56 protein-coding genes, 4 tRNA genes, 1 pseudogene and 1 riboswitch (1 of these 62 cut by a window edge) are annotated in these 54,529 nt (G+C 72.0%); of the genes and pseudogenes, 18 read left to right on the top strand and 43 right to left on the bottom strand.

From position 1 onward, the window contains the following. The 7 genes from rplJ to ABZ576_RS17955 all read right to left on the bottom strand — a co-directional run. Window positions 1–193, bottom strand: partial view of a 50S ribosomal protein L10 gene (gene rplJ, locus ABZ576_RS17985; protein ID WP_360741232.1) — the beginning only. 338 nt of this gene lie to the left of the window's left edge; only the first 193 of its 531 coding nucleotides appear in the window; its start codon is at window positions 191–193; its stop codon lies off the left edge, out of view. A 634-nt stretch (window positions 194–827) separates the two neighbouring features. Further along, entirely contained in the window at window positions 828–1,742 is a 915-nt protein-coding gene (locus tag ABZ576_RS17980) for a hypothetical protein (RefSeq protein ID WP_360741230.1), read from the bottom strand. 166 nt (window positions 1,743–1,908) lie between these two features. Further along, window positions 1,909–2,634 (bottom strand): 50S ribosomal protein L1, encoded by a 726-nt coding sequence (gene rplA, locus ABZ576_RS17975; protein ID WP_360741228.1) that lies wholly within the window; start codon window positions 2,632–2,634, stop codon window positions 1,909–1,911. Between the two features lie 100 nt (window positions 2,635–2,734). Continuing rightward, window positions 2,735–3,169 carry a 50S ribosomal protein L11 gene (gene rplK / locus ABZ576_RS17970; RefSeq protein ID WP_030747472.1) on the bottom strand — a complete coding sequence of 145 codons (435 nt, stop codon included), beginning with the start codon at window positions 3,167–3,169 and terminating at the stop codon, window positions 2,735–2,737. Between the two features lie 198 nt (window positions 3,170–3,367). Further along, window positions 3,368–4,273, bottom strand: coding sequence for a transcription termination/antitermination protein NusG (nusG, locus tag ABZ576_RS17965; protein ID WP_360741226.1), 906 nt, complete (start codon window positions 4,271–4,273; stop codon window positions 3,368–3,370). Between the two features lie 80 nt (window positions 4,274–4,353). Further along, entirely contained in the window at window positions 4,354–4,638 is a 285-nt protein-coding gene (gene secE, locus ABZ576_RS17960; RefSeq protein ID WP_360741224.1) for a preprotein translocase subunit SecE, read from the bottom strand. Between the two features lie 106 nt (window positions 4,639–4,744). Beyond that, window positions 4,745–4,817, bottom strand: a tRNA-Trp gene (locus tag ABZ576_RS17955). A gap of 261 nt (window positions 4,818–5,078) precedes the next feature. On the opposite strand from ABZ576_RS17955, the gene ABZ576_RS17950 reads away from it, so the two are divergent. Both ABZ576_RS17950 and ABZ576_RS17945 read left to right on the top strand, forming a co-directional pair. Further along, window positions 5,079–6,305 carry a pyridoxal phosphate-dependent aminotransferase gene (locus ABZ576_RS17950; RefSeq protein ID WP_360741222.1) on the top strand — a complete coding sequence of 409 codons (1,227 nt, stop codon included), beginning with the start codon at window positions 5,079–5,081 and terminating at the stop codon, window positions 6,303–6,305. A gap of 138 nt (window positions 6,306–6,443) precedes the next feature. Further along, window positions 6,444–7,484 (top strand): adenosine deaminase, encoded by a 1,041-nt coding sequence (locus ABZ576_RS17945; protein WP_360741220.1) that lies wholly within the window; start codon window positions 6,444–6,446, stop codon window positions 7,482–7,484. Here ABZ576_RS17945 and ABZ576_RS17940 read toward each other — a convergent pair. After that, window positions 7,429–8,136, bottom strand: coding sequence for a hypothetical protein (locus ABZ576_RS17940; RefSeq protein WP_360741218.1), 708 nt, complete (start codon window positions 8,134–8,136; stop codon window positions 7,429–7,431). The two genes, ABZ576_RS17945 and ABZ576_RS17940, sit on opposite strands and share 56 nt — an antisense overlap. Before the next feature lie 74 nt (window positions 8,137–8,210). Between ABZ576_RS17940 and ABZ576_RS17935 the strand changes: the two are divergent. Next, window positions 8,211–8,409 (top strand): annotated as a pseudogene (locus ABZ576_RS17935) (epimerase); the annotation flags it as partial. An 11-nt stretch (window positions 8,410–8,420) separates the two neighbouring features. On the opposite strand, the gene ABZ576_RS17930 reads toward ABZ576_RS17935, so the two are convergent. The 11 genes from ABZ576_RS17930 to ABZ576_RS17880 all read right to left on the bottom strand — a co-directional run bounded on the left by ABZ576_RS17930 (window position 8,421) and on the right by ABZ576_RS17880 (window position 14,897). After that, the gene (locus tag ABZ576_RS17930) at window positions 8,421–9,506 is read right to left on the bottom strand and encodes a UDP-N-acetylmuramate dehydrogenase (protein ID WP_360741216.1); all 1,086 of its coding nucleotides are present in this window, start codon (window positions 9,504–9,506) and stop codon (window positions 8,421–8,423) included. Window positions 9,507–9,769: 263 nt separating this feature from the next. Continuing rightward, on the bottom strand, window positions 9,770–9,898 hold the full coding sequence (locus tag ABZ576_RS17925; protein WP_360741214.1) for a hypothetical protein: 129 nt from the start codon (window positions 9,896–9,898) through the stop codon (window positions 9,770–9,772). A 29-nt stretch (window positions 9,899–9,927) separates the two neighbouring features. Next, window positions 9,928–11,388 carry a DHA2 family efflux MFS transporter permease subunit gene (locus ABZ576_RS17920; RefSeq protein ID WP_360741212.1) on the bottom strand — a complete coding sequence of 487 codons (1,461 nt, stop codon included), beginning with the start codon at window positions 11,386–11,388 and terminating at the stop codon, window positions 9,928–9,930. Window positions 11,389–11,496: 108 nt separating this feature from the next. Then, window positions 11,497–12,066 carry a helix-turn-helix domain-containing protein gene (locus ABZ576_RS17915; RefSeq protein WP_360741210.1) on the bottom strand — a complete coding sequence of 190 codons (570 nt, stop codon included), beginning with the start codon at window positions 12,064–12,066 and terminating at the stop codon, window positions 11,497–11,499. A gap of 88 nt (window positions 12,067–12,154) precedes the next feature. Further along, a protein-coding gene (locus ABZ576_RS17910; RefSeq protein WP_360741549.1) for an IS5 family transposase occupies window positions 12,155–12,954 on the bottom strand; the annotation gives its coding sequence in 2 pieces (ribosomal slippage) (window positions 12,155–12,616 and window positions 12,619–12,954; 798 coding nt in all). 43 nt (window positions 12,955–12,997) lie between these two features. Next, window positions 12,998–13,252, bottom strand: a complete 255-nt coding sequence (locus ABZ576_RS17905; protein WP_360741208.1) for a DUF6332 family protein — start codon at window positions 13,250–13,252, stop codon at window positions 12,998–13,000. Window positions 13,253–13,398: 146 nt separating this feature from the next. After that, entirely contained in the window at window positions 13,399–13,827 is a 429-nt protein-coding gene (locus tag ABZ576_RS17900) for a MaoC family dehydratase (RefSeq protein ID WP_360741206.1), read from the bottom strand. A gap of 7 nt (window positions 13,828–13,834) precedes the next feature. Beyond that, complete coding sequence (locus tag ABZ576_RS17895; RefSeq protein ID WP_360741204.1) at window positions 13,835–14,287, bottom strand: MaoC family dehydratase N-terminal domain-containing protein; 453 nt, start codon at window positions 14,285–14,287, stop codon at window positions 13,835–13,837. Window positions 14,288–14,450: 163 nt separating this feature from the next. Continuing rightward, window positions 14,451–14,615 (bottom strand): 50S ribosomal protein L33, encoded by a 165-nt coding sequence (rpmG, locus tag ABZ576_RS17890; protein ID WP_003948671.1) that lies wholly within the window; start codon window positions 14,613–14,615, stop codon window positions 14,451–14,453. 90 nt (window positions 14,616–14,705) lie between these two features. After that, a tRNA-Met gene (locus ABZ576_RS17885) sits at window positions 14,706–14,778 on the bottom strand. Window positions 14,779–14,824: 46 nt separating this feature from the next. Next, window positions 14,825–14,897: transfer RNA gene (locus tag ABZ576_RS17880), tRNA-Thr, on the bottom strand. A 604-nt stretch (window positions 14,898–15,501) separates the two neighbouring features. Here ABZ576_RS17880 and ABZ576_RS17875 point away from each other — a divergent pair. Both ABZ576_RS17875 and ABZ576_RS17870 read left to right on the top strand, forming a co-directional pair. After that, window positions 15,502–16,776 carry a hydrolase gene (locus ABZ576_RS17875; protein ID WP_360741202.1) on the top strand — a complete coding sequence of 425 codons (1,275 nt, stop codon included), beginning with the start codon at window positions 15,502–15,504 and terminating at the stop codon, window positions 16,774–16,776. A gap of 228 nt (window positions 16,777–17,004) precedes the next feature. Further along, the gene (locus ABZ576_RS17870; RefSeq protein ID WP_360741200.1) at window positions 17,005–17,661 is read left to right on the top strand and encodes an SDR family oxidoreductase; all 657 of its coding nucleotides are present in this window, start codon (window positions 17,005–17,007) and stop codon (window positions 17,659–17,661) included. Window positions 17,662–17,784: 123 nt separating this feature from the next. Here ABZ576_RS17870 and ABZ576_RS17865 read toward each other — a convergent pair whose 3' ends face one another. The 4 genes from ABZ576_RS17865 to ABZ576_RS17850 all read right to left on the bottom strand — a co-directional run bounded on the left by ABZ576_RS17865 (window position 17,785) and on the right by ABZ576_RS17850 (window position 18,999). Next, complete coding sequence (locus ABZ576_RS17865) at window positions 17,785–17,997, bottom strand: hypothetical protein (RefSeq protein WP_360741198.1); 213 nt, start codon at window positions 17,995–17,997, stop codon at window positions 17,785–17,787. 63 nt (window positions 17,998–18,060) lie between these two features. Continuing rightward, on the bottom strand, window positions 18,061–18,285 hold the full coding sequence (locus ABZ576_RS17860) for a hypothetical protein (RefSeq protein ID WP_030747440.1): 225 nt from the start codon (window positions 18,283–18,285) through the stop codon (window positions 18,061–18,063). A gap of 44 nt (window positions 18,286–18,329) precedes the next feature. Further along, a complete protein-coding gene (locus tag ABZ576_RS17855) occupies window positions 18,330–18,683 on the bottom strand; it encodes a DUF6233 domain-containing protein (protein WP_360741196.1) in 354 nt (117 codons plus the stop codon). A gap of 234 nt (window positions 18,684–18,917) precedes the next feature. Next, window positions 18,918–18,999, bottom strand: a tRNA-Tyr gene (locus ABZ576_RS17850). Between the two features lie 225 nt (window positions 19,000–19,224). Between ABZ576_RS17850 and ABZ576_RS17845 the strand changes: the two genes are divergently transcribed. Continuing rightward, window positions 19,225–19,713 (top strand): YajQ family cyclic di-GMP-binding protein, encoded by a 489-nt coding sequence (locus ABZ576_RS17845; RefSeq protein WP_286064023.1) that lies wholly within the window; start codon window positions 19,225–19,227, stop codon window positions 19,711–19,713. A gap of 93 nt (window positions 19,714–19,806) precedes the next feature. Here ABZ576_RS17845 and ABZ576_RS17840 read toward each other — a convergent pair whose 3' ends face one another. After that, window positions 19,807–20,073, bottom strand: a complete 267-nt coding sequence (locus tag ABZ576_RS17840; protein ID WP_360741194.1) for a GlsB/YeaQ/YmgE family stress response membrane protein — start codon at window positions 20,071–20,073, stop codon at window positions 19,807–19,809. Window positions 20,074–20,228: 155 nt separating this feature from the next. On the opposite strand from ABZ576_RS17840, the gene ABZ576_RS17835 reads away from it, so the two are divergent. Further along, window positions 20,229–21,482: an amino acid permease gene (locus tag ABZ576_RS17835; RefSeq protein ID WP_360741192.1), complete on the top strand. Its 1,254-nt coding sequence runs from the start codon at window positions 20,229–20,231 to the stop codon at window positions 21,480–21,482. Between the two features lie 109 nt (window positions 21,483–21,591). Here the strand turns inward: ABZ576_RS17835 and ABZ576_RS17830 are convergent, their stop codons facing one another. From ABZ576_RS17830 to ABZ576_RS17775, 12 genes are all read right to left on the bottom strand, one after another. Beyond that, a complete protein-coding gene (locus tag ABZ576_RS17830; protein ID WP_360741190.1) occupies window positions 21,592–21,984 on the bottom strand; it encodes a YccF domain-containing protein in 393 nt (130 codons plus the stop codon). Then, window positions 21,981–22,841 carry a zinc metalloprotease HtpX gene (htpX, locus tag ABZ576_RS17825; RefSeq protein WP_360741188.1) on the bottom strand — a complete coding sequence of 287 codons (861 nt, stop codon included), beginning with the start codon at window positions 22,839–22,841 and terminating at the stop codon, window positions 21,981–21,983. Before htpX ends, ABZ576_RS17830 begins: the two co-directional genes overlap by 4 nt. 190 nt (window positions 22,842–23,031) lie before the next feature. Then, on the bottom strand, window positions 23,032–24,549 hold the full coding sequence (locus tag ABZ576_RS17820; RefSeq protein WP_360741186.1) for an NADH-quinone oxidoreductase subunit N: 1,518 nt from the start codon (window positions 24,547–24,549) through the stop codon (window positions 23,032–23,034). Further along, window positions 24,546–26,120: an NADH-quinone oxidoreductase subunit M gene (locus ABZ576_RS17815; RefSeq protein ID WP_360741184.1), complete on the bottom strand. Its 1,575-nt coding sequence runs from the start codon at window positions 26,118–26,120 to the stop codon at window positions 24,546–24,548. Before ABZ576_RS17815 ends, ABZ576_RS17820 begins: the two co-directional genes overlap by 4 nt. Window positions 26,121–26,126: 6 nt before the next feature. After that, window positions 26,127–28,121, bottom strand: a complete 1,995-nt coding sequence (locus ABZ576_RS17810) for an NADH-quinone oxidoreductase subunit L (protein ID WP_360741182.1) — start codon at window positions 28,119–28,121, stop codon at window positions 26,127–26,129. Beyond that, window positions 28,118–28,492 carry an NADH-quinone oxidoreductase subunit NuoK gene (gene nuoK, locus ABZ576_RS17805; RefSeq protein ID WP_360741180.1) on the bottom strand — a complete coding sequence of 125 codons (375 nt, stop codon included), beginning with the start codon at window positions 28,490–28,492 and terminating at the stop codon, window positions 28,118–28,120. Before nuoK ends, ABZ576_RS17810 begins: the two co-directional genes overlap by 4 nt. Next, window positions 28,492–29,136 (bottom strand): NADH-quinone oxidoreductase subunit J, encoded by a 645-nt coding sequence (locus tag ABZ576_RS17800; RefSeq protein WP_360741177.1) that lies wholly within the window; start codon window positions 29,134–29,136, stop codon window positions 28,492–28,494. Before ABZ576_RS17800 ends, nuoK begins: the two co-directional genes overlap by 1 nt. Further along, window positions 29,133–29,702 carry an NADH-quinone oxidoreductase subunit I gene (locus ABZ576_RS17795; protein WP_360741175.1) on the bottom strand — a complete coding sequence of 190 codons (570 nt, stop codon included), beginning with the start codon at window positions 29,700–29,702 and terminating at the stop codon, window positions 29,133–29,135. Before ABZ576_RS17795 ends, ABZ576_RS17800 begins: the two co-directional genes overlap by 4 nt. Before the next feature lie 2 nt (window positions 29,703–29,704). After that, window positions 29,705–30,673 carry a complex I subunit 1 family protein gene (locus tag ABZ576_RS17790; RefSeq protein ID WP_360741173.1) on the bottom strand — a complete coding sequence of 323 codons (969 nt, stop codon included), beginning with the start codon at window positions 30,671–30,673 and terminating at the stop codon, window positions 29,705–29,707. Continuing rightward, window positions 30,670–32,274 (bottom strand): NADH-quinone oxidoreductase subunit C, encoded by a 1,605-nt coding sequence (locus ABZ576_RS17785; RefSeq protein ID WP_360741171.1) that lies wholly within the window; start codon window positions 32,272–32,274, stop codon window positions 30,670–30,672. Before ABZ576_RS17785 ends, ABZ576_RS17790 begins: the two co-directional genes overlap by 4 nt. Beyond that, a complete protein-coding gene (locus ABZ576_RS17780; RefSeq protein ID WP_360741169.1) occupies window positions 32,271–32,870 on the bottom strand; it encodes an NADH-quinone oxidoreductase subunit B family protein in 600 nt (199 codons plus the stop codon). The genes ABZ576_RS17785 and ABZ576_RS17780 overlap by 4 nt, the downstream gene beginning before the upstream one ends. After that, window positions 32,861–33,280 (bottom strand): NADH-quinone oxidoreductase subunit A, encoded by a 420-nt coding sequence (locus ABZ576_RS17775; RefSeq protein ID WP_360741167.1) that lies wholly within the window; start codon window positions 33,278–33,280, stop codon window positions 32,861–32,863. Before ABZ576_RS17775 ends, ABZ576_RS17780 begins: the two co-directional genes overlap by 10 nt. Window positions 33,281–33,511: 231 nt before the next feature. Here ABZ576_RS17775 and ABZ576_RS17770 point away from each other — a divergent pair, with 231 nt between their 5' ends. From ABZ576_RS17770 to ABZ576_RS17750, 5 genes are all read left to right on the top strand, one after another. Then, entirely contained in the window at window positions 33,512–34,765 is a 1,254-nt protein-coding gene (locus ABZ576_RS17770) for a sensor domain-containing protein (RefSeq protein WP_360741165.1), read from the top strand. A 237-nt stretch (window positions 34,766–35,002) separates the two neighbouring features. Then, on the top strand, window positions 35,003–36,340 hold the full coding sequence (locus tag ABZ576_RS17765; protein ID WP_360741163.1) for a sensor domain-containing protein: 1,338 nt from the start codon (window positions 35,003–35,005) through the stop codon (window positions 36,338–36,340). Between the two features lie 433 nt (window positions 36,341–36,773). Further along, window positions 36,774–37,433: a response regulator transcription factor gene (locus ABZ576_RS17760; protein WP_360741547.1), complete on the top strand. Its 660-nt coding sequence runs from the start codon at window positions 36,774–36,776 to the stop codon at window positions 37,431–37,433. A gap of 285 nt (window positions 37,434–37,718) precedes the next feature. Beyond that, a complete protein-coding gene (locus ABZ576_RS17755; protein WP_360741161.1) occupies window positions 37,719–39,647 on the top strand; it encodes a 2-oxoacid:acceptor oxidoreductase subunit alpha in 1,929 nt (642 codons plus the stop codon). Continuing rightward, a complete protein-coding gene (locus ABZ576_RS17750) occupies window positions 39,640–40,701 on the top strand; it encodes a 2-oxoacid:ferredoxin oxidoreductase subunit beta (RefSeq protein ID WP_360741159.1) in 1,062 nt (353 codons plus the stop codon). Before ABZ576_RS17755 ends, ABZ576_RS17750 begins: the two co-directional genes overlap by 8 nt. Window positions 40,702–40,843: 142 nt before the next feature. Here the strand turns inward: ABZ576_RS17750 and ABZ576_RS17745 are convergent, their stop codons facing one another. After that, on the bottom strand, window positions 40,844–41,242 hold the full coding sequence (locus ABZ576_RS17745; RefSeq protein WP_360741157.1) for a helix-turn-helix domain-containing protein: 399 nt from the start codon (window positions 41,240–41,242) through the stop codon (window positions 40,844–40,846). Window positions 41,243–41,333: 91 nt separating this feature from the next. On the opposite strand from ABZ576_RS17745, the gene ABZ576_RS17740 reads away from it, so the two are divergent. The 3 genes from ABZ576_RS17740 to ABZ576_RS17730 all read left to right on the top strand — a co-directional run bounded on the left by ABZ576_RS17740 (window position 41,334) and on the right by ABZ576_RS17730 (window position 43,896). Further along, window positions 41,334–42,188, top strand: coding sequence for an NAD(P)H-binding protein (locus tag ABZ576_RS17740; RefSeq protein WP_360741155.1), 855 nt, complete (start codon window positions 41,334–41,336; stop codon window positions 42,186–42,188). Between the two features lie 233 nt (window positions 42,189–42,421). After that, window positions 42,422–43,378 carry an EamA family transporter RarD gene (gene rarD, locus ABZ576_RS17735; RefSeq protein WP_360741153.1) on the top strand — a complete coding sequence of 319 codons (957 nt, stop codon included), beginning with the start codon at window positions 42,422–42,424 and terminating at the stop codon, window positions 43,376–43,378. Between the two features lie 50 nt (window positions 43,379–43,428). Next, the gene (locus tag ABZ576_RS17730; protein ID WP_360741151.1) at window positions 43,429–43,896 is read left to right on the top strand and encodes a VOC family protein; all 468 of its coding nucleotides are present in this window, start codon (window positions 43,429–43,431) and stop codon (window positions 43,894–43,896) included. A gap of 43 nt (window positions 43,897–43,939) precedes the next feature. Here the strand turns inward: ABZ576_RS17730 and ABZ576_RS17725 are convergent, their stop codons facing one another. Beyond that, window positions 43,940–45,127, bottom strand: a complete 1,188-nt coding sequence (locus ABZ576_RS17725) for a tetratricopeptide repeat protein (RefSeq protein WP_360741149.1) — start codon at window positions 45,125–45,127, stop codon at window positions 43,940–43,942. 195 nt (window positions 45,128–45,322) lie between these two features. Here ABZ576_RS17725 and ABZ576_RS17720 point away from each other — a divergent pair, with 195 nt between their 5' ends. Continuing rightward, window positions 45,323–45,928 carry an NAD(P)H-dependent oxidoreductase gene (locus ABZ576_RS17720; RefSeq protein ID WP_360741147.1) on the top strand — a complete coding sequence of 202 codons (606 nt, stop codon included), beginning with the start codon at window positions 45,323–45,325 and terminating at the stop codon, window positions 45,926–45,928. A gap of 12 nt (window positions 45,929–45,940) precedes the next feature. On the opposite strand, the gene ABZ576_RS17715 is transcribed toward ABZ576_RS17720, so the two are convergent. The 4 genes from ABZ576_RS17715 to ABZ576_RS17700 form a co-directional block, all read right to left on the bottom strand. Continuing rightward, window positions 45,941–46,825: an ABC transporter permease gene (locus tag ABZ576_RS17715; RefSeq protein WP_360741145.1), complete on the bottom strand. Its 885-nt coding sequence runs from the start codon at window positions 46,823–46,825 to the stop codon at window positions 45,941–45,943. Next, window positions 46,812–47,912, bottom strand: coding sequence for an ABC transporter ATP-binding protein (locus ABZ576_RS17710; protein WP_360741143.1), 1,101 nt, complete (start codon window positions 47,910–47,912; stop codon window positions 46,812–46,814). Before ABZ576_RS17710 ends, ABZ576_RS17715 begins: the two co-directional genes overlap by 14 nt. Before the next feature lie 70 nt (window positions 47,913–47,982). Continuing rightward, window positions 47,983–49,182: a DUF2092 domain-containing protein gene (locus ABZ576_RS17705; RefSeq protein WP_360741141.1), complete on the bottom strand. Its 1,200-nt coding sequence runs from the start codon at window positions 49,180–49,182 to the stop codon at window positions 47,983–47,985. A gap of 245 nt (window positions 49,183–49,427) precedes the next feature. Beyond that, a complete protein-coding gene (locus ABZ576_RS17700; RefSeq protein WP_360741139.1) occupies window positions 49,428–50,438 on the bottom strand; it encodes a polyprenyl synthetase family protein in 1,011 nt (336 codons plus the stop codon). 544 nt (window positions 50,439–50,982) lie between these two features. Further along, window positions 50,983–51,161: riboswitch (cyclic di-AMP (ydaO/yuaA leader) on the top strand. A gap of 4 nt (window positions 51,162–51,165) precedes the next feature. On the opposite strand from ABZ576_RS17700, the gene ABZ576_RS17695 reads away from it, so the two are divergent. After that, window positions 51,166–51,651, top strand: coding sequence for a transglycosylase SLT domain-containing protein (locus ABZ576_RS17695; protein ID WP_360741137.1), 486 nt, complete (start codon window positions 51,166–51,168; stop codon window positions 51,649–51,651). A gap of 153 nt (window positions 51,652–51,804) precedes the next feature. Here the strand turns inward: ABZ576_RS17695 and ABZ576_RS17690 are convergent, their stop codons facing one another. Beyond that, complete coding sequence (locus ABZ576_RS17690; RefSeq protein ID WP_360741135.1) at window positions 51,805–52,617, bottom strand: HAD family hydrolase; 813 nt, start codon at window positions 52,615–52,617, stop codon at window positions 51,805–51,807. Between the two features lie 324 nt (window positions 52,618–52,941). Between ABZ576_RS17690 and fahA the strand changes: the two genes are divergently transcribed. Beyond that, on the top strand, window positions 52,942–54,159 hold the full coding sequence (fahA, locus tag ABZ576_RS17685; RefSeq protein WP_360741134.1) for a fumarylacetoacetase: 1,218 nt from the start codon (window positions 52,942–52,944) through the stop codon (window positions 54,157–54,159). Window positions 54,160–54,529 lie beyond the last annotated feature (370 nt).

Raw genomic sequence — 54,529 nt, 5'->3', positions numbered from 1 at the left:
CGGCCTCCTTGGCCGCAATCTTGGTCAGCGTGTTCTTCACCACGGCGTACTGGGCGTTCTCACCGAGCGACCGGCGCAGCGTCTTGAGCTGCGCCACGGTGAGACCGCGGTACTCGGTCAGCACGGCGGCGTTGGAGCTGCGGAACTTGTCCGTCAGCTCCGCAACCGCGGCAGCCTTGTCGGGCCTCGCCATAGAGCCTCGGCCTCCTTCCGGGTGATTCGGACCGCGCGGACCCGAAGGAGGACTGGGTAAAACAAACGCCCCGGCGCAGGTGCCCGGGGCGGACTCGACCGGTCGCACACGCGCTCGGCGTGCGCACTCCGGGAGTTCTTCCACTGTCACCTGCGCGGGTCGCCCACTTTTCAGCGGATCCTTCGGCCACCGCACCCTCGTTCGAGCGCACGGCAACGACCAGCGGTCTTTGGCTTCTGCAAGAGAGTACGGGACCGGACGACGGTCGAGCAAATCGGCCGTTCGCGGCTGATACACCGCGCCGGCGACGGCCGCCGCCGACGGCTCCCCGCGGGGGTCTTCGCGCCTGCCCGGCGGTCGTACAGCCGGCCGTGCGGCGAGGAACCGGGTGCGCCCGCGCCCGCCCTGCGCCGCGGGCGGGCAGGGCCCCGGCGGCGGGCAGGGCGGCTCAGGGCCCGCGTACGGGCCGCCTGACGGCACCGGCTCCCCCGGGGGAGCGCTCGGCCCTCACGTGGCCGTGGGCGGCCGCGCGGGGTCCGCGCACGGCGAGACGCGAGCGTGTCCCGGAGGGTTCCGCGGCGGGGCCGGGATCAGGAGGTGTGCCGGTGTCAGAGGTGGCGCACGTGTCAGGAGGTCACGAGGTGGTGCCGGTGCCGCCCGTCATGCCGCCGCCGGACTTCAGCATGTCCGCGAAGTCCTTGGTGTCACCGGCCGGGGGCGCCACGGCGGTGACCTTGACGCCGTAGTCGCTGTAGAGCGTGGTGTTGGTCATGGTGCCGTTGGCCGTCTCGGCCTTCTCGCTCTTCTTGACCAGCAGGTCCTGGTCGTCGATCCAGAGGTCGACCTTGTCGGTGGTGACGCCGGCCTGGCTGAGCTGCTTCTTCAGGGCCGCCAGCTGGTCGGCGCTGAGGTTGCTGGTCTTGTCGGCGAGGTCGGCGACGTTCACCGTGCCCGAGTAGTGGGTGGTGTGCTTGCCGGAGACCGTCTCCTCGCCGACCTTCTTGACGTCGCCGGAGGCCAGCAGCATCTTCACGGACTGGTTCGGCGTGGCGTTCTGGATCTGGTCCTTCATGTACGAGCCGGACGCGCCACCGAGCTTGGCGAGGTCCTCGTAGGAGTACTTGATCCAGTGCTTGCCGCCGCCCGCCTGCTGCGCGTAGGCGTCGCTCATGTGCGCGTAGTACGCGTCCGGCAGGTACCGGGCCTCCATCGAGGAGGTGCCGGCCTTCTTCATCATCTCGGCCATCTGGCCGCCGGTGTAGGTGATGGTGAGGTTGCCCTTGAGGCCGTCGCCCCAGGTGAGGGCGCCGTTCGCGGTCATCGACATGATGTCGCCGACGGACGTCGTGGAGCGCACCTCGGCCGAGTCGGCCTTGTCGGTCGACTTCTCGGCCGAGCGCAGGGCCGCGATGGGGCTGACGTGCGTCACCTTGCCGGCCGCCTTGTCGCCGCCCTTGTCCGAGTCGGAGGTGCCGCAGGCGGCCACCCCGGCCAGCCCGGCGACCACTGCTATGGAAAGGGCCGTCCGGCGCACGGTCGTGCTGTTCATCTAGTCCCACCCCTGTTGCGAGTCCTGTGCCTGCACCGTAATCCAGGCCACTGACAGTCGTACGAAAGGCCGTACACAGAAAGGACGGGCCCGGAACCTCGAAGGTTCCGGGCCCGCCCTTTCGGTTCACGCGTACCTGACGCGGCTGCCGGGCTGAGCTTCAGGCTCAGACGGCGGCCGGGTCCTCCTCGACGAGGAGGTTGCGGGTGCGGTTCGGGTCGACCGGGATGCCGGGGCCCATCGTGGTGGTGATGGCGGCCTTCTTGATGTAGCGACCCTTGGCGGCGGACGGCTTCAGACGGAGGATCTCCTCCAGCGCGGCGCCGTAGTTCTCCACCAGCTTGCTGTCGTCGAAGGACGCCTTGCCGATGATGAAGTGCAGGTTCGAGTGCTTGTCGACGCGGAACTCGATCTTGCCGCCCTTGATGTCGGTGACGGCCTTGGTGACGTCGGGGGTGACGGTGCCGGTCTTCGGGTTCGGCATCAGACCACGCGGGCCGAGGACGCGGCCGAGGCGGCCGACCTTGCCCATGAGGTCCGGGGTGGCGACGACGGCGTCGAAGTCCAGACGGCCCTTCGCCACCTCGTCGATCAGCTCGTCGGCGCCGACGATGTCGGCGCCCGCGGCACGCGCGGCCTCGGCACGGTCGCCGGTCGCGAAGACCAGGACCCGGGCGGTCTTACCGGTGCCGTGCGGAAGGTTCACGGTGCCACGGACCATCTGGTCGGCCTTGCGCGGGTCGACACCCAGACGGAAGGCGACCTCGACGGTGGCGTCGAACTTGGTCGTGGAGGTCTCCTTGGCGAGACGGACGGCCTCGAGCGGGGCGTACAGCTTCTCCCGGTCGACCTTGGCGTCCGCAGCGCGGAGAGCCTTGCTGCGCTTGCTCACAACTTGCTCCTGTGTGTTCTGAAAGGAGTCGTGGTCCCTGGGCCGAGCAGGCCCTGCCACGTGCGACCGGCTACGGCCGCATGACTGCTAGGGGTGGGTGTCAGCCCTCGACCGTGACGCCCATGGAGCGCGCGGTGCCGGCGATGATCTTCGCCGCGGCGTCCAGGTCGTTCGCGTTGAGGTCGGGCATCTTGGTCTGGGCGATCTCGCGGACCTGCGCCTCGGTGATCTTGGCGACCTTGGTCTTGTGCGGCTCGCCGGAGCCCTTCTCGACACCCGCGGCCTTGAGGATCATCTTGGCGGCCGGCGGCGTCTTGGTGACGAAGGTGAAGGAACGGTCCTCGTAGACCGTGATCTCCACCGGGATGACCCAGCCCCGCTGCGACTCGGTCGCGGCGTTGTAGGCCTTGCAGAACTCCATGATGTTGACGCCGTGCTGACCCAGCGCCGGGCCGACCGGCGGAGCCGGGTTGGCGGCACCGGCCTGGATCTGGAGCTTGATGAGCCCCGTGACCTTCTTCTTCTTGGGAGGCATAGCTCTCCGGGTCCTTTCGGTTCGGGTCCTGCCCGCTCCCGGGGACCACCCGGATGCAGGCATACCGCACAACGATAACGGGTATAGATGCGCGGCTGAAAACCGAGCAGGTCAGACCGGCTGCAGCAGCCTGCCTGACCTGATCGGAAGCGGTACGTCCAGAAGGAGCTGATTCCTCTGGAACAGGTTCCAGAGGAACTAGTTCTTCTGGATCTGGTCGAAGGAGAGCTCGACCGGCGTCTCGCGGCCGAAGATCTCCACCAGGCCCTTGACCTTCTTCGAGTCGGGGTTGATCTCGTTGATGGTCGCCTGGAGCGTGGCGAACGGACCGTCGGTGACGGTGACCGAGTCGCCGACCTCGAAGTCCAGCACCTGGACCTCGACCTTGCGCTGCGGGGCGGGCTTGCCCTCGGCCTCGGCGGCCTCGCGGGCGGCCTTCTCCTCGGCCTCCGGGGCGAGCATCTTGACGATCTCGTCCAGGGTCAGCGGGTACGGGTCGTAGGCGTTGCCGACGAAGCCGGTGACGCCCGGCGTGTTGCGGACGACGCCCCAGGACTCGTTGGTCAGGTCCATGCGGACCAGGACGTAACCCGGCAGCTTGTTCTGCTTGATCGTCTTGCGGTCGCCGTTCTTGATCTGGACGACCTCTTCCTGCGGCACCTCGGCCTGGAAGATGTAGTCCTCGACGTTCAGCGAGACGGCGCGCTGCTCCAGGTTGGTCTTCACGCGGTTCTCGTAGCCGGCGTAGGTGTGGATGACGTACCACTCGCCGGGCAGGGTGCGCAGTTCCTCGCGCAGCGCCTGGACCGGGTCGACCGGAGCGGCAGGCTCCGCCTCGACCTCGGCGACGGCTTCCTCGTCGGCCTCGTCGACCTCTTCGGTCTCGTCGGCCTCTTCGGTCTCGTCGGCCTCTTCGGTCTCGTCGGCCTCTTCGTCCTCGACGTGCAGGGCGGCCTCTTCGGCCGGCTCGCCCGACTCGGCCTCGGCAGCCTCGAACTCGTCCTGCTCGTCCGCGCCTTCGACGATGTCGAGCTCGTCGTCCACCGTCTCGGCAGCCAGCCCGCGGGGCTCAGTGGCGTCGTCGTTCAGGTTCGGGTCAGACACGATGGCTGCTTCTTCCTGGATACATAGGGGTGGAACATGCGAAAACGGGCGCCGGTACCACGGCGCCCTTCGCTCTTGGCTCAGCCGAAGACGTACTTGGCCGCGTGGTCGAGCCCATAGTCAATCACGGTCACCAGGGCGATCATGATGGCGACGAAGAAGATCACCACGGTGGTGTACGACGTCAGCTGATTGCGCGACGGCCAGACGACCTTGCGGAGCTCCGCGATGATCTGGCGGTAGAAGGTGGCCAGGCGCTTGAGCGGGCCCTTCTTGGCGCGCTTGCCGCCCTTGCGGGCCTTCTTCGACTCGGGCACCTCGTCCTGGGCGTCAGGCGTGTCGATGGAGCCCACGGCGTCCGTCATTGTCCTCACCTGATCCCGGGTCGTGGCCGTGCCGCGCCCGGTTCCTGAGCCGCACGGCGGTGCAATGCTGTACGTACCTGCGCACACATCCTGGCGGTGTGTGTAGCAGGGCCGGAGGGACTTGAACCCCCAACCGCCGGTTTTGGAGACCGGTGCTCTACCAATTGAGCTACGACCCTTTGTGTGTCCCCCAACGTACCGCATCCACCCGGGTGCACGGTGTGCACCGGCTGAGTGGCGGCTGCTGAAGGCCAACGAGGTGAGAGTGTACGTGGTCCACGGCCCGGCGTCGAACAGAAAGCGCCCGTCCGGAGCCGTCGGACCAAAGATCGTCCTGGCCGGGGCGCGGATTCGGACCGGTGTTCACGCCTCGGCCTCTTGCTGTTCAGTCTGTGAAACCAGTGTGCCGGGGGGATTTCCGGTCTGGAACGATGGGCTCCATGAGCGCTGCAATCCCTCCCACCGAGCGCCGGGTCTCCGCCCGAGTCGGCGCGATCTCCGAGTCCGCCACCCTCGCCGTGGACGCCAAGGCCAAGGCCCTGAAGGCCGCCGGGCGTCCGGTGATCGGCTTCGGCGCCGGTGAGCCCGACTTCCCGACCCCGGACTACATCGTCGAGGCGGCCGTCGAGGCGTGCAAGAACCCGAAGTACCACCGCTACACCCCGGCCGGGGGTCTGCCCGAGCTGAAGGCCGCCATCGCCGCCAAGACGCTGCGCGACTCCGGCTGGGAGCCCGACGTCTCCCAGATCCTCGTCACCAACGGCGGCAAGCAGGCCATCTACGAGGCGTTCGCCGCGATCCTCGACCCGGGCGACGAGGTCATCGTCCCGGCGCCCTACTGGACGACGTACCCGGAATCCATCCGCCTCGCCGGCGGTGTCCCGGTCGAGGTCGTCGCCGACGAGACGACCGGCTACCGGGTCTCGGTGGAGCAGCTGGAGGCCGCGCGCACGGAGAAGACGAAGGTCGTGCTCTTCGTCTCCCCCTCCAACCCGACCGGCGCGGTGTACTCGGAGGCCGAGACCGAGGCGATCGGCCGCTGGGCCCTGGAGCACGGCCTGTGGGTGCTCACCGACGAGATCTACGAGCACCTGGTCTACGGCGACGCCGCCGCCGTCTCGCTGCCGGCGCTCCTGCCCGAGCTGCGCGACAAGTGCATCGTGGTCAACGGCGTGGCGAAGACGTACGCCATGACCGGCTGGCGCGTGGGCTGGGTCATCGGTCCCAAGGACGTGGTCAAGGCCGCGACGAACCTCCAGTCGCACGCCACCTCGAACGTCTCGAACGTCGCCCAGGTGGCCGCGCTGGCCGCGCTCTCCGGCGGCCTGGAGGCCGTGGCGACCATGCGCGAGGCATTCGATCGGCGCCGCAGGACCATCGTGCGGATGCTCAACGAGATCGACGGCGTGCTCTGCCCGGAGCCCGAGGGCGCGTTCTACGCCTACCCGTCGGTCAAGGGCCTGCTCGGCAAGGAGATCCGCGGCAAGCGGCCCCAGGACACGGTCGAGCTGGCCGCGCTGATCCTGGAGGAGGCCGAGGTCGCGGTCGTCCCGGGCGAGGCCTTCGGCACGCCGGGCTACCTGCGGCTGTCGTACGCGCTCGGTGACGAGGACCTCGTCGAGGGCGTGAGCCGGATGCAGAAGCTGCTGGCGGAGGCGCGGGACTAGTCCCCGGCCGCCACGCGCGCGTGCGGGCCGTCTCCCTCCGGGAGGCGGCCCGTTCCCGTGCCCGCTCGTGCGTGCGGGCAAGACCACGTACGGGGAAACGGCTACCGGGACGGCGGTGACGTACGGCAGGATCTGGGAATGGAGCGTGTACGTGATCTGTCCGAGCTGCCGAAAGCCCATCTCCACCTGCACTTCACCGGCTCGATGCGGCCGGGGACGGTGCTGGAACTGGCCGACAAGTACGGCGTCCGTCTGCCCGACGCGCTGTCGGACGCGCTGACCAGCGGGGAACCACCGAAGCTGCGTGCCACGGACGAGCGGGGCTGGTTCCGTTTCCAGCGGCTGTACGACGCGGCGCGATCCTGCCTGCGCGAGCCGGAGGACATCCAGCGCCTGGTGCGGGAGGCCGCCGAGGAGGACCTGCGGGACGGCTCGGGCTGGCTGGAGATCCAGGTGGACCCGACGTCGTACGCGCCCCGGCTGGGCGGTCTGATCGCCGCCCTGGAGGTCATCATGGACGCGGTGGACACGGCGTCCCGGGAGACCGGCCTGGGCATGCGCGTGCTCGTCGCCGCCAACCGCATGAAGCACCCGCTGGACGCGAGGACGCTGGCCCGTCTCGCGGTGCGGTACGCGGACCGGGGCGTGGTCGGCTTCGGGCTCTCCAACGACGAGCGCCGGGGCATGGCCCGGGACTTCGACCGGGCCTTCCACATCGCGCGCGAGGGCGGCCTGCTGTCGGCCCCGCACGGCGGCGAGCTGACCGGTCCCGCCTCGGTCCGGGACTGCCTGGACGACCTGCACGCCTCCCGGATCGGGCACGGGGTGCGGGCGGCGGAGGACCCGCGGCTGCTGAAGCGGCTGGCGGACCGGCAGGTGACGTGCGAGGTGTGCCCGGCGTCGAACGTGGCGCTCGGTGTGTACGAGAAGCCGGAGGACGTGCCGCTGCGCACGCTCTTCGAGGCGGGTGTCCCGCTGGCCCTCGGGGCCGACGATCCGCTGCTGTTCGGCTCCCGGCTCGCCGCCCAGTACGAGATCGCCCGGCACGCGCACGGCTTCACCGACGCCGAGCTGGCGGAGCTGGCCCGGCAGTCCGTCCGGGGCTCGGCCGCCCCGGAGAAGGTCAAGGAGCGGCTGCTGGCCGGGGTGGACGACTGGCTGGCGCGCCCGGTCGTCTGAAGTGGGCGTAGGGCGGGTAGGGCTTGAAGCAGACCAGCACGTCGACCGGGTGCCCGCCGCCGGGCGGCTGGACGAGCGCGGGCAGCTCCGCCATCAGTGCCATGTGCCCTTCGGCGACGCGCTCCTGGTACGGCCCGTGGCCCGCGGCGTGGGCGAACCAGGTCGCCGTCTCGGCGAACACGCCCCGGCTGCCGAAGAGGAAGAACGTGCGCGCGTGCGTGGCGTGCCGCAGCTCGTCCCGGAAGCCGGCCCGCTCGGCGCGCGTCCGCCACGCGGCGGCGTCCCGCGCGGTGCGTGCCTCGTCGGTGCGGACGGTGAGCGGGGTGCCCTGCCGCAGCCTGCGGCGCAGTGCGGGCCACTGACTCGGGCGCAGGCCGAGGCTGTGGTGGGCGATGACGAGGTCGACCGGCTCGCCGACGCCCTCGTCGGGCGGGACGCCGTCGCGCAGCGGCACGTGGACGATCGTGCGCCGGGAGCAGGCGGCGAAGGAGAACAGGCCGGCGAGCCGGTTCAGTCCGTCGTGGTCGCCGAGCAGCAGGCCGATGGGGTCGGGGGCGCGCAGCGAGGTGTGGCGCAGGGGCTGGTGGGGCTGGACGATCCGGTACTCGTACGGCCCGGTGCGGGGCCGGAACTCGCGCAGCCTCAGCCGCATGTGCGGTACCTCATGCCCAGCATGATCACGGCCCTCGGGACCGGCCCGCAACGGAGATTCCGCACAGCGGGCGCGTACGGGCCCCGGCCCGGCCGGGCCTGACCGGAACCCGCCTGGAGGTCGTCCGAAGCGGTCCGGGCGCCCCCGGGGAACCGCGCACCGCCGTCCGGCCGGGACGCCGTCCTGACCGGCCTGGGCGCGCGCAGCCGCAAGGACGCCGGCGCCGCCACCCCGCTGCCCCGTACGGTGCTCGGCGCGATGGAGGCGGAGGGGCCCGCCGGCCGCTAGAGACTCACGCCAACGGTCACCGGCTCGTTGACCAGCGTGACGCCGAAGGCGTCGCGGACACCGGCGACCACCTCGCGGGCCAGGGCCAGCAGGTCTTCCGTGGTGGCACCGCCCCGGTTCGTGAGGGCGAGGGTGTGCTTGGTGGAGATGCGCACGGGGCCGGTGCCGTAGCCCTTGGTGAAGCCGGCCTTGTCGATCAGCCAGGCGGCGGACGTCTTCGTGCGGCCCTCCCCCGCCGGGTAGGCGGGCGGTTCGACGCCGTCGCCCAGCCGCTCGCGCACGCGCGCGTGGAACGCGGCGTACTGCTCCTCGGTGAGGATCGGATTGGTGAAGAAGGACCCGGCCGACCAGGTGTCGTGGTCCTCGGGGTCGAGCACCATGCCCTTGCCGGCGCGCAGCTTCAGCACGGTCTCGCGGGCGTCGGCCAGCGGCACCCGGTCCCCCGGCGCGACCCCGAGCGCGCGGGCCGCCTCGGCGTACTTGACCGGCGCCGACAGCCCGTCCGCGTCCTCCAGCTCGAAGCGGACCCGGAGCACGACATAGCGCGCGGGATCGGCCTTGAAGCGGCTGTGGCGGTAGGAGAAGGCGCACTCCTCGTTCGTCAGCGTGACGGTCTCGCCGGCCCGGCGGTCGTACGCGATCACCTCCGTGATCGTCGAGGAGACCTCCTGTCCGTACGCGCCGACGTTCTGGATCGGCGTGGCACCCGCGGAGCCGGGGATGCCGGCCAGGCACTCGATCCCGGCGAGCCCGGCCTCCACCGTGCGGGCGACGGCGTCGGTCCACACCTCGCCCGCCGCCAGCTCCAGGTTCGTGCCGCGCAGCTCGATCCCGCGCGTGGCGATGCGCAGGGCGGTGCCGTCGAAGCCCTTGTCGCCGATGACCAGGTTCGATCCGCCGCCGATCAGCAGCAGCGGGGTGCCGCTGTCGTCGGCCTCGCGGACGGCGGCGATCACCTCGGCGTCGGTCTCGGCGGTCACCAGCCGCGTCGCGGGACCGCCCAGCCGGAAGGTGGTCAGCGGGGCAAGGGGGGCGTCGTGGAGTACCTGCACGGGCCCAAGACTACGAGACGCCTCCGACACCGCCGCACCGCAGGAGCTGCGGCCGTCCGCACGCGCGCGTGCCGCCGTTGTCGTGTCCGGCGCCCCTTCCCCACCCCCGCCCCGCTCGTGCGACTCACCCCCTCCGCACACGCAGACGCGCCGCACCGCACACGCAGACGCGCCGCACCGCGCACGCACGCGCGCGTGGACCGCCGCAGGGCGAGGATCCACGCGCGCGATGCCCGGTGCCGCCGCCTACGGCCACGCGGGCGCCGTACCGGCTATTGGGGCCGCCGTACCGCCTACGTGAGGCGCCGTACCGCTTCCTCCCAGCTCACGGGCAGTTCGTCGGCGGTGGCCTGCCAGGCGAAGACGTGCACCTCGGCTCCTCGCGGCGGTGTGGCCGACATGGTCCAGGGAAGCGTGGGCATCGCGGGCTCCTTGCCGGGAAGGGCCGTGGTCAGCGGGCGGTGGTCCCGAGGAGTGGTGCGGGCGCCTCGCCGGTCGCCGCGACGGCCACGGCGGCAGCGCGGCGGGCGGGGATCACCAGGGCGGCGACCGCGGCGAGGGCGACCACCGCGGAGCCGGTGACGAGGGCCGGCCGCAGCCCGTCGACGAAGCTCTGCGCGGATGCGTAACCGCCCTGCGCGGAGAAGATCGACGACATGACGGCTATGCCGAGCGCGCCGCCCACCTCGCGCAGCGCGTTGTTGGCGCCGGAGGCGATGCCCTGCTCCTGTGGCAGGACGCTGGACATGACGAGGTTGGCGGCCGGCGCGAAGAACAGGGCCATGCCGACACCGCTGATCACCAGGGCGGGCAGCTGGACGGCGTAGGAGGCGTCCGTGGTGGCCACCGAGGCCATGTAGCCGAGGCCGACGGCCTGCAGGAACAGGCCCGCGGCGACGACCGGCCGGCCGCCGACACGGTCGGAGAGGATCCCGGCGACGGGCGCGATGAGCATCGGCATGCCGGTCCAGGGCAGCATCCTCAGGCCCGCCTCGGTCGGCGAGTAGCCGAGCACGCCCTGCATGTACTGGCTGAGCAGGAAGATCGAGCCGAACATCCCGACGAACATCAGCAGGCTTGCCGCGTTGATGCCCGAGAAGGCGCGGGAGCGGAACAGCCGCATGGGCAGCATCGGGTGGGCGGCCCGGGAGCTGTAGAGCACGAAGGCCGCGAGCAGTGCTCCGCCGGCGATCAGCGCGGTCAGGACCGTGGGGTCGCTCCAGCCGTCGGCGGGACCGCGGACCAGCCCGTACACGATGCCGAAGAGCCCGCCGCTGGCGAGCAGCGTGCCGGGTACGTCGAGCCGGGTGCCGGTGCCGTGGGACTCGGCCAGGCGCAGCCGGGCGAGCGGCAGCACGGCCACACCGAGCGGGACGTTCAGCCAGAAGATCCAGTGCCAGGAGACGTGCTCGGTGAGGCTGCCGCCGATCAGCGGTCCGGAGGCGACGGCGAGCCCGTTGACGGCGCCCCAGATGCCGTACACCATGCCGCGCCTGGCCGCGGGCACCGCGGCGGTCAGCAGGGTCAGGGTGAGCGGCATCATCACGGCCGCGCCGACGCCCTGGACCGCGCGGGCGGCGATCAGGGAGCCGATGCCGGGTGCCATGGCCGCGGCGGCGGAGGCCGCGGTGAAGACGGCGAGGCCGGCGATGAAGAGCCTGCGGCGTCCGAAGCGGTCGCCCAGCGCGGCGCCGGTCATCAGCAGGACGGCGAAGGTGAGCGTGTAGGCGCTGACGGTCCACTCCAGGTCGTCCAGCGCCCCGCCCAGGTCCTCGCGGATGGCGGGCAGGGCGGTGGTGACCACGAGGTTGTCCAGGGCCGCCATGAAGCCGGCGACGCTCGTGATGACGAGGGCCCACACGGCCCCCGCCCGCGATGTGGTGGTGCTCGGTCCTGCTGTCGTCCGTGACATCGCTCCCCCAGAGCCGATCTCGGTTAGTTATTGCTGACTAACTTTTAGGGACATGAAGAGACGCGGACCCTCCGCGCTCCTCTTGCTTCCGCCGCCCGGTGACCCGGGTTACTTCTCCAGCCGCCCGGTGATCCGGGCCGAGGGGTACATCCCCTGCCACACCCGGTGCTCGGGCGGGAAGCCCATGGCCGCGAGCGTGTTGATGAGCATCCCGTACGCCAGGAAGGTCGTCGTCTCGTTGTCGTCGGCACCCAGCGGCAGGTGCACGGTGTCCCACAGCCGCATCCAGGCGGCGCGTACGGCCGTGCCGAACTCGTGGTCGCCCTCCGCCTCGGCGGCCGCGACCGTGATGTACGTCTGCATCTGCATCTGGAGCTTCTCGGGATGCTCCGTGATCAGCCGCACATAGGCGTTCGCCATGGCGTGCAGGGCCTCCTCTCCGTGCAGCCCGTCGGCCGCCTCCGCGAAGACCCGGCAGGTGTCCTCCACGCACCGCAGCGACGCGGCGGCGAAGATCGCCTTCTTGCCCGGGAAGAGCCGGAAGAGGTAGGGCTGCGAGACGCCCACGCGCTTGGCGATCACCTCGGTGGAGGTGCCGTAGTAGCCCTTCCGGGCGAACTCGGCGATCGCCGCGCGGATGACGCTCTCCCGCCGCTCCTCTGCGCTCATCCTGACCATACCGAGAAGTTAGTACTCAATCACTAACCTAGTCAAGGACGACCGGGTGCCCGCGCGTGCGTAAGGGGCGCCCGCCTTAGAAGTCATCTCATTTGGTGAGCCTGCGGTAGCAGATGAGGGTGCAGGCGATGCTCGTGAAGGCGAGGAAGTGCTCGGCTTTGCGCTCGTAGCGGCGGTGGAGTCGGCGGCAGCCGGCGAGCCAGGCCATGGTGCGTTCGATGGTCCAACGGTGTCGTCCGAGTCGCTGTGAGGTCTCGACGCCCTTGCGCGCGATGCGGTGCTGGATGCCTCGCTGTGTAAGCCATTGCCGCAGGTGGTGGTAGTCGTAGCCCTTGTCGGCATGTAGCTTGGCGGGCCTTCGTCGGCGAGGGCCGCGGCGGGACCGGATCGGAGGGACGCCCTTCACGAGCGGAATCAGGGCCTGGCTGTCGTGAACGTTGGCGCCGGAGATGCCGACGGACAGGGGCAGACCGGTCCGCTCGGTGATCAGATGGATCTTCGAGCCGTACTTGCCTCGGTCGACAGGATTCGGACCTGTCAGATCCCCCTTTTCACGGCCCGCATGTTCACCGAGTCGATCGCGCATCGCGACCAGTCCAGGTCACCGCGGGCACCGAGTTCGTCGAGGACCAGACGGTGGAGTCTGGCCCACACCCTGGCCTTCGTCCACTCGGCGAACCGACGGTGCGCCGTCGCGCCGGATGGCCCGAACGACGCCGCGGGAAGCTGCTGCCACGTGCAGCCCGAAGTCGCCACGAACAGGACTGCGGCCAGGACCTCGCGGTCGCCGTGGCGACGCCGGCCACCGCCCTGCGGCCGCGACGGCGCCTCTGGCACCACCCGCTGGAACAGCTCCCACAGCTCATCTGGCACCAGCCGCTCAACGATCCCCACGCCGGGAGGCTACCGACCGCAAAGGAAAGGCCCGTAGTCAGTGGCCCATTCGGCGCTGCTCGTCGAATCGAAGCAGCACCCGTACCAGACGCCACACTCCGGCCACCGCTCCGAGCAGTGCGCCCCCCACCAACACGCCTCTCTCTGCTGAACCAGAGAGGTCAAGGGCCAGGGCGAGAGTCCAAGCGACGGCAAAGATCACCCCAGCCAGCACGGCGGCAGTCACCAGAGCAAAAACGATCTCCACCGTCATTGCGTCCTTTTCCCACCGCGACTCACGCCCCATGTCCATGCTGCAAGTCTCACATCGCGGTCAAGTCACCGCGCCTGCGGCTGACCGCTGGCTCTCACGGGCAGCTCGATCACCAAATGAGATGACTTCTTAGCGGAGCGCCCCTTACAACCGGCCGCTGCCGGGTCAGCCGTAGGACGTGGCCGTCAGGCCAGCCGTACGACCGCCCGGGACATGCCCAGCACCTTCTGGCCGCCGCTCGTCGCCGTCAGGTCGACGCGCACGGTGTTGTCGTCCAGCTTGGCCGCGACCTTGCCGCCGACCTCGATGACCGCGCCCTGGCCGTCGTTGGGCACCACGACGGGCTTGGTGAAACGGACGCCGTACTCCACGACCGCGCCGGGATCCCCGGTCCAGTCGGTGACCACGCGGATCGCCTCGGCCATGGTGAACATGCCGTGCGCGATGACGTCCGGCAGGCCCACCTCCTTGGCGAACTTCTCGTTCCAGTGGATGGGGTTGAAGTCCCCGGAGGCACCCGCGTAGCGCACGAGCGTGGCGCGGGTCACGGGGAAGGTCTGCGCCGGCAGCTCGGTGCCGACCTCGACGTCGTCGTACGCGATCTTCGCCGTCATCGGGCCCTCACGCCTCCTCGGCCGCACGGGCCACGAGCTTCGTCATGGCGGTCACGACGCGCTCGCCGGCCTCGTCGTACACCTCGCCGCGGATGTCCAGGATGTCGTTGCCCGCGAGGGACTTGACGCTCTCGATCGTGGAGGTGACCGAGAGCCGGTCGCCGGCGCGCACGGGGCGGGCGTAGGAGAACTTCTGGTCGCCGTGCACCACGCGGCTGTAGTCCAGCCCCAGCTGCGGGTCCTCGATGACCTGTCCGGCGGCCCGGAAGGTGATGGAGAACACAAAGGTCGGCGGGGCGATCACATCGGAATAACCGAGCGCCTTGGCGGCCTCGGGGTCCGTGTACACCGGGTTGGTCTCGCCCACCGCCTCGGCGAACTCGCGGATCTTCTCCCGGCCCACCTCATAGGGCGCGGTGGGCGGGTAGGTCCGTCCCACGAAGGACTGGTCGAGCGCCATGGCCCGGCACCTCCTGATGTCTGCTGTGATGGCCCCAAATTAGCCGGAAACCAGGCCCGGAATGCGCGGCGGCGGGACGGCGGGGGCGGAGTGGGCGCGAAGTCGCTGGAAAACGCCGTGAGGCCGCCCCCTCGGAAGGGGACGGCCTCGCGGACGAGCCTGATTATCGCGTTTCGCGGTGCGCGGTGTGCGCGTTGCAACGCGGGCAGTGCTTCTTCATCTCAAGACGGTCCGGGTTGTTACGCCGGTTCTTCTTGGTGATGTAGTTCCGCTCCTTGCACTCCACGCAGGCCAGCGTGATCTTCGGGCGGACGTCGGTGGCAGCCACGTGAGTGCTCCTATGCCGAACGGATGGACTGATTTAACGCAAGAAAGAGTAGCCGATCGAAGGACCGACCCCACAATCGGCTACTGTCAGTAGCGGTGACCGGACTTGAACCGGTGACACAGCGATTATGAGCCGCTTGCTCTACCGACTGAGCTACACCGCTTTGATGAGATCGGCCCCCGCCTTGCGGCGGGAACCTCTCACACCAGAGCCCCAAAACGGAATCGAACCGTTGACCTTCTCCTTACCATGGAGACGCTCTGCCGACTGAGCTATTGGGGCGAGCGATGAAGACATTACACGGTCCGCCGCCGTTCACCCAAATCCGTATCCCGACGCCCGGCCCGTCCCTGCGCGAGGCGCTCTCACGGGCCCCCTGAGCCCCGTGCGGCGCGGCTGCGCGAATCGCCGGACACCGGCCGTCACGCGCGCGTGCCGCCCGTGCGTTCCGGGGTGTGCCGTGTGTGGGGCCCGCACGTGAGCGATGCGTGTGCCGTGTGTGGGGCCTGCACGTGAGCGATGCGTGTGCCGTGTGTCTCCCGGCCAGTCGGCCAGTGCCCGGAGTGCCGAAGTGGCCGCACGCGCGCGTGGGCGCCGCACAGCGTCGTACGGCGTTTCCGGCGTCGTACGGCGTTTCCGGCGTCGTACGGCGTTTCCGGCGTCGTACGGCGTTTCCGGCGTCGTCCGGCAGGGCGACGGCCACGCGGGTGGGCGACGCGTGTACTCCCTGGGGCGGACCACGCCGGTACGACTATTGCGCTCCTGCGCGACCCGCGCGGCTCGCCACCCTAGGCTCGACTCACTCTGCGTGATCTTGGGGCGTGCACATGGCCCCGTCCCTCATGCCGGCCCCCACCGAGCCCCCGGCCCCCACTCCTGGAGCGCGATGCCCGACAGCCAGCCGCAGCCGCACCCACCGTCGGACCCGCCGAACTCGTCGGGGTCCTCGGGGCCGTCCGACTCGGCCGCCCTCCTGCTCTGCGGGGCGCGGCTCACCGACGGCCGGACCGTGGACGTACGGCTGGTCGGCGGGCGCATCGAGGCCGTGGGCACCAGCGGCAGTCTCGCGACGGGCCCGGCCCGGACGAGCGCCACGCGCGTGGACCTGAGCGGCTACCTGCTCCTGCCGGCCCCGGCCGAGCCGCACGCCCACGGGGACACCGCCCTGTCCGCCGAGAGCCCCGGCCCGGCGTCGTACGCCCCGGAGGACGTGCAGCGCCGGGCCACGGAGGCGGTCCTGCTCCAGCTCGGGCACGGGGCGACGGCGGTACGCGCGCACGTGCGCGTAGGCGACGTCCAGGGGCTCGGCGCGCTCGGCGCGGTCCTCCAGGCGCGGCGGTCGCTGCGGGGACTGGCGGAGCTGACGGCGGTCGCGATGCCGCGGCTGCTGACCGGGGCGGCCGGGGCCGACGGGCTGGCCATGCTGCGGGACGCGCTGAAGATGGGTGCCTCCGTCGTGGGCGGCTGCCCGGACCTGGACCCGGATCCCACCGGCTACGTGGAGGCGGTCCTGGAGGTGGCCTCCGAGCACGGCTGCCCGGTGGACCTGCACACGGACGCCGCGGACCCGGCCCGGTTGTCCCGGCTCGCGGCCATGGCGGGCGGCTTGCGCCCCGGCGTGACGATCGGGCCGTGCGCCGGCCTGGGGCGCCTGCCCGCCGGTGCCGCCTCCCGTGTCGCCGACCAGCTCGCGGCGGCCGGTGTCACGGTGGTCTGCCTGCCCCAGGGCGACTGCGGGGGCGCCGACCGGAGGGGCACGGCCCCGGCACGGCTGCTGCGCGCGGCCGGGGTGCGGGTGGCGGCCGGCAGCGGCGCCCTGCGCGACGTCTCCAACCCCGTCGGCCGCGGCGACCCGCTGGAGGCCGCCTACCTCCTCGCCTCCGCCCACGGGCTGCGCCCGGAGGACGCCTACGACGCCGTCTCGGCCTCGGCGCGCGCGGTGCTGGGCCTTCCCGAGGTCCGCGTGGAGGCCGGCTTCCCCGCCGAGCTGCTGGCCGTACGCGGCGACCATCTGGCCGGTGCGCTCTCGCTGGCCTACAGCCGGATCGTGGTCCACCGGGGCCGGGTGGTGGCCCGCACGAGTGCGGTGCGCGAGTACTGCAACTCGGCGGTGGCGGCGGAGCTCGGGCTGCCGAGACAGGGGCGCGGGGAGCTGTCGTGAGTGCGGCCTGAGCGTGGGGGGGGGTGGGCGCGGAGGCGGTGCAGCTCCGGAGCGTGAGGGCGTGTGGTTGCGGAGCTCGGGGCGGTGCGATTGCGCAGCCGGGGCGGTGCGGTTCCGAAGTGGTCGAAAGCGCGCCGGGCGCGTGTCGGTGAGGGTGCGCTCGGCGCCCATGGACGCGCCGGTTAACTCGTGCGGCGGATGCGCCTCGTCGGGCGTACGGTCGAAATCATGCGCATTGTCATCGCTGGTGGTCATGGTCAGATCGCGCTGCGGCTGGAGCGCCTGCTCTCCGCGCGCGGGGACGAGGTGGCGGGCATCATCCGCAAGCCCGAACAGGGCGACGATCTGCGGGCGGCCGGTGCCGAACCGGTGCTGCTCGACCTGGAGTCCGCCTCGGTGGAGGAAGTCGCGGCGTACCTCCAGGGCGCGGACGCCGCGGTCTTCGCGGCCGGCGCCGGCCCGGGCAGCGGTGCCGCACGCAAGGACACGGTGGACCGGGGTGCGGCGGTGCTGTTCGCGGACGCGGCCGTACGCACGCGCGTGCGTCGCCTCCTGGTGGTGTCCTCCATGGGCGCGGATCCCGCGCACCAGGGGGACGACGTCTTCGACGCGTACCTGCGCGCCAAGGGCGAGGCCGACGCGTACGTCACCCGCCAGGAGGCGCTGGACTGGACGATCGTGCGCCCGGGTGCTCTGACGGACGACGCGGGTACCGGCCTGGTCCGCCTGGAGGCGCACACCGGGCGCGGTTCCGTCCCGCGGGACGACGTGGCGACCGTCCTGGCGGAGCTGGTGGACACGCCGGCGACGGCCGGTCTCACGCTGGAGCTGATCAGCGGTTCGACGCCGGTGTCGGTGGCGGTCAAGTCGGTGGCCGGGAACTGAGTCCGGTCGCCTGCCGCTGCGCGGTCGGGCCTGCCGGGACGGTCGGGCCCTGCCGGGACGGTCGGGCCCTGCCGGGGCTGTCGGGCCTGCCGTCAGCGCGCACCGCGGCGGGCCCGTCGGCGCTCAGAACAGCGGCAGCTGTCCGGGGAAGTCCGGGACGACGTACCCGTCCAACGTCGGCTGGGCGGCCCCGAGAAGCGCCTGACGCCGCGACCCGGCGCAGGAGACGAGTTCCTCGCTCTCCCGCGCCCCGGGCGGGTCGTGGCGCGCGAAGCGGCCCGCCACGACGGCGATGTCGCGGCGGCACACGGGGCAGGTTCTGCGTCGGGAGGCCATGCCGTCAGTGTGCCCCCGACGTCCTGGCCGTGTGCCCGCGCCGGGGTTGGCCCTGCGGCACCGTCACGTCCTGGTCTCCGCTTCCCAGCGGTCGGGTCCCACTCCGCGCCAGTCGATCAGCGGGGAGTCGGCCACCTCCTCGGGCTCGATCTCCAGGCCCGCCCGGCGCAGGAACTCCACCAGGTCCCGCACGCTGTGCGCGAGGCCGAGGATCTCGCCGTCCACCCGGACCCGGCGGCCGCCGGTCGGGGACGGCAGGTGCACGATGATCGGACGTTTCCCGGCCATGGCTCCAGCATCTTCCGGACCGGCCGGGTCCGCACCCGGGCCGGTCATTCGAGAATTCCCAGTACGGTGTCCGGCCGGCACAGCGGGCATGCCGGGACACCTGCTTCGGTGAGGGCCCGTACCGCCTGGTCCCGGTCGACGCCCTTGGCCCGTCCGCCGGCGCTCGCACAGCCGCCGACGTGGACGTACACCGCGCTCCGGCCGTTCAGACCGCGCTCGATGGCCCACTCCGGATCGTTCTGCCGCAGGGCGAGACGGTGCCGCCGTTCGGCCTCCCGGCGCTCCTCGTCGGCGATCCACCGGTCCATCAACGCGAGCTGCCTGGCAGCTTGGTGTTCGACGACGCGGCGGGCGAAGCGCAGCATGTCGAGACGCGTCAGCGGACGGTCCTCGTTCACACGTTCGATTCTACGGGTGTGCGCCGGAAGCGCGCGCAGCGGGACGCCACTGCTCGGAGTCGGCACAGACGGCGGAGGCGGCACAGACGGCGGAGGCGGCACAGTCGGCACAGTCGGCGAATCGGGGTGCCAGGGCGGCGATACCCGGCCCGGGACGGCCGGCTGATCGCGCGCGGATACGACAAAGGCCCCGTGACCTGCTTTTCAACAGATCACAGGGCCTTTGCTCCCGTGTGGCGGCGCCAGGATTCGAACCTGGGAAGGCTGAGCCGGCAGATTTACAGTCTGCTCCCTTTGGCCGCTCGGGCACACCGCCGGGTTTTGCCGCCGTTCGAACCCGCTTTCGCGGTGCTCTCCGGCAACGACGTAAACAATACCCGATACGGAGGGGTGCTTCGCCACCCGATTGATCTCCACCCCACCACTCCCGAGGTGGCTAGGCTGGTGCGGATGCGGCCCGGTGCTCCACCGGGCCCGGCGGTCGCCGCCGCGCACGCCGGCACGCACCCGATACGCACCCCGATACAAGGAGCCACAGGACATGGCCGACTCCAGTTTCGACATCGTCTCGAAGGTCGAGCGGCAGGAGGTCGACAACGCCCTCAACCAGGCCGCCAAGGAGATCTCGCAGCGCTACGACTTCAAGGGCGTGGGCGCCTCGATCTCGTGGTCCGGTGACAAGATCCTCATGGAGGCGAACTCCGAGGACCGGGTGAAGGCCGTCCTCGACGTCTTCCAGTCCAAGCTGATCAAGCGCGGCATCTCGCTGAAGGCGCTGGACGCGGGCGAGCCGCAGCTCTCCGGCAAGGAGTACAAGATCTTCGCGTCGATCGAGGAGGGCATCTCCCAGGAGAACGCCAAGAAGGTGGCGAAGATCATCCGTGACGAGGGCCCCAAGGGCGTGAAGGCCCAGGTCCAGGGTGACGAACTGCGGGTCAGCTCCAAGAGCCGCGACGACCTCCAGGCCGTCATCTCCCTGCTCAAGGGCAAGGACTTCGACTTCGCGCTCCAGTTCGTGAACTACCGGTGACGCTCCGGTCCGTGAGCCTGCGGTGAGCCGAGAAGGGCGGGCGCCCGGTGGTGCCCGCCCTTCGGCCCGCCCTTCCCCGCTGCCGTGCCGCGCTCAGTCGCGTGAGTTGCCGAACAGGATGCGGTAGGCGATCAGCAGCACCAGGGAGCCCCCGACGGCCGCGGCCCAGGTCGCGCCGTCGTAGAAGTCCTTCGTCACCGGGTGGTCCAGCCAGCGGGCCGATATCCAGCCGCCGATGAACGCGCCCGCGATGCCGATGAAGGTCGTACCGATGAAGCCGCCGGGGTCGCGTCCCGGCAGCAGGACCTTGGCGATGGCCCCGGCCAGCAGTCCCAGGATGATCCAACCGATGATGCCCATGCCGTGAACCTGCCCTTCCGCGCTGTGCCCGCACTGGCAGGGCCCTGAGGGCCGGGTGAGAACCCGCAGTGCGTCCCGCGCGTGTTCGTGCCGTGTCGATGAAGAAGACGTCACGGGTCCGTCCGCCGGTTGCCGCGCTCAGTAGGGTGCGGCCCATGACACGTACGGATGCCGGTCTGCGGCGCACTCTGGGTGTGGGGGACGCCGTCGTCGTCGGCCTGGGCTCGATGATCGGGGCGGGCGTCTTCTCGGCTCTGGGGCCGGCCGCGCGCGCGGCCGGGTCCGCACTCCTGCCGGGGCTGGGCCTCGCCGCCCTGGTGGCCTACTGCAACGCCATGTCCTCCGCCCGCCTCGCCGCCCGCTATCCGGCCTCCGGCGGGACCTACGTGTACGGCAGGGAGCGGCTGGGCGCCTTCTGGGGCTACCTGGCCGGCTGGGCCTTCGTGGTCGGCAAGACGGCCTCCTGCGCGGCCATGGCGCTCACCGTGGGCGCGTACGTCTGGCCGGGGCAGGCGCACGCGGTGGCGGTCGCGGCCGTGGTGGCCCTGACCGCCGTGAACTACGGCGGGATCCAGAAGTCGGCGTGGGTGACGCGGGTGATCGTCGCCGTCGTGCTGGCCGTTCTCGCGGCCGTCGTCGTGGTGTGCCTGACCTCGGGGCGGGCCGCGGCGGGACGGCTGGACGTCGGCCTGTCCTCGGGTGCCGGCGGGGTGCTCCAGGCGGCCGGGCTGCTGTTCTTCGCCTTCGCCGGGTACGCGCGGATCGCCACTCTCGGGGAGGAGGTGCGCGACCCGGAGCGCACTATTCCGCGAGCTGTTCCGCTGGCCCTGGGCATCACCCTCGTGACGTACACGTGCGTGGCCGTCGCCGTGCTCTCCGTCCTCGGCGCGGACCGGCTGGGGCACGCGACGGCGCCGCTGGCCGACGCGGTGCGCGCGGCCGGGGCGCCGGGGTTCGTCCCGGTGGTGCGCGCCGGGGCGGCGGTGGCCGCGCTGGGCTCGCTGCTCGCGCTGATCCTGGGTGTCTCCCGTACGACGCTCGCCATGGCCCGGGACGGGCACCTGCCGGCCCCGCTGGCGTCCGTTCACCCGCGCTTCCGGGTGCCGCACCGGGCCGAGCTCGCCGTGGGTGCGGTGGTCGCCGTCCTGGCCGCCACGGTGGACGTGCGCGGCGCGATCGGCTTCTCTTCCTTCGGCGTGCTGGCCTACTACGCCGTCGCCAACGCCTCGGCCTGGACGCTGAGCCCGGCCCCGCTGTCCCGCGTGGTGCCCGCGGTGGGTCTGCTGGGCTGCGCCACGCTGGCGTTCGCGCTGCCCGGGGCCTCGGTGGCGGCCGGTGCGGGTGTGCTCGCGGCCGGCGTGGCCGTCTACGGCGTACGACGGTGGTGGGCGGCCCGGCGCGCGGTGTGACGCCGTCGCCGGACCCGCTTCGCGCACGGCACCGGCGCGGCGTACGGCACCGGCGCGGCATACGGTGCCGGCTCCGCTGTCGGCGCCGGCTCCGCTGTCGGCGGCTGGTTCAGCGGGTCGCGAACGGCTGGTCGATGCGGACGATCTCGCGGCCCAGCGGCAGCAGGGAGACCGGGATCAACTTGAAGTTGGCGATGCCGAACGGGATGCCGATGATCGTGACGCACAGGGCGATGCCGGTGACGATGTGGGCGAGCGCCAGCCACCAGCCGGCCAGCACCAGCCACAGGACGTTGCCGATGCAGGAAGGGGCGCCCGCGTCACGCCGCTCGACTGTGGTGTACCCGAACGGCCAGAGGGCGTAGATCCCGATGCGGAACGCGGCCACCCCGAACGGGATGCCGATGACCGTGATGCAGAGCAGGACGCCGGCCAGCAGGTAGCCGAGGAACAGCCAGAACCCGCTCAGGACGAGCCAGATCACGTTGAGGACGGTCTTCACGGGCGGCCTGCCATCTTCTCGAGTCGGGCGATGCGCTCCGCCATCGGCGGGTGCGTGGAGAACATCCTGGACAGGCCCTGGCCCGCGCGGAAGGGATTGGCGATCATCATGTGGCTCGCCGTCTCGATCCGGGGCTCAGGGGGCAGCGGCAGCTGCCGGGTGCCCGCCTCCAGCTTGCGCAGGGCGCCGGCGAGGGCGAGGGGGTCGCCGGTGAGCTGGGCGCCCGAGGCGTCCGCCTCGTACTCCCGGGAGCGGCTGATGGCCAGCTGGATGAGGGAGGCGGCGAGCGGGCCCAGGATCATGATCAGGAGCATGCCGAGCAGGCCGGGGCCGTCGTCGTCGTCCGAGCGCCCGATCGGGATGAGCCAGGCGAAGTTCACCAGGAACATGATCACCGAGGCGAGTGCGCCGGCCACCGAGGAGATGAGGATGTCGCGGTTGTAGACATGGCTCAGCTCGTGGCCGATGACGCCGCGCAGCTCGCGCTCGTCCAGCAGGCGCAGGATGCCCTCGGTGCAGCAGACGGCGGCGTTGCGCGGGTTGCGGCCCGTGGCGAAGGCGTTGGGGGCCTCCGTGGGCGAGATGTAGAGCCGGGGCATGGGCTGGCGGGCCTGCGTGGACAGCTCGCGCACCATCCGGTACAGCGCCGGGGCCTCGAACTCGCTGACCGGGCGGGCGCGCATCGCGCGCAGTGCCAGCTTGTCGCTGTTCCAGTACGCGTAGGCGTTCGTGCCCAGCGCGATGAAGACCGCCGCGATCAGTCCCGTCCGGCCGAAGAAGCTGCCGATGACGATGATGAGTGCGGACAGCCCCCCGAGGAGTACTGCGGTCCTCAGCCCGTTGTGCCGGCGGTGCACGGTACGCCCTCCAAGTCGTGCAGCAGGGGAACCCTTTGGTCCAGTGGACCCTCCCGCTCTGGTCAACGCCAGGCGGCGGCCACGAGTTCCCTGGTACAGGCGGCGGCGCGGACCGGCCGTACGGGTGACGTGCTCGTACGGCCCTCCGCGCGCGTGGCGCACGAGTGCCCCACGCGCGCGCGTCGAGTCCTCAGAACAGGCCGGTGGCCGCGAAGCGGAGGACCAGCTGGGGTGCTCCGGACAGGGCGGCGCCGAGGACGCCGGTGAGGACGAGTGCGGCCGTGAGGGGCGCCGGGACGCGGTGCCGCACGGGCTCGCCCTCGGGGGCGCGGAACAGCAGGGCCGTCCACTGGAGGTAGTAGAAGAGGGCGATCACGACGTTGACTGCCATGACGACGGCGAGCCAGCCGAGGCCCGCGTCGACGGCCGCCGAGAACACGGTGACCTTGGCGAACAGTCCGATGACACCGGGCGGCAGCCCGGCCAGGCAGAGCAGGAAGAAGGCCAGCAGCAGCGCGCTGACCGGGTTGGTGGCGTACAGGCCGCGGTAGTCGCTGATCCGGTTCAGTGGCCGGCCACGGCCCACCAGGGCGGCCACCGCGAAGGCGCCGAGGTTCACGGCGGCGTACATGAGGGCGTAGGCGACCGTGGAGCCGATCGCCTTCCGGGCGTCCTCGGTGTATCCGGCGGCGGCGATCGGCACCAGCAGGTAGCCGGCCTGGCCGACGGAGGACCAGGCGAGCAGCCGTACGGCGCTGTACGCGCGCGTGGCCTGCTGGCGCAGGGCGGCGACGTTGCCGACGGTCATGGTGAGGGCGGCCAGGACGGCGAGCGCGGGCCCCCAGACGTCGGCGTACGACGGGAACGCGACGACGGTGACGAGGATCAGGCCGGAGAAGCCGACCGCCTTGCCGACGACGGACAGGTAGGCGGCGACGGGCAGGGGCGCGCCCACGTAGGTGTCGGGCACCCAGAAGTGGAACGGCACGGCGGCCGTCTTGAAGGCGAAGCCGACGAGGGTCAGGACCACACCGGTCTGGGCCAGGGTGTGCAGCTGCCCGTCGGTGTGCGCCAGGCGCTGGGCGACCTCGGTGAGGTAGAGGCTGCCGGTGGAGGCGTAGACGAAGCTGATGCCCATCAGGCTGACCGCGGTGGCCGTGACCGAGGACAGGAAGAACTTCAGGGCCGCCTCGGAGGAGCGCCTGTCGCCGTGCCGGATGCCGACGAGGGCGAAGGCGGGCAGGGAGGCGACCTCCAGGGCGACGATCAGGGTGGCCAGGTCGCGGGAGGCGGGCAGCAGGGCGGCACCGGCCGCGGAGGACAGCAGCAGGAACCAGAACTCGCCCGCCGGGACCCGGCGCCGGTCGTCGTCGATGTTCGTGACGGACAGCAGGGCGGCGAGCAGGGCGCCGCCGAGGACCAGGAACTGGATGACGAGGGTGAAGCGGTCGGCGGTGTAGCTGCACGCGCGCGTGCCGCCGGTCAGGCAGAAGGTGCTGCGGTCGCCGTCGAGGAGCGGCAGGAGCAGCGCGGTGGAGGCGGCGAGTCCCGCGACCGAGAGCCAGCCGAGGACGGCCTTGCGGGGCTCGGGCACGAACAGGTCGGCGACGAGGACGACGAGCGCCACCACGGCGGCGAGCGTGGGCGGGGCGATCGCGAGCCAGTCCACGGACTGGACCAGCGACTCGGCAAGCGGCTGGGCGCTCATCGGGTGCCTCCTGCGAGGAGCTGCTGCACGGCCGGGTCGGTCAGGCCGAGCAGCGCCTTCGGCCACAGTCCGGCGAGGACGGTCAGGGTGACGAGCGGGGCCCAGGCGGCGAACTCGTACCCGTGGACGTCGGCGAGTCGCGGCCTGTCCCGTTCCCCGCCGCCCATGCAGACGCGGCGGACCACGATCAGCATGTACGCGGCCGTCAGCAGGGTGCCGAAGGCGCCGACGGCCATGAAGGTGAGGAAGGCGGGCCGGCTGAGGTCGTCGGCGGGCCGGAAGGCGCCGAACAGGGCGAGCATCTCGCCCCAGAAGCCGGCGAGTCCGGGCAGGCCGAGGGAGGCGACGGCGCCGAAGGCCAGCAGCCCGCCGAGGCGGGGCGCCCGGCCGTACAGCGCGGCGCCGGTGTTCTCGGCGAGGGTGTCGAGGTCGGTGGTGCCGGTGCGGTCCTTCAGCGCGCCGACCAGGAAGAAGAGCAGGCCGGTGATGAGGCCGTGGGCGATGTTGGCGAACAGGGCGCCGTTCACGCCGGTCGGGGTCATGGTGGCGATGCCGAGCAGGACGAAGCCCATGTGGCCGACGGAGGAGTAGGCGATCAGGCGCTTGAGGTCGCCCTTCGCGCCCCGCTTGGCGAGGGCCAGGCAGGCCAGGGACCCGTAGATGATCCCGACGACGGCGAAGGCGGCGAGGTAGGGCGCGAAGGTGTGGAAGCCGTGCGGCGCCACCGGCAGAAGAATCCGGACGAAACCGTACGTACCCATCTTCAGCAGGACGCCGGCCAGCAGGACCGAGCCGACGGTCGGCGCGGCGGTGTGGGCGTCGGGCAGCCAGCTGTGCAACGGCCACATCGGCGTCTTCACCGCGAGCCCGATCCCGATCGCGAGAACGGCGATGACCTGCACGGACGCGGTCAGCGACCGGCCGTTGTCAGTGGCGAGTGCCACCATGTCGAACGTGCCCGCCTTGATCCCGATCAGGAGCAGGCCGAGCAGCATGACGACGGAGCCGAGCAGCGTGAACAGGATGAACTTCCACGCGGCCCGGGTCCGGCCCTCGCCGCCCCAGCGGGCGATGAGGAAGTACATCGGGATGAGCACCGTCTCGAACGCGAGGAAGAACAGCAGCAGGTCGAGGACGGCAAAGGTCGCGAGGGTGCCGGACTCGAGCAGGAGCAGCAGGGCGACGAACGCCTTCGGGGACGGGCCCGGGGGCAGCTTGACGTACGAGTAGAGCGCGCAGAGGAAGGTCAGCAGCGCGGTCAGGACCAGGAGGGGGAGGGAGATGCCGTCGACGCCGAGGTGGATGCGCACGTCGAGTGCGGGGATCCAGCTGATGTCGGTCGTGGCCTGCATCTTCGACGGGTGGTCGTGGTCGAAGCCGAGCGCGAGGACGATCGCGGCGATGAGGACCACGCCGGTCACGGTGACGCCGTGCCGCAGCACGGCCTGCTCGGGGGACTTCCCCTTCAGTCCGGGCGGGGCCGGGAGGAGAGCGGCGGCGGCGCCGAGGAGCGGGCCGACGACGACGAATGCCAGGAGGAACTGCATCACGGACTCGTTGATATCGATCACGCCTGCTCACGCTCCCGTGGCGACGAGGAGGACGGCGACCGCCAGGACGACGGTGCCGGCGAGCAGCGCGCTCACATAGGTCTGCACATTGCCGGTCTGGGCGCGCCGTACGGCGGACCCGAGGAGCCGGGGCAGGGCGGCCGCGCCGTGTACGTAGGTGTCGACGACCTCGCGGTCGAGGAACCGTACGAGGCGCGCGCCGGCCTGGACGGGACGGACGAACAGGGCCGAGTACACGGCGTCCAGGTGGAAGCCGGCGGCCGCGTGCCGGTGCAGCAGGCCGAGCAGCAGCCGCCCGGGGTCGGCCGGGTCGGACGCGTAGGCGATGTCGCCGTAGGCCGGCGTGTGGGTGGCGATGGCCTCGGCCTCGACCAGTCCGGCGTCCCCCTCGGGGTGGGCGGCGACGGCACCCAGCGGGGCTCGGGCGGCGAGCGCGGAGGTGCGCTGCCAGGCGCCGTAGGTGACGAGCCCGCCGGCCAGGGCCAGGCCCGTGCCGAGGATGGAGGTGAGCAGGGTGGGGGTGAGGTCGCGGCCGTCGAACCAGCCGGGCAGTGCGCGGTAGGCGAGTCCGCCGAAGGCGAGGGAGGGGATCGCCAGCACCCAGAGCACCACGTTCATGGTGAGCGGCTGCTTGCCGTGGTCGGGGGCTTCGGCGCCCCGGCCGCGGAAGGCCAGCAGCCACAGCCGGGTGGCGTAGGCGGCGGTCAGCAGGGCGGTGAGCAGGCCGGCGACGAGGACGATCCAGCCGGCGGCACCGGGGGCGTGCTCGGTGTGGCCTTCCGTCACGTGCTCGGCGGCGCCGAGGACGGACTCCTTGGAGAAGAAGCCGCTGAAGGGCGGGACCGCGGCGAGCGCGAGCAGCGCCACGGTCATCGTCCAGTAGGCGTCCGGGACGCGGTCGCGCAGGCCGCGCATGCGGGACATGGCGGCCAGCGAGTTGGTGCCGGCGGCGTGGATGATCACGCCGGCCGCGAGGAACAGCAGCGCCTTGAAGGCGCCGTGCGAAAGGAGGTGGAAGACGGCGGCACCGCGGTCGCCGACGGCGAGGGCGCCGGTCATGTAGCCGAGCTGGCCGACCGTCGAGTAGGCGAGGACGCGCTTGATGTCGTCCTGGGCGAGCGCGGCGAGACCGGAGCCGGCCATCGTGACGGCGGCCATGACGGCGAGGACCACCATCGCGGCCTGGGACGCGACGAACACCGGGAGGAGACGGGCGATGAAGTAGACACCGGCGGCGACCATCGTCGCGGCGTGGATCAGCGCCGAGACGGGCGTGGGGCCCGCCATCGCGTCCGGCAGCCAGGTGTGCAGCGGGAACTGCGCCGACTTGCCCGCCACGCCGGCGAGCAGCAGCAGCGCGATCAGCGTCGGGTGGTCGAGTCCGCCGCCCGCCACGGCGCCGAGGACGCTGGTGATGCGGAACGACCCCGCGTCGGCGCCGAGGGCGAACAGGCCGATCAGGAACGGCACGTCGCCGAGCTTGGTGACCAGGAAGGCCTTCAGGGAGGCGGCGCGGGCCTCGGGGGTCTCCCAGTAGTGGCCGACCAGGAAGTAGGAGCAGATGCCCATGACTTCCCAGCCGACCAGGAGCACGATCAGGTCGCCCGAGTAGACGACCAGGAGCATCGCGGAGGTGAACAGGGAGACGAGGGCGGCGTACGAGGGGTAGCGCGGGTCCTCGCGCAGGTAGCCGGTGGAGTAGAGCTGCACGCAGGTCGCGACGAAGGCGACCAGGACGGCGACGAGCGCGGCGAAGCCGTCGATGTGCAGGGCCAGCTCGATCGGCACCGAGCCGGTGGGTGTCAGCTCGGTGTGGGCGTCCACGGCCGCGTCGCCGCCTTGGCGCACGGCGACCAGCGCGGCCAGCACGAGCGAGGCCAGGGGCGGCAGGACGGCGAGCGGGCGGACGAAAGCCGGGGCGGTGCGGCCGAGCAGCAGGCCGGCCGCGGCGCCCAGGAACGGCAGGAGGGGGACGAGGACGGCGAGGGTGGTCGTGGTCACGCGGTGGCCTCGGTCTTCTCGGCCGCGGAGGTGCCGGGGTCCTCGGTCTCGGGGCCCTCGGCGGTGTCGCGGAGCTTGTCGATGTCGGAGGTGCCGCGGTTGCGGTGGACGGCGAGCACGATCGCCAGGCCGATGCCGATCTCGGCGGCGGCGATGGCGATGGTGAACAGGGTCAGCGCCTGACCGGAGTGCAGGGTCTCCCGCGCTGCACGGCTGAGCCAGACGTCGAAGGCGACCAGGTTGAGGTTGACGGCGTTGAGCATCAGCTCGACGGACATCAGGACCAGGATCGCGTTGCGGCGGGCGAGGACGCCGTACAGACCGGTGCAGAAGAGGAGGGCGGCGAGGACGGCGGGGTAGGCGAGGTGCATCAGCGGGCGCCTTCCTTCCCGGACACCGCGCGCCCGGACACCGCGCGCCCGGGTGCGGCGGGTGTGCTGTCCGGGTCCGCCTTGGCCTTGCGGGACAGGACGATCGCGCCGACCAGCGCCGCGAGCAGCAGCACGGACAGGGCTTCGAAGGGCAGCACCCAGTGCCGGAACAGGCTCGCGCCGGTGACCCGGGTGCTGCCGGCGGCTGGGCCGTCGAGGTCGATCCAGGTGGTGCGGAAGGCGTCCACGACCACCCAGACCAGGGCGACCGCGGAGGCGGTCGCGACGGCCAGGGCGGCCCACCGGTTGCCGGAGTCCGCGTCCGGGGAGCGGCCGATGGGGGCCCTGGTGAGCATCAGACCGAACAGCAGGAGGACGACGACGGAGCCGACGTAGATCAGGACCTGCACCCAGGCGATGAACTCGGCCGTGAGCAGCAGGTACTCCACGGCGAGCCCGCCGAGCGTCACCACCAGCCACAGCGCGGCGTGCACCAGCTGCCGGGTGGTGACCGTGACGAGCGCGGCGCCGAGGGTGACCAGGCCGACCAGGAGGAAGGCGATCTCGACACCGGTCGGGGACAGGAAGCCGTCGGGGGCGGAGGCGGGGGCGGCCAGGGCGGCCGCCGCTGCGGCGAGGGTCACGACGCGCCCTCCCGCGGATCGGCCGGATCGGCCGGCTCGGCCTGGGCGGCGGCCAGCTTCTCGGCGGTCTTGCGGGCCGCGGCGATCTCCTTGGGCTCCTCCGCGGAGGCGTCCAGGGCGGGCGGGGCCGGCACGGTCCACATCCACTCGCGGAGCTTGTCCCGCTCGTGGGTGAGGTCACGGATGTCGGTCTCGGCGTACTCGAACTCCGGGGACCAGAACAGCGCGTCGAAAGGACAGACCTCGATGCAGATACCGCAGTACATGCACAGGGAGAAGTCGATCGCGAACCGGTCGAGCACGTTGCGGCTGCGCTCGCGGCCGCCGGGGGCGGCGGGCGGGACGGTCTCCTTGTGGGAGTCGATGTAGATGCACCAGTCCGGGCACTCGCGGGCGCACAGCATGCAGACCGTGCAGTTCTCCTCGAAGAGGCCGATCACGCCGCGGGTGCGGGGCGGCAGTTCGGGCAGGGCGTCCGGGTACTGCTCGGTGACCGACTTCCTGGTCATCGTGCGGAGGGTGACGGCCAGGCCCTTGGCGAGGCCGGAGCCGGGGATGGGGGCCATGGTTACGAGATCACCACCTTGACGATGCCGGTGAGGGCGATCTGGGCGAGGGAGAGCGGGACGAGCAGGGTCCAGGAGAGCCTCTGGAGCTGGTCCTCGCGCAGCCGCGGGTAGGTCACGCGGAGCCAGATGACCAGGAAGGCGAGGATCGCGGTCTTCAGCAGGGTCCACACCCAGCCGAGGCCGTCGGCGCCCCACGGGCCGTGCCAGCCGCCCAGGAAGAGAACCGTGGTCAGGCCGCACAGCACGACGATGCCGGCGTACTCGGCGAGCAGGAACAGGGCGAAGCGCAGTCCGGTGTACTCGGTGTACGCGCCGAAGATGATCTCCGAGTCGGCGACCGGCATGTCGAACGGCGGGCGCTGGAGTTCCGCGAGTCCGGCGACGAAGAAGACGATGGCGCCGACGATCTGCCACGGCAGCCACCACCAGTGGAAGGCGTGCAGGATGCCGGGCAGGGAGACCGTGCCGGCCGCCATCGCCACCGAGGCCGCCGCCAGCAGCATCGGGAGTTCGTAGGCGAGCAGCTGGGCGGCCGTGCGCAGGCCGCCGAGCAGGGAGAACTTGTTGGCGCTGGCCCAGCCGGCCATCAGCGAGCCGAGCACGCCGACGCCCATCACCGCGAGCACGAAGAACACGCCGGCGTCCAGGACCTGGCCCACGGCGCCCTCGCCCGGGCCGATCGGGATGGCGAGCAGGACCAGGAGGTACGGCAGCAGGGCGACGGCGGGGGCGAGCTGGAAGACGCGGCGGTCGGCGCCCGCCGGCACCACGTCCTCCTTCTGCGCGAACTTCACGCCGTCCGCGATGAGCTGGGCCCAGCCGTGGAAGCCGCCCGCGTACATCGGGCCGAGGCGGCCCTGCATGTGCGCCATCACCTTGTGCTCGGTCTGGCCGACGATGAGCGGGAAGGTGAGGAAGACGACGAAGACGACCAGGAGTCGCAGAGCGACGTCCAGCGCGTCGTTCACTGCGGGCCTCCTGTGGGGTCGTCGGGGGTGGTCGGGGCTTCGAGGGTGTCCGGGTCTTCGGGGGTGTCCGGGTCTTCGGGGGTGGTGTCCGGCTCCTCGGGGCGCGCGGGCGCGGCGGGGCGGGGCTCGGGTGCCTGCTCCGGCTGCGGGGCCTGTCCCGGCTTGGCGGCGGGAGGCTCTTCCGGCTCGAGCGTCTGCTCCGTCACGGGGACGGCAGGCTTCTCCGGCTCCGGCTCGGGTGCCTGCCCCGGCTCCGGCTCGGGTGCCTGCCTCCGCTCCGGCTCGGGCTTCCGCTCGGGCTCCGGCTCGGGCTCGGGAGTACGTCCCGGCTCGGCGTCGAAGGCCGGGCGGGCGTGGTGCCACGGGGCGTCCGAGCTGCGGGGGGCCGTGCTCGGGCGGGCGGGGCGCGCGGAGGCGTCCGGCTCGGCCGGAGCCGCCGGTTCCGTCGAGGTCGGAGCCCCGGCTTCCGCGGGTGCGGCGGGCTGCGGCGGTCCCGCCGGGGCGGGTTCGGCCGGCTCGGCCGCTCGGGGTGCCTGGGCGCGCTGGGACGCCGAGCCGCCCGAGGCGCTGCGTGCGCGGCGCGGCCCGGCCGGTGCGGGTGCCGGTGCGGGTGCCGGGCCGGGCTCGTGGGCCACCGAGGCCTCGGCGGCCGGTCCCTCCGTGGGCCCCTCCGCCGCCGCCCGGGTGGCGTCCTCCTCGGCCGCCGCCTGCTTGCGCGTCGCCGCGTCCTCGGCGCGCGCCGCCTGCTGGCTCAGCGAGCCCTCGCTCACGCTCCGCGCCCGACGCGGCCGGACACCGGCACCGGCACCGGCACCAGCACCAGCACCAGCACCAGCACCAGCAGCCTCTTCCGCCTGGGCCGGCTGAACCTGGGCCGGCTGAGCCGCCGGGGCGGTCTGGCTGGCCGAGCCCTCCGACACCGAGCGGGTGCGTCGTACCGGACGGTCGCCGGCCGCGCGGGCCGGGCGGTCTCCCGCCGCGCGTCCCGCCGCCCGGGCCGGACGGGCGGGGGCCGGGGGCAGCTGGCCCTTCAGGGGACCCCACTCGTTGGGGTCGGGCACGCCCGGCGGCAGCATCTGGCGGCGCTTGGGGCCGCCGTGCGCCGCGCCCGCCGCGGGCTCCCCCGGCTCCTTGGCGCCCGGCCACGCCTTGGCGACGCGGGCGGCGAGGACGAAGTCCTTGCGCAGCGGGTGGCCCTCGAAGTTCTCGGGGAGCAGCAGGTGCTCCAGCCCCGGGTGGCCCTCGAAGACGACCCCGAACATCTCGTGGGTCTCGCGCTCGTGCCAGGCGGCGCCCGCGTAGACGCCGACGGCGGAGGGCAGGGCCGGGGCCTCGTGCGGGACCGTCGTACGGACCAGGAGGCGGCGCACCGGGTCCAGGGCGACGACGTGCGCGGAGACACGGAAGCCCGTGCCCGGTTCGTCGACCGCGCTCAGCCAGTCGAAGTAGGTGCAGGACAGCGTCGTACGGGCCGTCTCCAGGGCGGTGAGCCAGGAGGACGGCGGTACGTCCACGGTCAGCAGGTCGTAGGACTCCTCGGCCGTGGCGTCCGTACCGAAGAGTTCCTCGGCGGGGGCGGGCAGCCAGCCGGTGGTGCTCATCGGGCATCTCCCTCGGCGGCCGGAACCGGGGGCTCGACCAGGCCGCTCTGGAGCGCGGCGGCGGACGGCCGGGGAAGGTCGCCGTAGCGCTCGCCCAGCGACTCGCGGGCGATCTTCTCCTGGAGCTTGAGGATGCCCTGGAGGAGCGCCTCGGGGCGCGGCGGGCAGCCGGGGACGTACACGTCCACCGGGATGATCTGGTCGACGCCCTTGGTGACCGAGTACGAGTCCCAGTACGGGCCGCCGCAGTTGGAGCAGGCGCCGAAGGAGATGACGTACTTCGGCTCGGGCATCTGCTCGTACAGGCGCTTGACGGCCGGGGCCATCTTGTCCGTCACGGTGCCCGACACCACCATCAGGTCGGCCTGGCGGGGGCCGGGCGCGAACGGGATGACGCCGAGCCGGATGAAGTCGTGCCGGGCCATCGACGCGGCGATGAACTCGATCGCGCAGCAGGCCAGGCCGAAGTTGAACACCCAGAGCGAGTAGCGGCGGCCCCAGTTCAGGACCACCTTCATGGGCTCGGGCGCCAGGCGGGCCAGTGCGCCCAGCCGCTTCGGCTCGGGGAGGTGAACGGGGTCCGGGTTCACGTCCATGCCAGGACGCCCTTCTTGTATGCGTACAGCAGGCCCACGGCGAGGAAGCCGAGGAAGATGAACATCTCCACGAGGGTCGTCGCGCCGTAGCCGGGAGCGGCGAAGACCGTCGCCCAGGGGAACAGGAAGATCGAGTCGACCGCGAAGATCACGTACAGGAAGGCGTAGACGTAGTAGCGGACCTGGGTGTGGGCCCAGCCCTCGCCGACGGGGTCGACACCGCACTCGTAGGTGAGCAGTTTCTCCGGGGTCGGCACGACCGGGCGCAGCAGGCGGCCGGCGCCGAAGGCGACCGCGACGAAGAGCACGCCGATGAGGGCGAGCAGTCCGACCACCGAGTAGGACCGGAAGTATCCGGCCGCGACGACGTTCGCCGCGGCGACCGACGAGTCCGCCAACGTCTCCCGCACCGTCCGTCCCTCGCTCTCTGACCTCGTGCCTCGAGTGTTCCGTGCTGCGACGTGATTCGAGGATGTGTACGCACGGGAGTCTAGGCCCTGATAAAGAGCCGGTAAGCAGCCCGTCACACCGTGAGACGTGCCGACCGCGGCGGGGCACCGCCGCGGTGGGGTTTTCCCCCGCCGCCGGAGGGCGGCATACCGCATGGCGTGGAGGGTGCCGCCCACGGCAGGCTGATCAGCATGACCGCTCCCAGCCCCGCCGCCGACCGGACCGGCGCCACCGACGCACACGACGGCCCGCAGGGCACGCCCGGCATATCCGGCACGCATGGCACGCACGGCACGCCCGGCACCGATCGCCTGCCGCCGCCCCGGCCGGCCTATGACGCGCGCACCTGGAAGGAGATCGTCCATCTCCTGCTGAACCTGCCGGTGGCGGTGTTCGGGTTCACCTACGCGTTCACCGTGCTGACCGTCGGCGGCACCCTCACCCTCACCGTGATCGGTCTGCCGCTGCTCGCACTCTGCCTGCTGGGCGCCCGGCAGCTGGGGAAGCTGGAGCGGTTGCGGGCCCGGGCCCTGCTCGGGGTGCGGGTGGAGGAGCCGACGCCGCTGCCGCTCGCCAAGGGCGGCGGCCCGGTGCAGCGGCTGTGGATGGCGCTGAAGGACCCGGTGGGCTGGCGGACGCTGCTGTACGAGGCCGTCCGGCTGCCCTGGGGCATCCTCACCTTCTGCACCGTGCTGCCCTCGCTGTTCGTGCTGTGGCCGGTGCTGCCGTACCTCGCGCGGTGGCTCACCAACCTGGACCGGATGATGGTGCGCGGGCTGCTGTCGCCCTCGGACGAGCTGGAGCGCCGGATCGCCGAACTGGAGTCCGACCGCGGGATCGTGGTCGACACCGCCGCCGCCGACCTGCGGCGCATCGAGCGGGACCTGCACGACGGGGCACAGGCCCGGCTGGTCAACCTGGCGATGGGACTCGGCCTGGCCAAGGAGAAGCTGCTGGAGGACCCCGACACGGCGGCGGCGATGGTGGAAGAGGCGCACGGCGAGGTGAAGCTGGCCCTCCAGGAGCTGCGCGACCTGGCCCGGGGCATCCATCCGGCCGTGCTCACCGACCGCGGCCTGGATGCGGCCCTGTCGTCCGTGGCCTCGCGCTGCACGGTGCCGGTGGCGGTGGCCGTGGACCTGCCGGCCCGGCCGGCGGAGGCCATCGAGGGCATCGCCTACTTCACCGTCTCCGAGCTGCTCCAGAACATCAGCAAGCACAGCGGCGCCCGGACCGCCTCCGTCGACGTGTGGCGTTCGGAGGACCGGCTGCTCGTCCAGGTCCGGGACGACGGCCGGGGCGGCGCGCGGCTGGACGGCGGCAGCGGCATGCGGGGCCTGGCGGAGCGGCTCGGCGCGGTGGACGGCCTGTTCGTCGTCGACTCCCCGGCCGGCGGCCCGACGGTGGTCACCGCGGAGCTGCCCTGGCGGGACCGGCAGGCGTAGCCGCGCGGGGCACGTCACGCACGGGCACTCCGACGCACGCGCGATCCGCTGCGCACGCGTGTATGGGTGCGGCAGATGCCGCACCCATACACGCGCGCGTGGACCGGTCCGGTACCGAGGTGGGGAAAACCCCCCGCTCAAGACGCCGACGGCCTCCATGGCCCGGAAGGTGGGCTTGGACGACTCTGGAAGCACGGCTGAACCGCCGCTCGGACGAGGAGAACGGGACGAGATTCGATGGCCATGGAGTACGGACACGGGTACGGGCCCGGCCACGGGCAGACGGCCGGAACCGGCTACCGGCTGCCCGCCGCGCTGCGGGCGCCGTTCGCGGCGCGCAGCCTGCGCGAGTTCGCCTACGTGCTGCTGAGCCTGCCGGTCTCCGTCGTGCTGTTCACCTGGACGGTGACGGTGGTCGCGCTCGGCGCCGGCCTGCTGGTGACCTTCCTCGGCATCCCCGTGCTGGCGGCGGCGCTGGCCGGCTGCCGGGGCTTCGGCGTGCTGGAGCGGGCGCGGGCGCGCGGGCTGCTCGGCCTGGAGGTGGCCGACCCGGAGCCGCTGCGGACGCGCAAGCCGGGCGCGGCGGCCTGGATGGGCGCGGTCCTGGGGAGCGGCACCTCCTGGCGCCACGTGCTGTACCCGCTGGTGCAGTTCCCGTGGGCGGTGTTCTCGTTCTCCGTGGCGGTGAGTTTCTGGACCTGCGGCTGGGCGCTGCTGAGCTATCCGCTGTGGTTCTGGGTGTTCCCAACCTACGCCGGTCAGGGCGGTGTCCAGCTCTACGGCGACACCCACCACAGCGTCTACCTCGACAACCCCTTCGAGATCACGGTGACCGCCCTGGTCGGACTGGTGTTCACGCTGGCAACGCCGTGGCTCGTCCGGGCCCTGACGACCGTGGACCGGCTGCTGGTGCGCGGGCTGCTCGGGCCGTCGCCGCTGTCGGCACGGGTGGTGGAGCTGGAGTCGGACCGGGGGACCGTGGTCGACACGGCCGCCGCCGACCTGCGGCGCATCGAGCGGGACCTGCACGACGGCGCGCAGGCCCGGCTCGTCGGCCTGGCGATGGACCTGGGACTGGCCAAGGAGAAGCTGCGGGAGGACCCCGAGTCGGCCGCGCGGATGGTGGAGGAGGCGCACGGCGAGGTGAAGACGGCCCTCCAGGAGCTGCGCGACCTGGCCCGGGGCATCCATCCGGCCGTACTGACCGACCGCGGCCTGGACGCGGCCCTGTCCGCCGTCGCCTCCCGCTGCGCGGTGCCGGTGGCGGTCGACGTCGACCTGCCGGCCCGGCCGGCGGCGGCCATCGAGGGCATCGCCTACTTCACCGTCTCCGAGCTGCTCCAGAACATCAGCAAGCACAGCGGCGCCCGGACCGCCTCGGTCGACGTGTGGCATACGGAAGACCGGCTGATGCTGCAGGTGACCGACGACGGCAGGGGCGGCGCCGACCCCACCCGGGGCTCCGGCCTGGCCGGCCTCGCCGCCCGCCTGGACGCGGTGGACGGCGTCCTCGTGGTCGACTCCCCCGCCGGCGGCCCCACCCGGGTGATCGCGGAACTGCCCTGGCGCTCCTGACGGCAGACGGCGGCCCACCGCCCGGCCGTCCGCCGCCCTGCCATCCGCCGCCGCACCCGGGAGTGGCGGCGCCCGGCAGTCCCCGGATACAGCAACGGTCCGGCAGTCCCCGGATACGGAGGCGGCCGGCAATCCCCGGGTACGGCGGCGGTCCGGCAATCCCCGGATACGGAGGCGGCCGGCAATCCCCGGGTACGGCGGCGGTCCGGCAATCCCCGGGTACGGCGGCGGTCCGGCGGGAATCCTGTAATGCTGGTCCCTCGTAGGACGTCACGGACGTGCCGCACGGAGCAGGCACGTCACGGACGACGGGGACACCGCGGACGCACGCGCCCAGGGGGCACGTCACGGACGGAGACGTCACGGACGCTCCCGCGGGCGGGGCGGGCCGCGGTACGGGGCTGTGGGGAGCCGAAAGATCGTGGAGGACAGGGTGCGGGTGGTCATCGCCGAGGACTCGGTGCTGCTCAGAGAGGGCCTGACTCGGCTGCTGACCGACCGCGGGCACGACGTCGTGGCCGGCGTCGGCGACGCGGACGCGCTGGTGAAGACCATCTCCGAGCTGGCCGGTCGGGACGAGCTGCCCGACGTGGTCGTGGCCGACGTACGGATGCCGCCGACGCACACGGACGAGGGCGTCCGGGCGGCCGTACTGCTGCGCGGGCGGCACCCGGGGCTCGGGGTGCTGGTGCTCTCGCAGTACGTGGAGGAGCGCTACGCCACCGAGCTGCTGGCCGGCTCCAGCCGGGGTGTGGGCTACCTGCTCAAGGACCGGGTCGCGGACGTGCGCGAGTTCGTGGACGCGGTGGTGCGGGTGGCGGGGGGCGGTACGGCGCTGGACCCCGAGGTGGTCGCGCAGTTGCTCGGCCGCAGCCGCAAGCAGGACGTGCTGGCGGGGCTGACCCCGCGCGAGCGCGAGGTGCTCGGGCTGATGGCGGAGGGGCGGACGAACTCGGCCATCGCCCGGCAGCTGGTGGTGAGCGACGGTGCCGTGGAGAAGCACGTCAGCAACATCTTCCTGAAGCTCGGCCTGGCCCCGAGCGACGGTGACCACCGGCGGGTCTTGGCCGTTCTCACCTACTTGAACTCCTAGCCGGACGCCCCGTTTCCGGGGCGCTGCCGGGACGCTCCCGGCGCCGTGCCCGCCCGGCCGGCTCCCGCGCGGCCCGGGCAGCCGGAGCAGCGGGCCGGAGCGCCTTTACCGAGGCTTAGGCGCCGCAGGACATGATGTGAAGTCAGCGCGAACAGGCCGTCTCGAAATTCATCCAAATCACGGATGACCTCGGGAAGGCGACCCTAACCGACGTAGGGTTGATCCTGGGATGGTCCGTGGGACGACCACTCCCACGGACAGCCGCCTCGAAGGAGGTCCAGTTCAGTGACCAGCCAGGTCAGCAGCCCAGCGGAGCAGACCGACGGATCCGTCGTGGGAGAGCAGCGCAAACCAGGCGGCACGAAAGACGTGCGGCGCCTGGACCGGGTGATCATCCGGTTCGCGGGGGACTCGGGTGACGGCATGCAGCTCACCGGTGACCGGTTCACCTCGGAGACCGCTTCCTTCGGCAACGACCTCTCCACCCTCCCGAACTTCCCCGCCGAGATCCGTGCCCCTGCCGGCACTCTGCCGGGTGTCTCGTCCTTCCAGCTCCACTTCGCCGACCACGACATCCTCACCCCCGGGGACGCTCCGAACGTCCTGGTCGCGATGAACCCGGCCGCCCTGAAGGCCAACCTCGGCGACCTCCCGCGCGGGGCCGAGATCATCGTCAACACCGACGAGTTCACCAAGCGCGCCCTCCAGAAGGTCGGCTACGCCGCTGATCCGCTGCAGGACGGCTCGCTCGACGGCTACAACCTCCACCCGGTGCCGCTGACGACGCTCACCGTGGAGGCGCTGAAGGAGTTCGACCTCTCGCGCAAGGAGGCCGAGCGCAGCAAGAACATGTTCGCGCTGGGCCTGCTGAGCTGGATGTACCACCGGCCCACCGAGGGCACCGAGAAGTTCCTGAAGTCGAAGTTCGCGAAGAAGCCGGACATCGCGGCCGCCAACATCGCCGCGTTCCGCGCGGGCTGGAACTTCGGTGAGACGACCGAGGACTTCGCCGTCTCCTACGAGGTCGCCCCGGCCGCCAAGGCCTTCCCGGTCGGCACCTACCGCAACATCTCCGGCAACCTCGCCCTCGCCTACGGCCTGATCACGGCGTCGCGGCAGGCGGATCTGCCGCTGTTCCTGGGTTCGTACCCGATCACGCCGGCCTCGGACATCCTGCACGAGCTGAGCCGGCACAAGAACTTCGGCGTCCGCACCTTCCAGGCCGAGGACGAGATCGCGGGCATCGGCGCGGCACTGGGCGCGGCGTTCGGCGGCTCGCTGGCGGTGACGACGACCTCGGGGCCGGGGGTGGCGCTGAAGTCGGAGACGATCGGTCTCGCCGTGTCGTTGGAGCTGCCCCTGCTGGTGGTGGACATCCAGCGCGGCGGCCCGTCGACGGGTCTGCCGACCAAGACCGAGCAGGCCGACCTGCTGCAGGCGATGTACGGGCGCAACGGCGAGGCACCGGTGCCGGTGGTGGCCCCGCAGACCCCGGCGGACTGCTTCGACGCCGCGGTGGAGGCGGCCCGGATCGCGCTGACCTACCGCACGCCGGTGATGCTGCTGTCGGACGGCTACCTGGCCAACGGCTCCGAGCCCTGGCGCATCCCCGACCTGGACGAGCTGCCCGACCTGCGGGTGCGGTTCGCCTCCGGTCCGAACCACACGCTGGAGGACGGCACCGAGGTCTTCTGGCCGTACAAGCGGGACCCGCAGACCCTGGCCCGGCCGTGGGCGATCCCCGGCACCCCGGGCCTGGAGCACCGCATCGGCGGCATCGAGAAGCAGGACGGCACGGGCAACATCTCCTACGACCCGGCCAACCACGACTTCATGGTCCGCACCCGGCAGGCCAAGGTCGACGGCATCGACGTACCGGACGTCGAGGTGGACGACCCGCACGGCGCCCGGACCCTGGTGCTCGGCTGGGGCTCCACCTACGGCCCGATCACGGCGGCGGTACGGCGGCTGCGCGCGGCCGGCGAGTCCATCGCCCAGGTCCACCTGCGCCACCTCAACCCCTTCCCGCGCAACCTCGGCGCAGTCCTGAAGAGCTACGACAAGGTCGTGATCCCCGAGATGAACCTCGGGCAGCTCGCCACTCTGATCCGGGCGAAGTACCTGGTCGACGCCCACTCCTACAACCAGGTCAACGGCATGCCGTTCAAGGCGGAACAGCTCGCCACGGCGCTGAAGGAGGCCATCGATGACTGACGCCACCAACGGGCTGCTCCAGCTGGTCCCCAAGGCCGAGGCCAAGCAGTCGATGAAGGACTTCAAGTCGGACCAGGAGGTGCGCTGGTGCCCGGGCTGCGGTGACTACGCGATCCTCGCGGCCGTGCAGGGCTTCATGCCGGAGCTGGGTCTCGCGCGGGAGAACATCGTCTTCGTCTCCGGCATCGGCTGTTCCTCCCGCTTCCCGTACTACATGAACACCTACGGGATGCACTCCATCCACGGCCGTGCCCCGGCGATCGCGACCGGCCTCGCCTCCTCCCGCCGCGACCTGAGCGTGTGGGTGGTCACCGGTGACGGCGACGCGCTGTCCATCGGCGGCAACCACCTCATCCACGCCCTGCGCCGCAACGTCAACCTGAAGATCCTGCTCTTCAACAACCGCATCTACGGTCTGACCAAGGGCCAGTACTCCCCGACCTCCGAGGTCGGCAAGGTCACCAAGTCGACGCCGATGGGTTCGCTGGACGCGCCGTTCAACCCGGTGTCGCTGGCGATCGGCGCGGAGGCGTCCTTCGTGGCCCGCACGATCGACTCCGACCGCAAGCACCTGACCGAGGTGCTGCGGGCCGCCGCCGACCACCCGGGTACGGCCCTGATCGAGATCTACCAGAACTGCAACATCTTCAACGACGGCGCCTTCGACGCCCTGAAGGACAAGCAGCAGGCCGAGGAGGCGCTGATCCGGCTGGAGCACGGACAGCCGATCCGCTTCGGCGCCGACGGGGCGAGAGGGGTCGTCCGCGACCGGCGGACCGGTGACCTGAAGGTGGTGACGGTGACCCCGGAGAACGAGGCCGACGTGCTGGTGCACGACGCCGAGGCCGCGTCGCCCACCAACGCCTTCGCCCTGTCCCGGCTGGCCGACCCGGACACCCTGCACCACACCCCGATCGGCGTGTTCCGCTCCGTGAAGCGGCCGGTCTACGACACCCAGATGGCCGACCAGCTCGACAGGGCGATCGACCAGCGCGGCAAGGGCGACCTGGCCGCGCTGCTGGCCGGCGGCGACACCTGGACGGTCCTCGGCTGACTCCACCGCTGGACGGCGAGGCCCGGGACTGGATTTCCCGGGCCTCGTCGCATGCCCGACGGTTCTTCCTCCTCCGGGCCTCCGGGGCCTCCGGGGCTTCCGCCGTACGCGCGACCGTGCCTGCCCCCCCCCACGCTCGTGATCAGTGCACCTGGCGCCCGCGGCTCTCGTCGTACGCCCGGCGGGCCCGTTCCACCTCGCTCATGCGGGTGTGGGTCCACTGGGCGAGGGTCCGGACCTGTTCCGCCGCCTCGCGGCCGAGCGCGGTGAGCGAGTAGTCGACGCGGGGCGGGATCACCGGGTGGGCGTCGCGGTGGACCAGTCCGTCGCGCTCCAGGGTCTGGAGGGTCTGGGTGAGCATCTTCTCGCTGACGCCCCGGCCGCCGTACCCGCTGACGGCCCGGCGCAGCTCGCTGAACCGGTACGGCCGCTCCAGCAGCTCGATGAGGACGAGGACGCCCCAGCGGCTGGTGACGTGCTCCAGTACGAGGCGGTAGGGGCACAGCGCCTCGGCGTCCGCCGTCTTTCCACTTACCGACATGGAAGTACCTTACTTCAAAGTGGGTACTTTCGATTGGTTAGCGCAGCTCCTATGGTGAGTGGCACACCCACCGGAGAAGGAGTCACGAACCATGAGCATCGTCGTCACCGGGGCAACCGGACAGCTCGGCCGTCTTGTCGTCGAGCAGCTGCTGGAGAGGGTCCCGGCCGCCCAGATCACCGCCGTCGTACGGGACCAGGCGAAGGCCGCCGGCCTCACCGCCCGCGGAGTGCGGACCGCGATCGCCGACTACAACGCCCCCGAGACCTTCGAGGGCCTGTTCACCGCCGGCGACAAGGTCCTGCTGATCTCCGGCAACGAGTTCGACAAGGGCCGGGTACGCCAGCACCAGGCCGTCATCGACGCGGCCGCGGCGGCCGGCGTGGCACTCCTCGCCTACACCAGCGCCCCGGGCACGCTGACGGCCGCCCTGGCCGACGACCACCGGGCCACGGAAGAGGTGCTGCGCGCCTCCGGCCTGCCGTACTCGCTGCTGCGCAACGGCTGGTACCACGAGAACTACACCGAGCACCTGGCCCCGGTGCTGGAGCACGCCGCGGTCGTGGCCGCCGCCGGTGACGGCCGGGTCTCCTCGGCCTCCCGCGCCGACTACGCGGCCGCCGCGGTGGCGGTGCTGACGGGCGAGGGCCACGAGAACACGACGTACGAGCTGGGCGGCGACGAGGCGTGGGGCTTCGCCGAGTACGCGGCCGAGCTGAGCCGGCAGACCGGCCGGGAGATCGCCTACACCCCGGTCTCGGTGGAGGCGCTCACCGGCATCCTGACCGGCTCCGGGCTGCCCGCGCCGCTGGCCCGGATCCTGGCCGGCGTGGACGCCTCGATCGAGAAGGGCGAGCTGGTCGTCTCCTCCGGCGACCTGTCCCGGCTGATCGGACGCCCGACGACGCCGCTGGCGGAGGCCGTCGGCGCCGCCCTCAAGGGCTGAAGGCCGGGGCGGCTCGGAGCCGAGGGCGGGCTGATCGGAGCCCTGAGGGCCGCTTGGAGCCCTGAGGGCGGGCGCGGCCCGGTCACGCGGGTCCGGGTGGCCGGCCTCCCCGGCAGGGCGCATGCCGGAACTGTCATGACCGTATGGCGATACGAACATGACACTTACCGGCGCCCGGCGCTACCTTCGTTCTCACCCGTGCACGCCGGATGCGCGGGCGAGAAGGAGGAGCCGTGGCCGGGACGTCCAGCGGTGAGCACCGCATAGGTCTGCTGAACGGTTTCGCCGCATACGGGATGTGGGGGCTGGTCCCCCTGTACTGGCCCCTGCTCAAGCCGGCCGGTGCCGCCGAGATCCTGGCCCACCGCATGGTGTGGTCCCTGGTGTTCGTCGCCGCGGCGCTGCTCTTCGTCCGCCGTTGGGCCTGGGCCGGCGAACTGCTGCGCCAGCCGCGGCGGCTCGGCCTGGTCACCGTGGCGGCCGCCGTCATCACCGTGAACTGGGGCGTCTACATCTGGGCCGTGAACGCCGGCCACGTGGTCGAGGCCTCGCTCGGCTACTTCATCAACCCGCTGGTCACCATCGCGATCGGCGTCCTGCTCCTCAAGGAGCGGCTGCGGCCCGTGCAGTGGGCGGCGGTCGGCGTGGGTTTCGCCGCCGTCGTCGTCCTGACCGTCGGCTACGGCCGCCCGCCGTGGATCTCGCTCTGCCTCGCGTTCTCCTTCGCCACCTACGGACTGGTGAAGAAGAAGGTCGGCCTCGGCGGCGTCGAGTCGCTGGCCGCCGAGACCGCGATCCAGTTCCTGCCGGCGCTCGGCTATCTGGTGTGGCTGGTCGCGCACGGCGACGCCAGCATCGTGAGCGACGGCGCCGGCCACGCCGCCCTGCTCGCCTCCACCGGCATCGTCACCGCCCTGCCCCTGGTCTGCTTCGGTGCGGCGGCGATCCGCGTGCCGCTGTCCACCCTGGGCCTGCTCCAGTACATGGCCCCGATCTTCCAGTTCCTGCTCGGCGTCCTGTACTTCCACGAGTCCATGCCGGCCGAGCGGTGGGCCGGGTTCGCGCTGGTCTGGCTGGCGCTGCTGCTGCTCACGGGCGACGCGCTGCGCTCGGCGAGGCGGCCGCGGCGGCTCGCCGTGCCGGCGGCCCGGACCGTCGACACCCCCGCCTCGGCGCCGGCGGACGTCTGAGCTCGCGGAACCACCGCCTCCGTCGACCCGGGCGGCTATAAGTGGGGATCATGAGCACACCCGCCCCCGCGCCACTGCACTGGAAACTCGTCATCGACGCGGCCGACCCGCACGCACAGGCGGACTTCTGGGCCGCCGCCCTGCACTACACGGCCGAGGACAACAGCGCCCTCGTGGCACGGCTGCTGTCCCTGGGCGCGCTGCCCGGGGAGGCCACCGTGGAATACCACGGGCGGCCCGCCTTCCGCGACCTGATCGCGGTACGGCACCCCGACGACCCGTACGACCCGGAGACCGGCACCGGGCTCGGGCGACGGCTGCTGTTCCAGCGGGTGCCGGAGCCGAAGACCGGGAAGAACCGGCTGCACCTGGACCTCCACCCCGGCCCGGAGCGGCGCGACGACGAGGTGGCACGGCTCCGGGCACTGGGCGCGCGGGTGCTGCGCGAGGTGAGGGAACCCGGGGGACAGTGGGTGCTGATGGCGGATCCGGAGGACAACGAGTTCTGCGTGCAGTGACCGCGTTCCGCGTGCGGCGGGCGGTGCGATGCCACGGGTACGGCTACGGCCGGGCGGCGCGGGCCGCGCGGTCGGTGAGGCGCACCATGCGCGCGCGGGCGGACTCCAGCGGGCGCGGATCGTCGGCGGCGGGGCCCGGCTCGGCGGTGAGCTCCGTCCACAGGTCGATCAGGTCGCGGCCCAGGCGCAGCCCCTCCTCCGGGTCGCGCACCGCACGCCAGGCGGTCGCCGCACTCTGCGCGTCGGCGTAGGCGGCCTCCCCGTCGTGGGCCTGGTGGCGCAGTCGGGCGAGGCCGAGGGAGAGCTCGAAGGCGCGGACCGGGTCACCCGCCAGGTAGGCGATGTAGGCGGACAGTTCGCACACGTGCAGCACCTCGGCGTGGCGCGGGCCGAGCACGGCGGACGCTTCGGCGAGCGCACGGTCGGCGAGTTCCCCCGCCTCGTCGACACGGCCCGCCCGCACGGCCTCGGCGATACGCCGCATCGGCTCGGTCAGCAGCTCCGCGCCCTCGGCGGTCTCGGTCAGCGGCCCGTCGCCGAGCACCTCCTCGGCCACCGCGTCGAACCCACGGGCCGGGGTGTGGGCCGCGTGCGGCGTCTCCGCGGACTGGTCGGTGGACGAGGTGTGTGCGGCCGGGACGCGGGCGGCCGGGGGCGCGTCGGCAGCGGATGCGGTGACAGGGGGCTCGCCGCCCGGACCGACGTCGGCAGCGGATGCGGTGACCCGGCGCTCGTCACCCGGCCCAGCATCGACAGCGGGTGCGGTGACCCGGGGCTCGTCACCTGGACCCGCTTCGGCAGCGGGCGCGGTGACCCGGCGCTCCTCGCCCGGACCCGCGTCCTTCGAAGGCGTGTCCATCACCGGAGCCGGGCCGAACCGCCCGGCCGGGGCCTGTGCCGCCCCCTGCGTCGCGGCGGCCGGCCGTGGTTCCGGCCCGCCCACGCGTACCGCCGCCCCGGCCACCCGGCTGGAGCCGTCCGCGAAGACCTCCAGGGGAACCACGCAGCCCGCGCGGTCGTCGTGGATGGTGGCGCGTATGGGGGCGCCGACACTGATGGCGAGGCGCTGGAGGTGGTTCAGGACGGCTTGCTGGATCTCCTCCCCCGGTGCCGCCACGACCGGGGTCCCGCCCACCGACGCCCCGCCCGTGCCGAACACCCGGACGGAGACCTCCGCCGGATGCCCGACGGGCTGCTGCGCCCGCTTCTTCTTGAAGCTGAGTCCGGCCATCGGTGCCCCTCACTCCCCCGGCGTCGCGATCCGGTCGTACGCGTCCTGCTCACCAGTGTGTCGGGTTCCCCCTGGCTTCCACGTCACCGCGACGTCACAGCCTCGCACCAGCCGACCCCTGGCGCGACTTGGTTGCATATGCATAAGATGCACATGCCTTTATTCGCGCTACGACGTGACGCACCTGGGGGACCCATGAGCCGCCGCTTCCTGTTCGTCCTGGGCAGCGCCCGCGACGCCGGCAACACCGAGTTGCTCGCCCGTGAGGCCGCCGCCCAGCTGCCCACCGACATCGAACAGCGCTGGATCAGCCTCGCCGAACACCCGCTGCCCGACTTCGCGGACCTGCGGCACGACAGCGACCACGTCCGGCCGGCCCCGGACACCCCGGCCGGCCTGCTGCTGGACGCCACACTCTGGGCCACCGACATCGTGATCGCCTCGCCGCTGTACTGGTACTCCGTGTCCAGCCTCACCAAGCGCTACCTGGACTACTGGTCCGCCTGGCTGCGCACCCCGGGCCTCGATTTCAAGGCCACGATGACCGGCCGCACCCTCTGGGGCATCGCCGCGCTGGCCGACCACGAACCGTCGGTCGCCGACCCGTATGTCGGCACCCTCAACAATTCGGCCGCCTATCTGAAGATGCGCTTCGGCGGAGTGCTCCTCGGCAACGGCAGCGCACCCGGTGACGTGCGGAAGGACACCGCCGCACTGGCACGCGCGAAGACGTTCTTCGAGCAGGACGCGCCGCTCGCGCGCTTCCCCTTCGAGACCGGCGGGCCCGGCGTCCAAGGCTAGGGGCCTGCCGTTCTAGACGCTGATGTCCTTCGCCGTGAAGCGCGCCCAGGCCGCCGAGCCGAACACGGCCGCGTACAGCGCCTGGAGGCCGAGGTTCTTCACCAGGTCGTCCCAGTAGACGGGGTCGCGCATCACATCGGCGAAGGACAGCCAGTAGTGCGAGAACAAGTAGGGCTGCACCACGTGCAGCTGGGGTATCTGGTCGACGATCTGCACGGTGATGAGCAGGCCGACCGTGGTCGCCATCGCCGCGATACCGCTGTTGGTGAGGGTCGACACGAACAGGCCGAGGGCCGCGACACCGACCAGTGAGGCCGCGACGACCAACGCGATCAGCAGGGCGCGGCCGAGTCCCTCGGTGAAGCTGATCCGGGTGCCGGAGATCGTCGTCAGCTCGCCCAGCGGGAAGAGCAGCGCACCGACGGCCAGCGCGGAGACGGCGACGACCAGGGTGGCCAGCACACAGAAGGCCATCACGGTCGTGTACTTGGTGAGCAGCAGCCGGGTGCGGCCGGCCGGAGCCACCAGCAGATAGCGCAGGGTGCCCGCGCCCGCCTCCCCGGCCACCGCGTCACCCGCGACGACACCGACGGCCATCGGCAGGAAGAACGGCAGGGTCGCGGCCAGCGCGGTGAACACCAGGAACAGACCGTTGTTGGTGATCTGCGTGATGAACGCCGGGCCCTCGCCGTTCCCCCCGCCCACCGGCGCACCGCTGCGCGTTTCGATCTTCACCGCGATCCCGACCAGCACCGGCACCGCGGCCAGCACACCGAGCAGGGCGAGCGTGCGCCAGCGGCGGACGGTGGTGACCAGCTCGCTGCGCAGCAGCCCGAGGGCCCACAGCGGGTTCGGGCGGCGCAGTGCGCCCTCGAGGACCACATCAGCCCGCGACATCGAAGCCCTCCCCGGTCAGCGCCACGAACGCGTCCTCCAGGGAGGCGCGTTCGACAGTGAGCCCTCGGACGCGGACGCCGGCGGTGACCAGAGCCGCGGTCACCTCGGCGAGATCCCGCTCGGGCGGTTCGCCGGCGACCCGGTCGCCGTCGGCGGTCACGTCCGCGACGCCCAGTTCCTTCAGCACCCGGGCCGCCTCGGACGTGTCCGGGGTGGTCACCACCAGCCGGCCGCGTGCCCCGGCCGCCAGGTCGGCCACCGCGCCCTGGGTGACGAGCCGGCCCTGCGCCATGACGGCCGCGTGCGTGCACACCTGCTCGATCTCGTCGAGCAGGTGGGAGGAGAGGAAGACGGTGGTGCCGTCGGCGGCCAGCTCCCGGATCAGGGTCCGGATCTCCCGCATGCCCTGGGGGTCGAGGCCGTTGGTGGGCTCGTCCAGCACCAGCAGTCTGCGCGGCTGGAGCAGCGCGGCGGCCAGCCCCAGGCGCTGCTTCATGCCGAGGGAGTACGCCTTCGCCTTCTTGCCCGCGGCCGCCGCGAGACCGACCCGGTCCAGGGCCGCGGACACGCGGGCGCGCCGGGTGCGCGGGTCGGCGGTGGGGTCGGCTGCGTCGTACCGCAGCAGATTGTCGCGGCCGGAGAGGAAGCCGTACAGGGCGGGGCCCTCGATGAGCGCGCCGACCTGCGGAAGGACCGTACGGGCCGCCCGCGGCATGGGCCGGCCCAGCACCCGGACCGTGCCCGCGGTCGGCTCGATCAGGCCCATCAGCATGCGGATGGTGGTGGTCTTGCCGGAGCCGTTCGGACCGAGGAAGCCGAAGACGCTGCCGGCCGGGACGGTCAGGTCCAGACCGTCCACGGCGAGCTGTCCGCCGCGGTAGCGCTTGGTGAGGCCACGGGTGGTGATCACACCGGCCCCGTCCGCCGCCGGGCCGGGCTCCGGCGGCCCGGTCACGGCCGGCTCGCGCTCCGGCGCGTCCTCCGGATCAGGCGCCGGTGCGGCCATCGAGGCACGCCCCCGCGCGTCCCTCGGCGCACGCTCCGGCGCGTTCCCCGGATCGCGCCGTGCGGCGGACGGTTCGTCCATCGGCTCCCCCTCGCTCCGTGCTTTCGTGAAGGGTCAACGTACGGTCACCGTCCGTAGTGCCCGGACGGGGTCACTTTCCCGCGTCGGCCGCCTTCACCAGGGCCTCCTTGGTCACCGCGCCGGCGTAGACCTTGCCGTCGTCGGTGATCAGGGCGTTGACCAGGCGGGTGGAGAAGACCGTGCCCTTGCCGAACTCGCCGGAGACCGGGTCGCCGAGCGAGCCGAGGAAGCCGCCGAGTTCGCCGCCCTCGGCGCCGGTCGGCAGACCACCCTCGGCACCGGTGTCGAAGGCGGCTATGGACGTCCAGCCCTTGCCGAGGACGTTCAGCCCGGTCAGGCCCTCGGCGAGGTCCTCGCCGTGCTTCGGGGTGTGCTCCCGCGCCGTGGCCCCGTCCTCCTCCTCGGTGACCTTCGCGCCCTTGGGCGGGGTGAAGTCGAACGTGGAGGCGGCCGGCCTGGCGAAGGAGACCTGGGTGAAGCCCGCGTCGAGGACGGCGGCGCCGCCGCTCCTCGGGGTGAGCGTGAACTTCAGCGGCAGGCCGGTCTTCGCGTCCACGGCGATGCTGATGGCGCCGACCGTGGTGCCGGACTGCTTGGGCTGGATCAGCAGTTTGTAGGCGTCGCGTCCGGCGACCTGGGCGGTGCCGTCGACGGTGACGGACGTGGTGTCGTCCACCGACTTCAGGGCCTCGTCGGCGAAGTCCTTCGGGGTGGCGGGCGGCTCGGCGGCGCGGTCCTCGCCGGAGCCGGCCGTGGTGGAGTGGTAGACCTCGTTGCTCTTGCTGTCGTAGCCCCAGACGTCCTTGCCGTTGTGGATCAGGCTGTACTCGGCGCCGCTCTCCAGCAGCGACAGCTTCTGCCGGTCGGGGCCGTCCGCGGCGACGCGCAGGGTGTGCGTGCCGGAAACCAGCTCGGTGAGCTTGGCCTGCGGGTCGGCGGAGGACCCGTCGCCGGAGCCCTGCCCCGCGCTGGAGGCCAGACCGTCCTCCAGCCCGCCGAGGTCGGGCAGGCCGAGGTCGGTGCTCGTCTTCACCGTGCCGGACAGCTGCTGCACGTCCGACTTGGCGATCTTCTCGATGAGCTGCTCGGCGGTGATCTTCGGGAGGTCGGGGTCGCCGGAGTCGGCGAGCGCCGGGACCAGCCCGATCGTGGCCGCCGCCACCCCCACCACCGCGACCGGGACGGCGTACCGGGCGGCCTTACGCCGGCCGGAGCGCGGGGCTGCGTCCCGCGCGGCGTCCACTGCGTCGTCGGATTCGTACGGTGCCATGTGTGCCTTACCTCCGTCGTCGGCGGCGGCTGTCCTCACGCTGGTCCACCTGTGCCGCCATTCTCACCCGAATCGGTGAGGAGTGGTGGTGTCCGTGGTTCCCATCTGACCAAATCGGCCGTGAGCAAGCGTCAGACCTCGGAGCCAACTGCGGGTACGCCTGCGGTATGACACACAGGGGCGTTTTCTCCTCCGACCCGTAGGGGTCGTACCGGATGGCACCGCCGTAAGGGGGTACGGCCGGGTCAGCCGGCGCGGTGCACCACCGCGTCGCACAGCTCCGTCAGGGCCGCCTTGGCGTCGCACTCGGGCAGCGGGGCCAGCGCGGAGCGCGCCTCCTCCGCGTACCGGATGGTGTCCCGGCGGGCCTGCTCCAGCGCGGGGTGGGCGCGCAGCGCGGTCAGCGCCTCGGCGTGCCGGGCGTCGTCGCTGAGGTCGGAGTCCAGCAGCTCGCACAGTGCGATGTCCTCGGCCAGCCCGAGCCGGGCGGCCCGCTCGCGCAGCCGGAGCACCGGCAGGGTCGCGATGCCCTCGCGCAGGTCGGTGCCCGGGGTCTTGCCGGACTCGTGGGAGTCGGAGGCGATGTCCAGGACGTCGTCGGCGAGCTGGAAGGCGACCCCGAGGCGTTCGCCGTACTGGGTGAGCACGTCGACGACCGTCTCGTCGGCGCCGGACATCATCGCGCCGAACCGGCACGACACCGCCACCAGGGAGCCCGTCTTGCCGCCGAGCACGTCGAGGTAGTGCTCGACCGGGTCGCGCCCGTCCGAGGGGCCCGCGGTCTCCAGGATCTGGCCGGTAACCAGCCGCTCGAAGGCGAGGGCCTGTACCCGGACCGCCTCGGGGCCGAGGTCGGCGAGGATCTGGGAGGCGCGGGCGAAGAGGAAGTCGCCGGTGAGGACCGCTACGGAATTGCCCCAGCGGGTGTTGGCGCTCTCCACGCCCCGTCGCACGGCGGCCTCGTCCATGACGTCGTCGTGGTACAGCGTGGCCAGGTGGGTCAGCTCCACGACCACGGCCGACGGCACGACACCCGGCGCGTAGGGGTCGCCGAACTGGGCCGCGAGCATCACGAGCAGCGGGCGGAACCGCTTCCCTCCGGCCCGCACCAAGTGCTGCGCGGCCTCCGTGATGAACGGCACCTCGCTCTTGGTGGCCTCGAGCAAGCCTTCCTCGACAGCCGTCAATCCGGCCTGGACATCGGCTTCCAGAGCCTGGTCCCGCACGCTCAGCCCGAACGGCCCGACGACGGTCACGAGGGGTCTCCTGTCTGCTGGTGTCTGCTGGCGATTACACGGTTTGTCGATAGGTCGCTGCCATCACTCAAGTCAGCGTATCCGGTCCTGTTTCGATCACCGATAGCGCCCACCGGTCCAGCCCGGGCGGTATCAGATCATGACCGGCATGGTTTCGATCGGATGGTAATAACGGACATTTATCTGCTTAATCCCAATGCGGACACTCTGCCGGAACCTCCGCGCACCTCTCCCCGAGTTCCGCATCACCCCGACTTCAGGCGTTAATCCCTCTCATCCGCCTAATCCTGCATGTCTGTTTTGCAGCAGTTTGCCATTTCGTGAATTGGGTCACGCGCCCCCGCCTGGCACCCCCCTGCCGGAACGCCTCCTTCCCCTTGTACCGCCGGGGAGTTGGAGGTTGGCGACCGCAAAGGATCAAGTACCCCATACGGCGTCGATCAAGGTCAAATGGCACGTTGCATGAATCGGGTACTTGTTCCCGACATGTGCTCTCGCATACGTTCCGGGCCGTCGGGCGGACGCCTAATCCTGCCGCCGCCCGCATTACCCATCGACGAACTCATTCGTACGGCAGGAGCGGGGGACCCAGGTAAGCCGCCGGGCCGGACGGCACACGCCGACCGGCACGGCTCGGGGTGAAGCCGTGCCTCCTCCAGGGCGCGGCCGGGCGCCTCCCCGCCCGAACCCGACAGCTCACCTCGCAGGCGTCGGAGAGGAACCCCCCATGTCTGCTGCCGCTCAGCCCCGCCGCACCCGGAACAGCCGCCTCGTCCGTACCCTCGCCGTCGCCGGTGCCTGCGTCGCCACCGTCGCCCTGCCGCTCGTCGGCGCCACCAGCGCCTCCGCGGCCTCCGGCACCACGACGGCCGCCACCACGCTCGCCGGGTACCCGAACAACCTGGACGGCTGGATCCGCGAGTCGCTCGCGATCATGGCGGAGAAGGACATCCCGGGCACCTACAACGGCATCTACCGCAACATCATCCGCGAGTCCTCGGGCAACCCGAACGCCATCAACCTGTGGGACTCCAACGCCGCCAAGGGCATCCCGTCCAAGGGCCTGCTCCAGGTCATCGACCCGACGTTCAACGCGTACCACGTCGCCGGAACGTCGTTCAACATCTACGACCCGGTCGCGAACATCACCGCCGCCTGCAACTACGCGGCCGCACGGTACGGCTCGATCGACAACGTGTTCGGCGCGTACTGACAGCCGGCGGACCGGCGTGCCGACGGGACGGCGTGGGCACGCCGGCCGGCCGGTGGAGGCCGTTGACCGGCCGCCGATCGACGGCTGCTGATCAGCCGGTCAGCCGCCGGTCAGCCGGTCAGTCGTCGGTCAGCCGGTCAGCCGGTCAGCCGGTCAGCCGGTCGGGAACAGTCTTTCGAGGACGACGGCGATGCCGTCGTCCTCGTTCGACGAGGTGATCTCGTCGGCCACCGCCTTCAGTTCGGGGTGGGCGTTGGCCATGGCGACACCGCGGCCGGCCCACGCGAACATCGGGATGTCGTTGGGCATGTCACCGAAGGCGAGGGCCCGCTCGGCGGCGATCCCCAGCCGCTCGGCGGCCAGCGCCAGCCCGGTCGCCTTCGTCACCCCGCTCGGCTGGAGCTCCACGGTGCCCGGCCCCGACATGGTGACCGTGGCCAGCCGGCCCACCGCCGCGCGGGCCACGGCCGCCAACGCGTCGTCGGACAGCTCGGCGTGCCGCAACAGCACCTTGCTGATCGGCTCGCACCACAGGTCGTCCCGCCGGCCGACGCGCACCGCGGGCAGCGTCGGATGGGGCATCCGGTAGCCGGGCTCGATGAGCGTGAGCCCGTCCACACCGTCCTGGTCGACCGCCGCGTAGACCTGCCCCACCTCCGCCTCGATCTTGCCGAGCGCGGTCTCGGCCAGCTCCCGGTCCAGCCGGACCGACCACAGCAGGCGGTCCTCCCCGGCGTCGTAGACCTGGGCTCCCTGCCCGCACACCGCGAGCCCCGTGCAGCCGAGGGCACCGAGCAGGGGCCGTACCCGCGGGGCCGGGCGGCCCGTCACCACCAGGTGCCGGGCACCGGCCCGCGCCGCCCTCGCGAGCGCGGCGAGCGACCGGTCGGAGACGGTGTCGTCACCGCGCAGCAGCGTCCCGTCCAGGTCGGTGGCGATCAGTGCGTACGCGGGGGTGGGTGCCATGATCAGAGAATACGGACACGGCGCACCGCCGACTCACCTGTCGTTACGGCCACTTGCGCACCGCGGGGCCGCAAGTGGCGTACCGGGAAGGCGTACTGGCGGTGACCGGGGTCCGCGCGGCGGCCTCTTCCCGCGCCGGCCCGCGGCCCGGAGAGACAGGGCGCGGGTCCCGGGCGGGTGCCGGACTCTTCAGACACTGTGCGAGCAACGTTTCGAGCAGATCGTGAGGCACTGCCCAAGACACGCGGGTCGGCCGTAACGTGTGGCGCGACCACATGGAACGCATCGCCATGCACGACCCGGATGAGAGTGAGGCAGCACCACATGCCCCCCTTCGACGTCCCCGAGGGTGACCCCTTCGGTCCGCACAACCTTCCCTACGGCGTGTTCTCGCCCTCCGGCAGCACGGAGCGGAGGGTCGGTGTCCGGCTCGGGAACCACGTCCTCGACGCGGGCGCCACGGCCGCGGCGCTCGGTTCGCCCCACCACGCGCTGCTCGCCCGTCCCACCCTCAACCCGCTGCTGGCCGCCGGCCGCGCCACCTGGTCGGACGTACGACGCGCCGTCGCCTCCTGGGTCACCGACCCCGCGCACCGCGCGACGGTCGAGCCACTGTTCCACCCCCTGTCCGAGGTGACCCTGCACCTGCCCTTCGAGGTGGCGGACTACGTCGACTTCTACGCCTCGGAGAACCACGCCCGCAACGTCGGCCAGATCTTCCGCCCCGACGCCGAGGACTCCCTCACCCCCAACTGGAAGCACCTCCCGATCGGTTACCACGGCCGCTCCGGCACCGTCGTCGTCTCGGGCACGGACGTCGTACGGCCCTCCGGGCAGCGCAAGGGCCCGGCGGACCCCGCGCCGGTCTTCGGCCCGTCGATCCGGCTGGACATCGAGGCCGAAGTCGGCTTCGTCGTGGGCGTGCCGTCGACGCTGGGCAGCCCCGTCGCGCTCGGCGACTTCCGCGAGCACGTCTTCGGACTGTGCCTGCTGAACGACTGGTCCGCGCGCGACGTACAGGCCTGGGAGTACGTCCCCCTCGGCCCCTTCCTCGGCAAGTCGTTCGCGACCTCGGTGTCGGCGTGGATCACTCCGCTGGAGGCGCTGGAGCACGCGCGCGTGGCCCCGCCGGAGCGCACGCACCCGCTGCTGCCCTACCTGGACGACTCGGCGCCGGGCGTGGAGCCCGGCGGCTACGACCTCCGCATCTCCGTCGCGATCAACGGCCATGTGGTCTCCGAGCCGCCGTTCTCCACCATGTACTGGACCGCCGCCCAGCAGCTCGCCCACATGACCGTCAACGGCGCCTCGCTGCGCACGGGCGACCTGTACGGCTCCGGCACGGTCAGCGGCCCGGCCGAGCGCCAGCGCGGCTCGCTGCTGGAACTGACCTGGAACGGCCGTGACCCCCTCGACCTTCCGGACGGCAAGCGGACGTTCCTGGAGGACGGGGACGTGGTGACGCTGTCGGCCTGGGCGCCGGGCGCGGACGGCCACCGGGTCGGACTGGGCGAGGTCAGCGGGCGCGTCGTGGCGGGATGAGCCGCGCCACCGCCCGGCGGCACGCGGCAGGCGGCTGACGCGCCCCGCCGCGGACGCGGTTCTCGTATCCGCCGCCCGACCGAGCGGCGGATACGGGGAGCGTGCCGCCATCCGCCGCCCCGCCCCGCCCCTGCCTCGGGTACGGCACCGGCGCGGATCCTCGCCGTACGGGCACAGGCGCCGGTAGCGGGCGGGAGGCACCGAGGGCTCATTCTCGGCCGTGGCTCGGGGCGGTGGTCCGGCGGGACCGGGCAGCGCGGGGCACCGGCGCGCGGGGCACCGGCGCGCATCGCGGAGACGAACGTCTGGACGTCCTTGAGCAGCTGACCGCCCAGCAGTTTGCCCAGCGTGCCGGTCATCATCGACATGC

It is taken from the genome of Streptomyces sp. NPDC013455, assembly GCF_040632975.1.
Lineage (GTDB): Bacteria > Actinomycetota > Actinomycetes > Streptomycetales > Streptomycetaceae > Streptomyces.
This window is presented reverse-complemented; position numbering and strand designations above follow the sequence as displayed.

Excerpts from the sequence above, each read along its gene's own strand:
- fahA (WP_360741134.1), top strand. The coding sequence starts at position 52,942 with ATGCCCCCCTTCGACGTCCCCGAGGGTGACCCCTTCGGTCCGCACAAC.
- ABZ576_RS17795 (WP_360741175.1), bottom strand. The coding sequence starts at position 29,702 with ATGGCCCCCATCCCCGGCTCCGGCCTCGCCAAGGGCCTGGCCGTCACC.
- ABZ576_RS17745 (WP_360741157.1), bottom strand. The coding sequence starts at position 41,242 with ATGTCGGTAAGTGGAAAGACGGCGGACGCCGAGGCGCTGTGCCCCTAC.
- ABZ576_RS17780 (WP_360741169.1), bottom strand. The coding sequence starts at position 32,870 with ATGGACGTGAACCCGGACCCCGTTCACCTCCCCGAGCCGAAGCGGCTG.
- ABZ576_RS17980 (WP_360741230.1), bottom strand. The coding sequence starts at position 1,742 with ATGAACAGCACGACCGTGCGCCGGACGGCCCTTTCCATAGCAGTGGTC.
- ABZ576_RS17870 (WP_360741200.1), top strand. The coding sequence starts at position 17,005 with ATGCGCATTGTCATCGCTGGTGGTCATGGTCAGATCGCGCTGCGGCTG.
- ABZ576_RS17840 (WP_360741194.1), bottom strand. The coding sequence starts at position 20,073 with ATGGGCATCATCGGTTGGATCATCCTGGGACTGCTGGCCGGGGCCATC.
- ABZ576_RS17925 (WP_360741214.1), bottom strand. The coding sequence starts at position 9,898 with ATGCCCACGCTTCCCTGGACCATGTCGGCCACACCGCCGCGAGGAGCC.
- ABZ576_RS17715 (WP_360741145.1), bottom strand. The coding sequence starts at position 46,825 with ATGTCGCGGGCTGATGTGGTCCTCGAGGGCGCACTGCGCCGCCCGAAC.
- ABZ576_RS17950 (WP_360741222.1), top strand. The coding sequence starts at position 5,079 with ATGAGCGCTGCAATCCCTCCCACCGAGCGCCGGGTCTCCGCCCGAGTC.
- ABZ576_RS17860 (WP_030747440.1), bottom strand. The coding sequence starts at position 18,285 with ATGGCCGGGAAACGTCCGATCATCGTGCACCTGCCGTCCCCGACCGGC.
- ABZ576_RS17875 (WP_360741202.1), top strand. The coding sequence starts at position 15,502 with ATGCCCGACAGCCAGCCGCAGCCGCACCCACCGTCGGACCCGCCGAAC.
- ABZ576_RS17865 (WP_360741198.1), bottom strand. The coding sequence starts at position 17,997 with ATGGCCTCCCGACGCAGAACCTGCCCCGTGTGCCGCCGCGACATCGCC.
- ABZ576_RS17690 (WP_360741135.1), bottom strand. The coding sequence starts at position 52,617 with ATGGCACCCACCCCCGCGTACGCACTGATCGCCACCGACCTGGACGGG.
- ABZ576_RS17705 (WP_360741141.1), bottom strand. The coding sequence starts at position 49,182 with ATGGCACCGTACGAATCCGACGACGCAGTGGACGCCGCGCGGGACGCA.
- ABZ576_RS17845 (WP_286064023.1), top strand. The coding sequence starts at position 19,225 with ATGGCCGACTCCAGTTTCGACATCGTCTCGAAGGTCGAGCGGCAGGAG.
- ABZ576_RS17900 (WP_360741206.1), bottom strand. The coding sequence starts at position 13,827 with ATGACGGCGAAGATCGCGTACGACGACGTCGAGGTCGGCACCGAGCTG.
- ABZ576_RS17725 (WP_360741149.1), bottom strand. The coding sequence starts at position 45,127 with ATGGCCGGACTCAGCTTCAAGAAGAAGCGGGCGCAGCAGCCCGTCGGG.
- ABZ576_RS17720 (WP_360741147.1), top strand. The coding sequence starts at position 45,323 with ATGAGCCGCCGCTTCCTGTTCGTCCTGGGCAGCGCCCGCGACGCCGGC.
- ABZ576_RS17940 (WP_360741218.1), bottom strand. The coding sequence starts at position 8,136 with ATGCGGCTGAGGCTGCGCGAGTTCCGGCCCCGCACCGGGCCGTACGAG.
- ABZ576_RS17710 (WP_360741143.1), bottom strand. The coding sequence starts at position 47,912 with ATGGACGAACCGTCCGCCGCACGGCGCGATCCGGGGAACGCGCCGGAG.
- ABZ576_RS17905 (WP_360741208.1), bottom strand. The coding sequence starts at position 13,252 with ATGGACATGGGGCGTGAGTCGCGGTGGGAAAAGGACGCAATGACGGTG.
- ABZ576_RS17895 (WP_360741204.1), bottom strand. The coding sequence starts at position 14,287 with ATGGCGCTCGACCAGTCCTTCGTGGGACGGACCTACCCGCCCACCGCG.
- ABZ576_RS17785 (WP_360741171.1), bottom strand. The coding sequence starts at position 32,274 with ATGAGCACCACCGGCTGGCTGCCCGCCCCCGCCGAGGAACTCTTCGGT.
- ABZ576_RS17765 (WP_360741163.1), top strand. The coding sequence starts at position 35,003 with ATGGCCATGGAGTACGGACACGGGTACGGGCCCGGCCACGGGCAGACG.
- ABZ576_RS17820 (WP_360741186.1), bottom strand. The coding sequence starts at position 24,549 with ATGAGCGCCCAGCCGCTTGCCGAGTCGCTGGTCCAGTCCGTGGACTGG.
- rplK (WP_030747472.1), bottom strand. The coding sequence starts at position 3,169 with ATGCCTCCCAAGAAGAAGAAGGTCACGGGGCTCATCAAGCTCCAGATC.
- ABZ576_RS17695 (WP_360741137.1), top strand. The coding sequence starts at position 51,166 with ATGTCTGCTGCCGCTCAGCCCCGCCGCACCCGGAACAGCCGCCTCGTC.
- ABZ576_RS17730 (WP_360741151.1), top strand. The coding sequence starts at position 43,429 with ATGAGCACACCCGCCCCCGCGCCACTGCACTGGAAACTCGTCATCGAC.
- nuoK (WP_360741180.1), bottom strand. The coding sequence starts at position 28,492 with ATGCACCTCGCCTACCCCGCCGTCCTCGCCGCCCTCCTCTTCTGCACC.
- ABZ576_RS17770 (WP_360741165.1), top strand. The coding sequence starts at position 33,512 with ATGACCGCTCCCAGCCCCGCCGCCGACCGGACCGGCGCCACCGACGCA.
- ABZ576_RS17835 (WP_360741192.1), top strand. The coding sequence starts at position 20,229 with ATGACACGTACGGATGCCGGTCTGCGGCGCACTCTGGGTGTGGGGGAC.
- ABZ576_RS17920 (WP_360741212.1), bottom strand. The coding sequence starts at position 11,388 with ATGTCACGGACGACAGCAGGACCGAGCACCACCACATCGCGGGCGGGG.
- ABZ576_RS17740 (WP_360741155.1), top strand. The coding sequence starts at position 41,334 with ATGAGCATCGTCGTCACCGGGGCAACCGGACAGCTCGGCCGTCTTGTC.
- ABZ576_RS17750 (WP_360741159.1), top strand. The coding sequence starts at position 39,640 with ATGACTGACGCCACCAACGGGCTGCTCCAGCTGGTCCCCAAGGCCGAG.
- ABZ576_RS17915 (WP_360741210.1), bottom strand. The coding sequence starts at position 12,066 with ATGGTCAGGATGAGCGCAGAGGAGCGGCGGGAGAGCGTCATCCGCGCG.
- ABZ576_RS17945 (WP_360741220.1), top strand. The coding sequence starts at position 6,444 with ATGGAGCGTGTACGTGATCTGTCCGAGCTGCCGAAAGCCCATCTCCAC.
- secE (WP_360741224.1), bottom strand. The coding sequence starts at position 4,638 with ATGACGGACGCCGTGGGCTCCATCGACACGCCTGACGCCCAGGACGAG.